The organism is Mesorhizobium comanense, from assembly GCF_005503535.1.
Lineage (GTDB): Bacteria > Pseudomonadota > Alphaproteobacteria > Rhizobiales > Rhizobiaceae > Mesorhizobium > Mesorhizobium comanense.
The window spans coordinates 111977-169647 of the sequence record NZ_SCNN01000008.1; the positions used below are offsets into that span (position 1 = coordinate 111977).

Below are 57671 nucleotides of genomic sequence, written 5' to 3' on the forward strand. Positions count from 1 at the left end.
TCACCGACATTTTCGCCGAGCCGTTCTGGACCTGGCGCGAGTGCGACAGGTAGATCAGCGTCTCGTTCTTCTTATCGTAGATGCGGTTCACCACCTGCTTCTTCCAGATCAGGCTGAGGCCTTGCTTGAAGACCTCCTCGCCGCCCTCGCTCATGTCGATGTCGCCAATGGTGATCGGGCCGGTCTGACGGCACGAGATCGAGGAATCGCTGGGATCCTCGAACCAGTTGCCCTTGTGCAGGCGGTCGATGACGCTTCGATCGAAATAGGCGACATGGCAGGTCACCCCGTCGACCTTGGGATCCTTGATCGCGTCGACCATGATGTCGTTGCCGACCCAGTCGACGCCGACCTTGCCGACTTCCTCCGCGGCGGCGGCACCAGCGCCAAGCACGACGCACGCGGCCAGAAAGCCGCCGATCAGCTTTCGCCCAATCGGTTTTTTCCCAACCGGTTTTTGCCCAATCGGATTTTGCAAGGCAGGCTCCTGCGGTTCGAGTTTGCCGGTTTCAGGTGGGACGCGGCGAGGCCCATTGCAAGTCAGGCCTGCCGCAATAAGAGCATTCGCCGCAGCACGTCGCTTTTGAGGACGAAATGCTGGAACAGCGCTCCGGCCGTGTGCAGCAGCACGACATAGAGCAGGATATCCTTGCCCAGCACATGCACCCGCCCTGCTCCCGGCACGTTCAGGAACCACGCGGCCATACCCGAGAGCGGTACGATGAAGATCAGGGCGTAGATGACGAGATGCGTCGCCTTGGCCAGCAATTGCAGGGCGGGGTGTTCCATGCCGGACACCGGCGGAACACCGATCGTCACGCGCAGCCGCAGCCGCCAGCAGGCGAGGACAAGGACCGCAAGGCCAAGCACGACATGCATATAGGCCATGGGGACATCGCTCCCGGCAGCCTCCTGCCCCCGGCGGAAAGCGCGCCACACATGCTCCATTCCGTCATGCGCCAGGAACTGCACGAGAATCAGCAGCGCGATGCTCCAGTGCAGCACGACCTGGGTTTTCGAGTAGGTCGTTGCGCCTGTGTCAGGCATGACGTTGCTCCACCATATCGCTGCCGTGGGCGAGAAAACGCGGTTTGGGCTTACAGAGCGGATTTTGATGACGACATCATGGCTGGTTGCGGCAAGACGGCATCTTTGCGCGCACCCGGTCGAACCGCTAAGACTGTTCGCTGAACCGGCCAGTTTGCGGCCGAACCGGCACCCACGGACTTCATGGCGGACTTCAATTGATGATGCGTTCTATTCTTGTCGGCATTCTCGTCCTGATGGCGGCCGGCATCGGCTGGCTGACCTTCAACTTTTATCAGGAGCGTTACAGCGGCGAACCCTTCGGCGCGCCCTTCACGCTGGTCGACCAGAACGGCGCACCGATCACCGAGGCCGCCTTCAGGGCTCAGCCCAGCGTCGTCTTCTTCGGTTTCACCCACTGCCCGGAAGTGTGCCCGACCACACTTTTCGAACTCTCGGGCTGGCTGAAGACGCTGGGCGACGACGGCAAGAACCTGCATGCCTATTTCGTCTCCATCGATCCCGCACGCGACACGCCTGAGGTCATGAAGGCCTATGTCAGCAATTTCTCCGACCGCATCACCGGCATATCGGGCGACCCGGACAAGGTGTATGCCATGGCCAAGTCCTTCGGCATCTATTGGAAGAAGGTCGATACCGGCGACGGCGACTACACGATGGACCACACCGCCTCGGTGCTGCTGCTCAACGGCAAGGGCGACTTTGCCGGCACCATCGCCTACGGCGAAAGCGCCAGCACCGCCGTGGAGAAGCTGAAGCGCCTTGCCGCCAAAGGCTGATAAAGAATCCACATGACCCAGACGCGGCTCCACTTCACCACCGGAAAGATCGAGGCCGAACGCATCTTCGCGGCGCTTGAAACCGCCTTTGAAGATGACGGCCTGCCGATCGCCGTGCTGGAGGTCGACGAGGACCTGGATATCCACGAAGTCTCCCTCTATGCCGATGGCGACGTCGATGCGGTGGAAGCGCGGGTGATGGACATCCTCGCCGGCCTTTCCCTGTCGAGGCCGGTCGAGCGTGAGGCGCTGCCCGACATCGATTGGGTGGCGCGCTCGCTGGAGGGTTTGAAACCGGTGCGCGCCGGCCGTTTTTTCGTCCATGGCGCGCATGACCGCAGGAAGCGCCACAGCGGCGAACTCGCCATCGAGATCGAGGCAGGCCTTGCCTTCGGCACCGGCCATCACGGCACCACGGCGGGTTGCCTGGAAATGCTGGAGAAAGTCGTGCGGCGCGAACGTCCGCGCAACGCGCTCGACCTCGGTACCGGCAGCGCCGTGCTGGCGATCGCGGTCGCCAAGCTCGCCCATATTCCGGTGCTTGCCACCGACATCGATCCCGTGGCAGTGCGTGTCGCGGCCGCCAATGCGCGGCTCAATCATGTGAAGGCCTTGATCGAGACGGTGACAGCGCCGGGCTTCCACCATCCGATCTTTGCCAGGCGCGCGCCCTTCGACCTCATCGTCGCCAACATATTGGCGCGGCCGCTGATGCGCCTGGCGCCGCAAATGGCGGCTCATGTCGCGCTCGGCGGCTCGATCGTGCTGTCAGGCATCCTCGACCGACAGCGCGACGCCGTCGTCTCGGCCTATGTCGGCCAGAATTTCCGCCACGTGCGCACGCTGCACCGTGAAGGCTGGGTGACGATCCATCTCAAGCATTAAAGCCTGATCAGGTGTCTGCCGCGGCATAGCCGCAATAATCTCCAAAGCCGGATCAAAGCCGGCTTCGACAAATCACCTTGATCCTTGCCGGCTTAGATTGGCTTGCAGAGAGAAGGAGTTGGACACGCAACCACCTTCGACAGCTTCTCTCGCTTGACAAGTTTCGGCGGCAGATAAGTCTTCTTCATCAGAATCCCCATTTCCCCCTCAAGCGGCAAGATTGTCTGCTCCCTGCAAAAATTGTCAATCGGCACGGCCGGACTGGGCTTGGCGGACCTGAAGCTGTTGCAGATTACGACCGCACGAAGCGCATCTGGCGCGCAGGAGACAATCTCCAGCGCCAAGTTTGCGCGACGCAGCGGACCCTTGTCCGCCACGCCGCTCGCTGTTCCCCAAAACCTAGAACTTGATGCCCAGATTGACCTTGAAGCCATTGTCGAAGGCATCCGGCCCGAACTGTCCCGCATAGGACAGGCCGAGCGTGGCGTTGCGCGCCAGCTGCACGTCGAAGCCGGCCTCGACCAACATCGCATCCCTGGCGATCGGCACGCCGGCGATGGTGAAATTGTCGCCGCCGGCGAAGGCGAAGGTCGACAGCGGCGTCACGTCGCCATAGGCATGACGCCAGCCGAACATGCCGCGCGCGGTCGCCGCCACGCCGCCGATGGTGATGTCGGTGGAGGCGCGCACGCCAAAGGTGGTGAAGGTCGCGTCGGTGCTTGAACTGCCGCTGGTCAGCGCCGCGGCGCCGCCTGTCTCGGTGAAGCCGTCCGTATGCAGGTTCACGTAAGCAAGGTTGGCGAAGGGCTCGAAGGCGAACGGCCCGGCATCGGTCTTGTAGGCCAGTTCGCCGAAAGCCTGCGCCGTCCCGCCATCGTAATCGGCCGACAGGTGGTCGCTGAAGCCCTGGAAAGCGACCGAACGCGAGGTCGAGATGCGGTTCCAGCTGTAAGCGGCACCGGTGCGGAAGGCGATCGCCCCCCAATTGGTCCCGCCATAGAGGCCGAGGTGGTAATTGTCGCTGTCGCCCGATGAGTTCCGGTCGTCGGCGTTGAAGCTGGTGCGGCTGTAGCCGCCGATCATGCCGATCCGCCAGTCGCCGACCATACCGTCCGCTCCTGCCAGCAGGCCGCCCGTGTTGCGGTCGAAGGCTGCCGCATTGCCGTCGCTGTCCGTGCCGCCCCAGGAACCGAAGCCTTGCGTCCAGAAGGCGAAGCGGTCCGTGTCGGCCGCGACCGGCTGAACGCCGTCCTCGCCATAGGCCATGACCGGCAGTGAAGCGGTCTTGCCGCTGTCGCCGAAGGCGGCGCGCAGGCGCGCCGTCACCGCGTCCTGCAGGAAGTGGCTGTCCTGAAGGAGCATGCCCTTGGCCGAGGCGTGGATTTCACCCGAGAGCTGGTCGAATGCGGCCTGCGCCGCCGCATCGTCGGGCAAGGCGAGGATCGCGGTGATCAAGGCGCTGCTGGCGGCGCTGTCCAGTCCCTCGCCCGTCGCGATCTGGTTCGGCGTCTGGCCTGCCGAACCGAAGCTCTTGCTCTTGATGACGTCGACATAGACGTTGTTCGCGTCCTTATCGAGAGAGAGACTGAGGAAGTTGGAAATCCCCGGGTCGGAGTCGAGCGTGAATTGACCGGTGACACCGCCTGTCGCCGACAGCACGGTATAATGCGAACCCACCGTATAGGCGGTGGCATCGAGCTTGGTGACGGTCAGCCCGGCGCCGGAGGTGATGGTGGCGGTGCCCGACGCGTCGATCAGGTCGGAAGTGCTGGTGGACGCCAGTTCCACCGCATAGGTCGAGCCAGCGGCAAAGCTGGCATTGCCGGTCACGGTAAGCGTGCCGATCGCATTCTTGCCGGGCGCGACCGTGCCATTGGCCACGAGGCCGCCGATCGTGCCGTTGCCGCCGAGCTCGGCGCCGCTGTCGACAGTGACGACGGAAGCGCCGACATCGCCCGTCACCAGCAGCGTGCCCGTCTTGACCTCGGTCGCGCCGGAGAACGTGCTGCTGTCACCGGAGAGTTCGAAGGTTCCGCTTCCGGTCTTGATGAGGCCGCCAGAGCCAGACAGGCCGCCCGAGAACACGGTCGACTTGTCATTGCCGCCGGTCGTCAATGTCGCCGACCCGGTGGTGACCGAGCCCGCGCCGGCGAGTGAACCGATCTCCTGGCTGAAATTGTTCAGCGCGAGCGTCGCGCCGGTTTCGACCGTATAGGCGCTGTTCTTGCTGAAGATGTTGGCGCTGCCCGCCTTGAGCGTGCCCTGCGCGACATCGGTGGCCGTGGAATAGGTGTTGTTGTTGGCAAAGCCGCTTACCGTCAGCGTTCCGGTGCCCGTCTTGGTGAACGTCCCGGTCGGCGTGTCGTTGTCGCCCATGCTGGCGCTGGTGGCGACGTCGAACCCCTGGGTGTCGATCGTCCCGCCCGTGGGGCCGAACAGGAAGGAGACATTGGCTAGGCTGAGGCTCGCGCCCGCCTGCAGGGTGCCGCCGTTCAGCGTGATCGGGCCTGAACCCAGCGCATCGCCGACGGTGACCTGGATCGTTCCCCCGTTGATCACCGCACCGCCGATGTCATTGTGGTTCGTCAGGACGAGTGTGCCCGCCCCGGCTTTGAAGATCGGCGCGGGATCGCTCACATTGGTGATCACGCCGGAATAGGTAGCCGTCCCGGTGCCAACATGGATGGTCTCGCCAATGTCGACATTGAGGGCGTTGTCGATCGTGATGCCGTCCTGGATGTCGATGGTCGTCTGGTTATAGGCATTGAGCGGTCCCGTTCCCAGCGCGCTGTTGTTGCCGAGGCTGAGTGTGCCGCCATAGAGATTGGTGCCTCCGGTATAGGAACTCGCCCCGGTGAGCGTCAGCGTGCCCGCTCCCACCTTGTTGATCGACAGGGGGCCGTCTTGTTCCTGGATCTGGCCGTTGAGCGTTGTGCTGGTGCCGAGCGCACCGATCTCGAAGGTTCCGGATGAGGCACCCGTTCCAGAGTAGGTCAAGGCACCCGATCCCTCGACGGAACCCAGGGATAGCGTGCCGAACCCCGAAAAGCCGATAGAACCACCATTTAGGACGAATTTCGCGTTCGCGCCCGAGGCGGTATTAGCCGAATAGAAAGCGACGCCGCCGTAGGCATTGATGGTATAGACGACGTTGCTGCCGGCGTCATCGTCCCGGAAGTTTATGAATGATCCCGCCGAGCTACTGGAGTCGCCGGTGACGGTGAAGTTCTGGGTCACGCCGGACGTGTTAATCACGCCGCCATAGATATTCAGATAGGCCGTGTTGGAGACGTTCACCGTATAGGCGCTGCCCGGGTCGTTGAACGTTACCGAACCGGCCTGGAAATAGCCGGCCGGGTAGGGTGTATCGAGGTTGACCGTCGTCGTGCTGGCCCCGGATCCGAAGATCACCGGGGCGATAATCGAATTCGGCGCGGTGCCACCGGTCCAGTTGGTCCCCACCGTATAGTCCGAGCTCGTCGCGCCTGTCCATTGCTGTGCCGCGGCCGGCGTGGCAAGCAATGCCAGCCCGGCCAGTGCCGTGCCCACCAACAGGCTCCGCCGCCTCGCGCTGTGGCTCATGCAGGTGCCACCTGACATTGTCGAACGGTTCATATCTCGCCCCAAATTCCGCGCCCGCCCAACGGGCATACTGGCATTGCTACGATGTTGATCGAATACTGCCGTGACGGTACGCGAGCGAAGCCCACGCTCGACCGTCCGGATCACTTATCGGGGGTGCGTCAGGCGCGGCCTGACGTCGACTGGCCAAAATGGCCAAGGGTTTCCAATATTCATCTGCGCCCTCCGACAACGACTTCGATCGGAAGGCCCCCACCCGTCCGGTCAAACCCAAAGACGCCACACGAATAGCTTGCCGCCCAAATTAGCGCACGCTCAAAAGACAGTGGGATTTGACTTTTTCTGATCACAATTGCGCGCCTGCAACACATGCAGCTCCAAGTAAGCCGAGACGTTCGTTCAGGTCAGGACTGGACCATTCCCAAATGGTTGTCAGCCAGACGGTGCTGTAGCAGGGTTGCGCCCGCTGAAAATCGATTCCGCTTTCAGGACCCATAGGCTACGGTCACGCCGATATCAGGAGGCCCATCATGTTCCAGACCTTCGACTCCGCGGGCGACCCGGCGGTGGGCAAGCCGCGCGTGGCGCTGTTGCGCCAATGGCTGGCCGCCAATGGTCTCGACGGCTTCATCGTTCCCCGCGCCGACGAGCATCAGGGCGAATATGTCGCCGACCGCTCGGCGCGGCTGAAATGGCTGACCGGCTTCAGCGGCTCCGCCGGCGTGGCCATCGTGCTGGGCGACCGGGCCTTCATCTTCGTCGACGGACGCTACACGCTGCAGGTGCGAAACGAGGTCGATCTCGACATTTTCACGGTCGAAAGCCTGGTCGACAACCCACCCGCCGTCTGGCTCAAGGACAATCTCGGCAAGGGCGCGCGGCTGGGCTTCGATCCATGGCTGCACACGATCAGCGAGGTCAAGGCGCTGCAGGCTTCGGCCGACAAGACCGGAGCGGTGCTCCTACCCCTCGACAAGAACCCGATCGACATCATCTGGAAGGACCAACCGGCCGCGCCCGTGACGCCGGTCGAATTGCATCCGATCGGCTTCGCCGGCGAACTCGCCAAGGACAAGCTGGCCCGGCTGGCGACCGCGATCGCCAAGGACGGCGCCACCCATGCGGTGCTGACCGACCCCTCCTCCATCGCCTGGGCCTTCAACATCCGTGGCGGCGACGTTCCGCACACGCCGCTGGCGCTCGGTTTCGCGATCCTGGCGGCCGATGGCTCGCATCAGCTGTTCATGGACAAGCGCAAATTCTCGCGTCAGGTCGCCGCCTATCTCACCCAGCTTGCCGATCTGCATGAGCCCGGCGAATTCGAGACGGCGGTCGCAGCACTCGCCAAGGGCGGTGCGAGGATCGCGCTCGACCCGGTGCTGGCGGCGGACAGGCTGCGCATGCTGGTCGAGGACAATGGCGGCACGGTGGTCGCGGCCCCGGACCCAGCCCGCATCCCGCGCGCCACCAAGAACCAGGCCGAGATCGCCGGCAGCCGCGCCGCGCATCGCCGCGACGGCGCGGCGGTGGCCAAACTCCTGTGCTGGCTGGAGCGGCAGAAACCCGGCTCGCTCGACGAGATCGCGGTCGTCACCAGGCTCGAAGAGGTCCGACGGCAGACCGGCGAGGAAACGCAGATGCCGCTGCGCGATGTCTCGTTCGACACCATTTCCGGCGCCGGCCCGAACGGCGCCATCATGCATTACCGCGTGTCGCGCGCCACCAGCCGCAAGCTCAAGGCGGGCGAGCTGTTCCTGCTCGATTCCGGAGCGCAGTATCAGGACGGCACCACCGACATCACACGCACCGTGCCGATCGGCGAGCCGACGCAGGAGATGCGCGAGCGCTTCACGCTGGTGCTGAAAGGCATGATCGGCATTTCGATGCTGCGTTTCCCCGCCGGCACGCGCGGCTCGGAGATCGACGCCGTCGCCCGCATGGCGCTGTGGAAGCATGGCTGCGACTTCGCCCATGGCACCGGCCACGGCGTCGGCTCGTATCTGGCCGTGCATGAAGGCCCGCAGCGCATCGCCCGCACCGGGACGGAGAAGCTGCTGGAGGGCATGATGCTGTCCAACGAGCCCGGCTACTACAAGGAAGGCGCCTACGGCATCCGCATCGAAAACCTCATCCTGGTTCAGCCGGCCGAACAGATCGAGGGCGGCGACATCGCCATGCACGGCTTCGAGACGCTGACGCTGGCGCCGATCGATACCAGGCTGGTGCGCACGGATCTGCTGAACCGTGACGAACTGCACTGGCTGGATGCCTACCACGCCCGCGTGCTGGCCGAGATCGGGCCCATGCTAGACGGCGAGACGCTGGCCTGGCTCGAAAAGGCGACGGCGCCGCTGCCGCACGACGCCAAGATTTGAGGCGGCAGATATTCAGCTTGGAAGGCTGCCGCTGCCCCTCATCCGCCTGCCGGCACCTTCTCCCCGTATAGTGACGGGGAGAAGGGAGCTGTCGCGACCCTAGGCGCTTTTCGGCAAATGCGAAAATTGGCGAAAGTGTCGATGACGGCGTCTTTCTCCCCGTCACTATACGGGGAGAAATGCCCGGCAGGGCAACGAGGGGCGGCGCCAACATTCGAAACGATCGCGCGGGCAGAATTATCCCACAAACTGCCGCGCCAGGATCAACACCGCCGCCCCCGCCAGAAACATCGCCATCAGCCCGCCGCGCAGCGAAACCACGGCGGTAACCACCAGTGCCGCCCATTCGGCCGGTCCGGCATTCAACAGCTCCGGCGCCACCAGGGTCGTCAGCACCGCCGCCGGCACGGCGTTGAGGCCGGCCTCGACGCGCGGATGGATGTTTTCGAAACGCGAGATGACGAGATGTCCGCCGATACGCGTCAGATAGGTGGCGATCGCGCCGGCGATGATGATCCAGAACGTCGTGCTCATGGCCGTTCTCCCACGCCGCTGTGGTGCGGAGGCAGAATGACGGCGAGCAGCACGCCGGCAATGGCGCCGATCGAGACGTGCCAGGGCGAGCCCACGGTCTTGTAGGCGACGATCGAGGCACAACCACTGGCGATGACCACCGGTAGCCACAGCGGCCGCTTGCGGAAGCCCATGACAAGGCCAAGGAAGTAGATCGGCAGCAGGAAATCGATGCCCAGCGCGTGCGTGTCGGGGATCAGCTTGCCGAACACCGCGCCGAGCGCGCTTTCCACGATCCAGAACAGGTAGACCGGCAGGCCAAGCCCCAGATACCAGGCGAAGCCGACGGTCTGGCCGGATTGCGCCCGCGCCTCGGCCACTGCGTATTGCGGATCTGTGAGGATGAAATAGCCGAGCGCCTGCTGGATGACAGGCCAGTGCGCGATGCGCCGGCCGATGCCGGCGGAATAGAGAACATGGCGGAAGTTGACGGCGAAGATCGACAGCACGATCAGCCATGGCGCGACATGCTGGCCGAACAGCTGGATGCCGACCATCTGGCTGGCGCCGCCATAGATCAGCGCGCTCATCAAAAAAGCCTCGAGGACCGAGAAACCCTGGTCGACGGCAAGCGCCCCGAACAACACCGCGAACGGCGCCGACGCCACCACGACCGGCATGGACAACCGCACGCCCTGCCAGAAATCGCTTTTCGCGCCGCTCTCGGAAATCACGTCCGTCGCCATCGACCGCTCCTGATGCATGTCGCCCAAAAGCCCTGCGGTTTTGGGACAACGACATGCACGACCACAAAGGGAGTGGCGGTATTTAGGTGGCACACCTTGCCTTGTCACACGAATTCGCTTGAGCCAAACGATCAGCGGAAATGATCGTCGCTAGAATTTACGCGATATCCCACATTCATTTTCCGGGACGTCGCCGAGCCCTTTGGTTTCGATGATGAGATCGCTTCGTGGAACACTTCTGACAACGACAAAACCGGCTTTCTGGCAAGCCGCCACACATCGAGTGACTTTAAGTGGCGGCCTTTTGCTTTGTCCCAACATGCTAACGCTGTACGTGCCGCTTGAGCACGTAGCCACCATGCCATCTGCGTCCCGGCGCAACTCAACGCTGTCAAATGTTTCGCCAGCATAGCAGCCGGCGAGGCCAAATAGTGTTGCCACCAAAACTATGTACCGACCCAAAATCATAGTGGCCTCGTAGTTTCAGCGTTAACTAACAACGATTTGCAACACACTAGGCGGCCACCGTTTTGCCCTCGATCGCCCTGCCCCAGTCGAGCAGCGGCCTGGCACGCGCGGTAAAACCAACGAGTTCGTCGACCAGTTCCGGACCGTGGATTCCGGCTGGATCGATCGCATGCCGAACAACGAAATGCCGGTTGCGGATGGCGGCGACAAGATCCTTGTCCGTCACCTGTTCGAAGCCGCGCGGCGTGCGCTTCATGGCGCCTTCGGCATCGAGCTCGAGGCCATTCTTCTTCAACGCCTTCACCATCGCACGAAACCTGTCCGGCCACGTCTCGATGGCGCGACGCATCGACAACAGCAGCGCTGCCTCCGGCTGCCACCAGGCGACGCCGGCAAAGCAGCCCTCCAGCCCGATATGGACGTAGAACACGCCCTGCACGGCCTTGCTGCCATCAGGCGACAGGATCGCCGAGACATGCCTGTTGTAGGGGCGCTTATCCCTGGCGAAGCGCACGTCGCGGTTGATGCGGAACAGCGACTTCTTGCGATCACCCCGCAGACCGAGCCCAGCCTCGCCAAACCGCTGCGTGAGCGCGTCGACGAGATCGCCGAGCGGATCGCGCAACTCGGTCTCGTAAAGATCGCGGTTCTCCAGGAACCATTCGCGGCTCTGATGGAAGTCGAGCGCCTTCAGGAACGGGAGGGCTTTCGGGCCGAAGCCTTTGAACGTGCCGTCGCTCACGCTTTGCCGACCCGTTGCAGCCAGGTGTCCTCGTCGATCACCTCGACGCCGAGTTCGCCGGCAAGCTTGAGCTTGGAGCCTGCGCCGGGTCCGGCCACCAGCAGATCGGTCTTGGCCGAAACCGAGCCGGCCACCTTGGCGCCCAGACGCTCGGCCATCGCCTTGGCCTCCGAGCGGGTCATCTTCTCCAGCGTACCGGTGAAGACGATCGTCTTGCCGGCCACCTCGCTGTCCGCCGAGACGGTGACGATGTACGGTTTCGGCCTGACCTCCTCGAGCAGCCTGCCGAGCACGTCGTCGTTGCGCTCATTGCCGAAGAAGTCGCGCAGTGCATCGATCACCGTGTCGCCGATGCCGTTGATCGAGGGAAAGACCGTGTGCGGGTCTTCGGCGGCGGCCGTCTCCTTGCCGACCCGGATCACCTCCTCGATGGTCGAGAATGTGCGTGCCAGCACCGCTGCCGTGGTTTCGCCGATGTGGCGGATGCCAAGCGCGAAGATGAAGCGGTCGAGCTCCGGCTCGCGGCGCGCATCGATCGCGGCAAACAGCTTGTCGAGGCCTTCATAGTTGCGATCCTCGACGCCGCGCACATTCTTGCGCGTCTTGCCGGACGTCGCCTCGCGCTGCCTGGCCTGCTCCTCGCGCCGCTCCGCCAGCGCCTTGGTGACGGCGGGGCGGCGATCCCTGAGCGTGAAGATGTCGGCGGCGGTCTTGACCAGTCCCGAATTGAAGAACAGGTCGATGTTTTCGGCACCCAGCCCCTCAATGTCCAGGGCGCCGCGCGACACGAAGTGACGCAGCCTTTCCACGGCCTGCGCGGCGCAGATCAGCTCGCCGGTGCAGCGGCGCCGCGAATCCTCCTTGCCGGTCTTCTCGTTGACCTCGCGCGTCGCCGGCGAGCCGCAGACCGGACAGGTATGCGGAAAGTCGTACGGCACCGCATTGCCCGGCCGCTTGTCGATGACGACGCTGACGATCTGCGGAATGACATCGCCCGCCCGCTGGATCACCACCGTATCGCCGATGCGCACATCGATGCCGTCGCGGATCGGCAGGCCGTTGCTGTCGAAGCCCTTGATGTAGTCCTCATTGTGGAGCGTGACATTCTCGACCACGACACCGCCGACGGTGACCGGCGCCAGCCGCGCGACGGGCGCCAGCGTGCCGGTCCGTCCGACCTGGATGTCGATCTTCTCCACCGTCGTCATCGCCTGTTCGGCCGGGAATTTGTGGGCGACCGCCCAGCGCGGCTCCCCGGTGACGAAACCCCAGCGGCGCTGCAACTCCAGCTGATCGACCTTGTAGACAACGCCATCGATATCGTAGCCCAGCGACGAGCGCAGTTCCTCGATATGATGATACTGTGCGATCAGGTCCTCGACCGATTTCGCCCGCACCATCAGCGGGCTGATCTCGAACCCCCACTCGCCGAACTTCTGCACCGCTTCATACTGCGTCGGCGCGGGGTCCGCCGTCGTGTAACCCCAGGCATAGGCGAAAAATCTGAGGTTGCGGCTGGCGGTGACGGACGGATCCTTCTGGCGCAGCGAGCCGGCGGCCGTGTTGCGCGGATTGACATAATCCTGGCCACCGACCGCCGCGGAACGCGCCTTCAGTGCCTCGAACTCGGCATAGGTCATATAGACCTCGCCACGGATTTCGATCGTCTCCGGCCAGCCCGAACCTTTCAGCTTGGCGGGAATATCGGCGATGGTCCTGAGGTTGGCCGTAATGTCCTCGCCGACAGCACCGTCGCCGCGTGTCGCCCCTTGTACGAACACGCCCTTCTCATAGCGCAGCGAAGCCGACAGGCCGTCGATCTTCGGTTCGGCGGTGAAAGCAATGTCGAGATCCTTGTCGCGGTCGAAGAAACGCCGGCCGCGTTCGATGAAATCGGTAACGTCCTCATCGGTATAAGCCTTGGCGAGGCTAAGCATCGGCACGGCATGGCGCACCTTGGCAAAACCTTCCGCCGGCGCGGCCCCGACGCGCAGCGACGGCGAATCCTCACGCACCAGGCCGGGAAAGCGCTCTTCGATGGCGAGATTGCGCCGTCGCAGCGCATCGTATTCCGCGTCCGTGATCGTTGGCGCGTCTTCGGTGTGATAGCGGCGGTCGTGTTCCGCGATCTCGGCCGCCAGTTGCTTCAGCTCATCCGCGGCCTCGCTCTCGCTGAGCGAATCGACAGGTTTCTCGGCCATGCTTCTCTTCCCCGGACAATGGTGGGTCACAATAGATCAGGATTTTGGGAAAATCATTCCTGAACAGCAGGATGGAGCCATATCCTGACTCGCTCCCTGACGCTGGCTAGGCGGCGTTCGTGTTCTCGCGCAGCAGCCGCTCGGCGGCGGCGCGCGCCTCGTCGGTGATGGTGGCGCCGGCCAGCATGCGCGCGATCTCTTCCTGTCGCGCCGGCCTGTCCATCTCGGCAATTCCGGTCGCCACACGGTCGGCACTGCCAGACTTCGAGATCAGGAAATGCGTCGCCGCGCGCGCCGCGACCTGCGGGGCGTGGGTGACCGAAAGCACCTGCACGCGCTTCGACAGCCGCGCCAGCCTCTGACCGATGGCGTCGGCAACGGCGCCACCCACCCCGGTGTCGATCTCGTCGAAGACCAGCGTCGGCGCCGAGCCACGGTCGGCCAGCGCCACCTTCAGCGCCAGAAGGAAGCGCGACAGCTCGCCGCCAGAAGCCACCTTCATCATCGGCCCGGGCCGCGTGCCGGGGTTGGTGCGTACCCAGAACTCGATCTGATCGATGCCCTCTTCCATGCGGTTTTCAGCGTCGCTCTTCATCTCCACGATGAAGGCCGCGCGCTCGAGCTTGAGCGCCGGCAGCTCGGCCATGACCGCCTTGGTGAGGCCGGCGGCGGCGGCGTGGCGCAGCGAGGACAGCTGCGCTGCGGCAATGTCATAGGCCTCGCGCGCGGCGGCCGCCTGCTTCTCCAATCCATGCAAGCGCCCCTCGCCGGCATCGAGATCGGCAAGGTCGGCCGACATGGTGTCGCGCAATTGCGCCAGATCGTCGACGGCGACGCTGTGCTTGCGCGAGGCGGCGCGCAGCGAAAACAGCCGCTCCTCGGCCTTCTCCAGCCGCTGCGGGTCATATTCGGTGGCGCGCAATGCCGCCTCGACCCCGGACTGCGCCGCATCGAGCGACAGCATCGCCTCGTCCAGCGACTTGACGACATCGTCCAGAAGGCCGGGCGCTTCGCCGGCCTTGCGCTGCAAGCGCCTCAACAGGCTGGCCAACTGCGGCAGAGGCGATGACGGACCCGACAGCACATCCTGCGCGTCATGGATTTCGGAAGCGATCTTCTCGGCGCGCATCATATTGGCGCGCAGTTCGGCAAGTTCGGTTTCCTCGCCGGGCTGCGGGTCGAGCTTGGTCAGTTCGGCGACGGCGGCGCGCAGATAGTCGGCCTCGCGCGCGGCAGCCGCGACCTTGGCGCGGTGGCGCGTCAGCTCCTGCTCGCAGGCGCGCCAGTGGCGCCACGCCTCGCCCGTCGAGCGAACGGCGCCAAGATGGCCGCCGAAAGCATCGAGCACGTCGCGGTGCGCACCGGGATCGACCAGCGCGCGCTCGTCGTGCTGGCCATGGATCTCGACCAGCGCATGCCCGACATCGCGCATCAGCGTCACGCTGGACGGCTGGTCGTTGACGAACACGCGGGTGCGGCCATCCGCCGTCTGCACGCGACGCAGGATGACGTCGCCATCGTCCTCGATGGCGTTTTCGGCAAGCAGCGCGCGCACCGGATGGTTGCGCGGCACGTCGAACACCGCGATCACCTGGCCTTGCGTCGCCCCATGCCGCACCAGCGAGGCGTCGCCGCGCGAACCAAGCGCCAGAGACAGGGCATCGAGCAGGATCGACTTGCCAGCGCCGGTTTCGCCGGTCAGCACGGAAAGGCCAGGCTGGAAGTCGATGTCCAGCTTCTCGATCAGGACGATATCGCGGATCGACAGTCTGGAAAGCATCAGAACCCGGACCTCAGGCAATTCCAGGAAAGGGTGCGCGGCGTTTTTCCATATGGAACTGCATAGAACAAAAAGCGAGGACGGTTCAGCGACCCTATCAGCCACTGCCCCATCGTGGAGCGGCATGCGACCGATCGGAGTCGCAGCGCCGCACTATCTTTTTGTTTCTGCATCGGATCAATCCGAAAAAGCGTTACGCACGCTTCGATCCGACATTCCGGGCGGTCAGGCGCCGGTAATCAGCTTGCCTGCCTTGGAAATCCACGATCCGGCATTTTCACGCGGCGCGAGGCCATTGCTCTGCAGGAGCTTGTAGGAATCCTTGTACCACGGGCTGTCGGGATAGTTTGTGCCAAGCACCGCGGCGGCCGTCTGGGCCTCCGAGGTCAGCCCCATCGCGTAGTAGCTTTCGGTGAGCCGGGCAAGCGCCTCCTCGACATGGCGCGTGTTGGAGTAGTTCTCCACCACGGTGCGGAAGCGCTTGACGGCGGCAATGTATTCGCGCCGCTCCAGATAGTAGCGGCCGACCTGCATCTCCTTGCCGGCGAGCTGGTCGTTGGCAAAGCGCATCTTCTCCTTGGCGTCGTCGACATATTCCGAATTCGGCCAGCGGGTGACCAGATCCTGCATCGTCTGGAGGGTCTGGCGCGCTTCCTTCTGGTCCTGCGTCACATCCTTGATCTGGCGATAGTAGCTGAGACCGATGATGTACTGCGCATAGGGAGCATCATCGGTGGACGGATAAAGCGCGAGATAGCGCTTTGCCGACTGGATCGCGTCGTCGTAGCTGCCCTTCCGGTAATCGGCGAACGCGCCCATCACCATCGATTTGCGGGCCCATTCCGAATAGGGGTGCTGACGGTCGACGGCGTCGAATTTCTTGCTCGCCTCGTCCAGGCGTCCCGCATTCATGTTGGCCAGGCCCTGATTGTAGAGGACGTCGGCCGGCTCGGTCTGGTCGACATAGGTCGACAGGTTGATGTCTTTCTCCGGCGAGGACATGCAAGCCGACAGGAAGAGCGATGGAACAACCAGCGAAAGCGCCAGGAGGGCTGACCGCTGCGGCGCTTTCGATTGACCGACTCGCTTGAAGAACATGATTGGATTGCGCCCTTTCGGCGTTATTTTAATGCCTCTTGCATGCTGTTGTCCCAAAACTGGTCCCCACTTTTGAGCGACATGCACTAATCGACGGCAGCAGCCATAAACCATAACCGCCTTGCCGGGCAACGCTATCTCCGGCCAATCGCGCATTTTTATGGCGGTGGGCGACAGGCCTGGCGTCCACACGATTTCGCGGGCCGATGGTGCATTCATGCAACACCCGCACCGTCACACTATCGAAAAAAGATGAAGAGAATCAGATCATCCACGGCGCGTAGAGCGGCGCGCTGACGGCGCTCATCTCGGCCGCGCGGCCACGCTCGCGGCGTGTCGTCTCGACGATCTCGAAGGCTGTCCGGTCCGACAGCAGGCGCCGCAGCGCCGCGGCATTCAGCCGGTGGCCACCGCGATAGGAGCGGAAACAGCCGATGAAGCGGGCTCCGGCCAGCGCCAGGTCGCCCATGGCGTCGAGCGTCTTGTGGCGCACGAACTCGTTGGGGTAGCGCAGGCCGCCCATGTTGATGACGCGGTTGTCGTCGCCGATGACAAGCGAATTTTCGAGCGAGGAGCCGAGCGCATAGCCGGCGGCCCACAAACGCTCGACATCCTTCATGAAGCCAAAGGTGCGGGCACGCGCGATGTCGCGGCGGAAAATGTCGGCATTGATGTCGGACGCGAAGAACTGGCGCCCGATCGCCGGGCTTTCGAAATCGATCTCGACCTCGAAGCGGGTGCCGTCATAGGGCCGAAACTCAGCCCAGGAAGCGCCGTTCTCGATGCGGACTGGCTTGACGACCCTGATGTAGCGGCGCTTGACCTGCAACGTCTCGATGCCGGCATGGTCGATGGCTTCCACGAAGGCCATGGCGCTGCCGTCGAGGATCGGAACCTCATGTCCGTCGATCTCGATGACGACATTGTCGATGCCAAGGCCGAACAGGGCGGCCATGATGTGTTCGACCGTGGCGATGTGCTCGCCTGAAGGGTCGCCGAGCATGGTGCACAGATCGGTGGCGCCGATTTCTGAGAACAGGGCGCGGAACTCACGGCCCTGCCCTTCGCCATCAGGCCCTTCGCGATTGACCAACTGGAAGACGATGCCGGTATCGGCGTCGGCAGGCAGGAAATTGATGGAAACTTCTTTGCCGCTGTGAACGCCGGTGCCGGTAAGCGACGCGCGCGTCTTCACTGTCGTCTGGTAGTCGTGCAAGACAAACCCCATAAGCCCGATATGCCTAGGACCGCTTCTCCAGCCCGAGGGCGCGGCTCTTTTGAAATCGGCAGGCAGGGCCACTTCCCCGAAATCCCGGCAGACCGACGATGGTAGGCAGCGAAGATAATGTCCCGGCGCGGAGACTCCAAATCACGGTTTCTTTCTCTGTGTAACCGCTAACTGGGACGCGTACGGCCTCCTAACCAATTGATTATAAACCACTTTAAACGTCAACAGGCAGGCAATCCCTTGCCTGCCTGTTAACAATTATTACAGTCCGTTAAAGGCTCAGTTGGCCTGGCGGCGCAGGAACGCCGGAATTTCCAGCTGATCATCGTCCTGAGTCGACCTGACCTGCGGGGTCAGGCGGCCCTGATCGTCCAACTGGCCACGGCGCGGCGCGTAGAGCTGGGCGTCCTGGCTGGCGAGGCGGCGCACTTCCGGTGCGGCCTGACGCAGCTTGGGCTCGCGCGGCTGCGCGGGCTGCAGCCGGGCGGGCTCTTCCTCGCGGCGGGTCAGGCCATTGGTCAGGCGCTTCAGCAGGCCCATCGGTCCGCTGTTCTCATGGTCGGCCGGGCGGCTCTTGGCGTCCACCTCGGCCTTGACGACCGGCGGGAAGTCCTCGACGCGCGGCATGCGCTGCGGCGCCATCGCCACCGGCTGCTGGACCTCGCGCAGCATTTCGCGCGGCTGCGGTGCCGGCTGCATCATCTGCTGGACGACAGGCTGGGGCATCGGCTGCGGCTGAGCCGGAGGCGCCTGGAAGATCTTGCTCTGCGGGCGGAAATCGTCCGCATGGGCAACCGGAGCCGGACGCGCCTGGGCCATTGCCGCGGCGTTTGCCTCGGCAAGCTGGATCGCCTCGGCGACCGGATCCACGGCGCGCGGTTCGTAAGCGGCCTGCTGGACAGGCGCCGGGCGCGTTTCCACGGCGGCGACGGCCGGGCGAGCGACCGGCTTCTGCTGCGGCGGCACGGCACGGATCGAGATCGGCGCGGCGGCGATTTCAGCCGCCGACTTGTCGATGCCGGTGGCGACCACCGAAACCCGGATGACGCCTTCGAGCTCCTCGTCAAAGGTCGCGCCGAGGATGATGTTGGCGTCCTGGTCGACTTCCTCGCGGATGCGGGTCGCGGCTTCGTCGACTTCGAACAGGGTCAGGTCGCGGCCGCCGGTGATCGAGATCAGCAGGCCCTTGGCGCCCTTCATCGAGGTTTCGTCGAGCAGCGGGTTGGCGATCGCGGCCTCGGCCGCCGCCATCGCGCGGCCTTCGCCCGAAGCCTCGCCGGTGCCCATCATGGCCTTGCCCATCTCGCGCATCACCGAACGGACGTCGGCGAAGTCGAGATTGATCAGGCCTTCCTTGACCATCAGGTCGGTTATGCAGGCGACGCCGGAATAGAGCACCTGGTCGGCCATGGCGAAGGCATCGGCGAAGGTGGTCTTGTCATTGGCCAGCCGGAACAGGTTCTGGTTGGGGATGACGATCAGCGTGTCGACGCACTTCTGCAGTTCCTCGATGCCCATATCGGCCGTCTTCATGCGGCGCTGGCCTTCGAAATGGAACGGCTTGGTGACGACGCCGACGGTCAGGATGCCCTTTTCGCGCGCCGCGCGGGCAACGACCGGGGCAGCACCCGTGCCGGTGCCGCCGCCCATTCCGGCGGTGACGAAGCACATATGGGTGTTGGACAGGTGGTCGATGATCTCGTCGATGCACTCTTCCGCGGCGGCGCGGCCGACTTCCGGCTGCGAGCCGGCGCCGAGGCCTTCTGTGACGTGGGCGCCGAGCTGGATCAGCCGGTCGGCCTTCGACATGGTCAACGCCTGCGCGTCGGTGTTGGCCACCACGAACTCGACACCGCGCAGGCCGGCGGTGATCATGTTGTTGACGGCATTGCCGCCGCCGCCGCCGACACCGAACACGGTGATGCGCGGCTTAAGCTCGGTGATGTCCGGCTTCTGCAGATTGATGGTCATTGTCTCCGTCCTTTTGCCTTTCACGCCGCTTCGCCGCCGCGGCCGCCTATGGGGCTGTCCCCGTCAATTAGAAACTGTCTCTCAACCACTGACTCATGCGATGCAGTTTTCCACCCGTTCCGGTCATCCTGAGACCGGAAATGCCTTTCGCCGGATGGCTCTCGAAGCTCGCCATCTGCGGATAGATCAGAAGCCCGACGGCGGCCGAGAAGGCCGGACCCTTCGCCGCTTCGGGCAGGCCCGCGACGCCGAGCGGACGGCCGATGCGCACATTGCGCCCCAGGATGCGGCGCGCCGCCTCCGGCAGGCCCGCCAGCTGGCTGGCGCCGCCGGTGAGCACGACCCGCTTGCCGACCGCATTGCCGTAGCCGGACTTGTTCAGCCGGTCGCGCAACAGTTCGAGCGTCTCGTCGATGCGGGCGCGCACGATGCGCGTCATCACCGAGCGCGGAATCTGCAGCGGTACGTCGCCGTCGTCGCCGATCGGCTGGATCGAGACCAGGTCGCGGTCATCGGCACTGCCCGGCAGCGCCGAGCCATGCATGACCTTCAGCCGCTCGGCGGCGTCGAGCGAGGTCGAAAGCCCCTTGGCCATGTCGAGCGTGACATGGTTGCCGCCGATGGCGATGGCGTCGCCATGGACGAACTTGCCTTCCGAAAACACCGAGATCGTCGTCGTGCCGCCACCCATGTCGATGCAGGCGGCGCCCAGTTCCAGTTCGTCATCGACAAGTGCGGCAAGCCCGCTCGCATAGGGCGTCGCCACCATGCGCTCGACCGACAGATGCGACCGGTTGATGGAGAGTTCGAGATTGCGCATGGGCGCGGCGTCGCCGGTCAGCACATGCATGTCGACGCCAAGCGCGTCGCCCACCATGCCGCGAGGGTCACGCACGCCGCGTTCGGCATCGAGCGAGAAGCCCACGGGCAGCGAATGGATCACCTCGCGCTCGGCCTTGAGCGCCTGCTTGGCGCCGGCGCCCAGCACGCGCCTGATGTCGGCTTCGTCCGCCTCGTGGCCGCCAAGATTGATGGTCGCCGAGAAGGCTTCGCTCTTCAGCCGGCCCGCGGTCATGTTGACGATCAGCGAATCGACCGTCAGCCCGGCCATGCGCTCGGCGGCGTCGACGGACAGGCGGATGGCATGCTCGGCGCGGTCGAGATCGACGACAACGCCCGACTTCACGCCTTGCGATTTCTGATGGCCGATGCCGATCACCTGGATGCGGTGCGAACGGCCGCGCAGCAGCTTGCCGTCTTCGTTCGGCTTCAGCTTGGCCACCATGCAGCAGACCTTGTTCGAACCGACATCCAGCACCGTCAGGGTGCCGGACCGGCGCGACGAGGCATCGCCTGAACCGCCAAGCCAGCTCATATCTTCGTCTCCGGCTTGCGCTTGAGGGTTTTGGGCTTCTCGTTGAGGGCGGCCTCGCGCTGTGTCGCCGCTTCGGGCGTCAGCTGCACGACCAGCCGGTCGGTGAGACGCATGTCGACGGCCGCGATGTCGCGCGACAGGAGCCCTTTGTCGTGGTCCACCTTGACCAGTTCGGCGAGCGCCTGGTCCTCGCCGTCTTCGGGAAGCTTGACGGTAACGCCATTGTCCAGCTTCAGGTCCCAGCGCCGTTCGCCGATACGGATATAGCCTTTGATGCGGCTGGCGAGTTCCGGATACTTCTCGATCTTGGCCAGGAAATCCGGCGCCTTGGCCGGCGCGCCGGCGCCGATCAGCAGCGGCAGCAGCACTTGCTTGCCGCCCGAGAACGGCGCGATGACCGCTCCGTCTTTTTCGATGACGGAAAGGTCGGAGCCCTGTTGCCAGAGCGCGAAGGCCTCACGTTCCTCGACGCGCACTTCCAGCGTATGCGGATAGACCTTGCGCACCGCGGCGACTTCGACCCATGGCAGACCTGCGATCCGCTCGCGCGCCGCTTCCGCATTGAAACCGATCAGCGAGGTCCAGCCGTCGAGTTCGAGCCTGTCAAGGATATCGATCTCGGAGGTCTGATGGTTGCCAACCACCTTGACCTGATCGACGGCAAAGCCGGTGCGGGCGGTGATGCTCTGGATGATGCCGTCGGCGTGGCCCCCGACATAAGCGCCATAGGCGCCGCTCGAGGCAAGCAGCACCGCCGACATGATCGCCGCGGAGAATCGTGGCGCCTGAAACTCGCCGTCGCCCAGGCGCGCCAGGATGCGCACCGGGCGGCGAAGCACGCGCGGCAGCACGAAATGGCTCGATGACAGCGGCAGGCCGAACAGCGACGGCCCTGCCGCGCCCTCCTTGCCCTGTCCCCATTTCAACGCAGACACGAAGCGTCCTCCACCATCCAACTCAACAGTTCACCAAACGAATGCCCGGCCTGGGCAGCGATTTCAGGCACCAGAGACGTCGGCGTCATGCCCGGCTGGGTGTTGACCTCGAGCCATACAACCTCGCCATTTTCGGAGTGACGATCGTCATAACGGAAGTCCGACCGGGAAACGCCCCGACAGCCGACAGCTTGGTGAGCCTTGAGCGCCAGTGTCTGTATTTTTTGGTAAATATTCGGTGAAACTTTTGCGGGGCATTCGTGTTTTGATCCGCCCGCAACATATTTTGAATCGTAATCGTAGAAGGAATGGCCCGTCGGGATGATCTCGCAGACGCCGAGCGCCACATCGCCCATCACGGCGCAGGTCAGCTCGCGCCCATGGATGTAGCGCTCGACCATGACGGTATCGCCATATTTCCACTCGGACGACCCGACCACCTGCGGCGGATGCGACTGCCCCTCCGACACGATGACGACGCCGAAGCTCGACCCCTCATTGACCGGCTTGATCACATAGGGCGGCTTCATCGGATGCTTGTTCTGGATGGCGAAGCGATTGGCGACTTTCGATTCGGCAACGGGAACGCCGACCGATTTGACGACCTTCTTCGCCTGCTCCTTGTTCATGGCCAGCGCCGAGGCGAGCACGCCGGAATGCGTGTATGCAATACCGAGATATTCGAGGATGCCCTGGATGGTGCCGTCCTCACCGAAGGGGCCATGCAGCGCGTTGAAGGCGACATCGGGCTTGAGCCCGGCGAGCACAGAGCCGACGTCGCGACCGACATCGACACGGGTGACCTGGTAACCCTCCTTCTCCAGCGCATCGGCGCAGGCCTTTCCGGAAGACAGGGACACGGGCCGCTCGGACGAGAAACCTCCCAGCAGGACGGCCACATGCTTGCTTTTCATTCCCCGTCATCCCCTCTCATGGCGGACCAAGAACCAGTTTTCCGCAACATTGAGTCCGAGTCTCCCGGCAGGTTGCCCCCCCAGACGGAAAACGCGGGTAACGCGTCGAACGACTCAAATCAGGAAACGCTTTAAGTGCAGAGAATCAGAGAGTTGATTCACTGGCAAGTGCTTATGATTCCGAGAGATTCACTTTGTGAGAAAATGGATGCGAAAACCGCGCCCCTGAGTCTCTAGAGCAACGGTTTTGAGCGTTTTGGCAACGCGTTGAAGTTCACCCATTACGTGAACTAGAGGAGCTGCCCGAGAAACTCCTGCACGGCGTGCCCTGCCCGGAAATTGCCGATGCGCTTGATCTCCCAGTGCAGCCGGATGCCGGAATGTTCGAGCACCCGCGCCCGCACCGTCTCGCCGAGATATTCGAGGTCGTAGCCCGTCGCGGTACCGGTGTTGATCATGAAGTTGCAGTGCATCGGCGACATCTGCGCACCGCCGATCATCAGGCCGCGGCATCCTGCTTTGTCGATCTCCTTCCAAGCCGAGGTACCCTCGGGATTCTTGAAGGTCGAGCCGCCGGTCTTCTCGCGGATCGGCTGCACCGTCTCGCGGTGGTTCTGCACCGCATCCATCGCCGCCTTGATCGTGGCCTTGTCCTCCGCAAAGCCCTCGAAAACGGCGGAGGTGAAGATCAGTCCGGCCGGGGCCGCCGAATGGCGATAGGCATAACCCATCTCGGCATTGCTCAAGGTCTGGAGGTTGCCCTTGCGGTCGAGCGCACGCACCTCGACGACGCGTTCGCGCGTCTCAACGCCATTGGCGCCGGCATTCATCCTGAGCGCTCCGCCGATGGCGCCGGGAATCCCATGATAGAAATGGAAGCCGCCAATGCCGGCCTCAAGCGCCAGGGCCGCCACGCGCTTGTCGGGGGTCGCGGCACCGGCCCTGATCCTGACCGGTGAGATCGCCTCGGCCTCGCCGAAACCCTTGGCCGAAAGCCTGACGACAAAGCCTGGAATGCCGCCGTCCCGGACCAAAAGGTTCGAGCCGACGCCGACAATCGTCAGCGGGACTTCTTCGGGAACCGCCCGCAGGAACGCGGCGAGATCCTCCTCGTCCGCAGGCTGGAACAGCGCCTCGGCGAGCCCGCCGGCGCGAAACCAGGTGATCTTGTCCATCTCCGCATTCGGCGTGATGCGCCCGCGCAGGCCCGCGAGCCGATCGCCAAGTCTGTCGATCAGGGCCTGGCCGTGCATCATGAGGCGGCAAGCTCCTTGGGCAAGGCATAGGCCCATTGGGTGATGTTGCCGGCGCCAAGGAAGACGACGAAATCGCCGGGCTTGGCAATGTCGCGGATGACTGGCGCGATGCCCGCAGGGCCTTCGATATAGCGCGCGTCGCGGTGACCGCCGGCTCGGATACGCGACACCAGCGCGTCCGAGGTCACGCCCTCGATCGGCTCTTCGCCGGCTGCATAGACCGGAGCGACCATCACCGTGTCGGCGTCGTTGAAGCAGGCGGAGAATTCGTTGAACAGGTCATGCAGCCGGGTGAAACGGTGCGGCTGGGCAATGGCGATGACGCGCCCGCTGGTGGCGCTGCGCGCCGCCTTCAGCACCGCCGATATCTCGACCGGATGATGGCCGTAGTCGTCGAACACCTCGACGCCGTTCCATGAGCCCGTGTGGGTGAAGCGGCGCTTGACGCCTGCGAAGGACGACAGGCCCTTCTTGATCGCCTCCGCCGAGAGGCCAAGTTCATGCGCGACGGCGATCGCGGCTGTGGCGTTGGAGACGTTGTGGCGGCCCGGCATCGGCAGGCGCAGACCCGCTATCGTCTTCTGGCCGCCGGTCTTGCGGTCGCGGATCACGACGTCGAACTCCGACGTGGCGCCGGCCATACGATGGTTCATGAAGCGAACATCGGCCTGCGCGTTCTCGCCATAGGTGATGACGCGGCGGTCCTCGATGCGCCCGACCAGCGCCTGCACCTCCGGATGGTCGGTGCACATCACGCCGAAACCGTAGAACGGCACGTTCTCGACGAACTGGCGGAATGCCTCGCGCACCTTGTCGAAACTGCCATAGTGATCGAGGTGTTCGGGATCGATATTGGTGACGACGGCGATGTCGGCGGGCAGTTTCAGGAATGTGCCGTCGCTTTCGTCGGCCTCGACCACCATCCATTCGCCGTCGCCCATGCGGGCATTGGTGCCATAGGCGTTGATGATGCCGCCATTGATCACCGTCGGATCGAGCCCGCCGGCTTCGAGCAGGGTGGCCACCATCGAGGTCGTCGTCGTCTTGCCATGCGTGCCGCCGATGGCGACAGCCTGGCGGAAGCGCATCAGTTCAGCCAGCATCTCGGCGCGGCGAACGATGGGCAGCAATTTCTCCCGCGCGGCTTTCAATTCAGGATTGGACTTCTTGATCGCCGTCGACACGACGATGACCTCGGCTTCGCCGAGATTTTCGGCCTTGTGGCCGACGAAGCATTCGATGCCCTTGTCGCGCAGCCGCTGCACATTGGCGCTGTCGGCCTGGTCCGACCCCTGCACCTTGTAGCCGAGATTGTGCAGCACCTCGGCGATGCCGCTCATGCCGATGCCGCCAATGCCGATGAAATGCACGAGCCCGATGGTCTGCGGCATCTTCATGCGTGCGTCCCCTTCCTGAAATCCGACAGTGTTTTGCGGGACGCAATAGCCTCTGTGAGGTCGGCGAGCAACCGTGCCGCGTCGGGCCTGCCGACCGACCTTGCCCCGGCCGCCATCGTGGCGAGCCGGTCTGGCTGGTCCATCAGCGCGCCGATCAAAGCCGCGATGCGCTCCGGCGAAAGCGTCGACTGCGGGTGCACTTCGCCGCCGCCGGCAGCGGCAAGGGCGGCCGCGTTCGCCGCCTGGTCATGGTCGAGCGCATAGGGATAAGGCACCAGCAGCGCCGGCCGTCCGATGACCGCGATCTCCGACACCGTCGAGGCGCCGGAACGCGAGATGACCAGTTGCGCCGCCGCCATGCGCGCCGCCATGTCGTTGAAGAAGGGCGAAACCTCGACGCCAACGCCGAGCGCCGCATAGGCTTCCTTCACCCGCGCCACGTCATCGGCGCGAGCCTGCTGCGTGATAACGAGGCGTCTGCGCTGAGCATCGGAAAGCAAGGCGATCGCCTGCGGCATGGCATCGGAAAAGAACTGGGCGCCCTGGCTGCCACCGAAGACCAGCAGGCGGAACGGCTGGCCCGCGGCCGATGGCGTATAAGGCGTTTTAGCCGCTTCCAGCACCGCGGGCCTGACCGGATTGCCCGTCGTTACCGTCTTGGCGCCGGCGGCACTCCCATCCTGTGGCAGAAAACCGCCGGCAATGGCATTGACGCGGCCGGCGAGCGCCCTGTTGGCGCGCCCCATCACCGCGTTCTGCTCGTGGATCAGCGTCGGCACTCTGCGCCGCGTCGCCGCATAAAGCGGCGGCAAGGTCGGATAGCCGCCAAAACCGACCACCGCCTCCGGCTTGATCCTGGCGATGATCGCGGAAGCCTGGCGAACACCACGCCAGATCTTCCAGAAGGCGCCAAGCACGGCTAAGGGATTTTTCGACCCCATCGTCGCCGACTGGATGGGATGGATGGCGGCCGCCGGAAAGTTGCCGGCAAAGCGCTCGGCACGGTCGTCGGTCGCCAGATGCACCGCCCAGCCGCGCCCGATCAGCTCATGGGCCAGCGCTTCGGCCGGAAACAGATGCCCGCCGGTTCCGCCAGCGCACAGAAGGATGACGCCTCTTGCCATGTCACTCCGCCGGCAGAGCGCGCTGCGGCAGCGCAAACCCCATCTGCTTGCGCTTCTCCGGCCGCTTGCGCGTCAGCGCCAGCACCATGCCCATGGAGATGGCGATCGCGATCTGCGAGGAGCCGCCATAGGAGATGAAAGGCAGCGTCATGCCCTTGGCCGGCACCAGTTGCAGGTTGACGCACATGTTGATGACGGCCTGCAGGCCGAACACCGTGACAAGGCCGCCGACCGCGTAGCGGGTGAAGTCGTCGTGCTCCTTCAGCGCCGTGTTGAGGCCACGCAGCACGATGAAGGCGAAGATCGACATGATGAAGAAGCACATGATCAGGCCGAACTCCTCGCCGGCGACCGAGAAGACGAAGTCGGCATGGCTGTCCGGGATGACCCGCTTGACGGTGCCCTCGCCCGGCCCGACGCCGAACCAGCCGCCATTGATCAGCGCGTCGCGTCCCATGTCGACCTGGAACGTGTCGCCCTCACCCGTGAGGAACTTGTCGATGCGCAGCGCAACGTGCGGAAACACCGTATAGGCGGCAAAGACGCCGCCGACGCCTGCCGCACCCAGCACGACGATCCAGAGCCACGGCAGCCCCGCCATGAAAAACATGATGCCCCAGGTGCCGGTCGTCAGCATCGTCTGCCCAAGGTCTGGCTGCGCCACCAGCAGCGAAACGACGAGCGCCAGGAGCAGCATGGCGAAGAGGTTGCCCGGAATGTCGGGCTGGCGCTTGTGCTCGGCGAACAGCCAGGCGCACATGATGACGAAGGCAGGCTTCAGGAATTCGGACGGCTGGATCGACAGGCCTGCGAGCGAAACCCAGCGTCTCGCGCCCTTCACCTCTACGCCGACATAGAGAACGGCAACCATCAGCACCAGCATGAGGCACAGCATGATCAGCGACATGCGCCGGATCTGCCTGGAATCGAGGAAAGAGACCAAGAGCATCACGCCCAGCGCCGGCACCGTGAAGACGATCTGCCTCGTGGCGAAGTGGAAACTGTCGAGGCCGATGCGTTCGGCCACCGCCGGGCTGGCGGCGAAGGACAGGATGATGCCCAGCCCCATCAGCGACAGGAACGCCGCCAGGAACCAGCGATCGATCGTCCACCACCAGGTGGCGACCGGACTTTTATCGAGACGGCTCTGCATTATCGTGCCCCTCCGATGGGTTTGACGCCATCTATAGCGTTCGCAGCTTGCCTGAAGGCTTCGCCACGGACTTCGAAGTTCTTGAACTGGTCGAAACTGGCGCAGGCGGGGGACAACAGCACAGCCACCTCGCCGCTGTCGTCCTGGGCCGCGTCATGCGCCGCATGCTCGACCGCCGCGGCCAGCGTGCCCGATATTTCATAAGGCACCGCCTCACCTAGCGTCGCCGAGAAGGCGGGCGCGGCCTCGCCGATCAGATAGGCCTTGGCGATGCGCGGGAAGAAGCCGCGCAGTGGCTCGATGCCGCCCTCCTTGGGCAGGCCGCCGGCAATCCAGTAGATGCGGTTGAAGCTGGACAGGGCGGGCGCCGCCGCATCGGCATTGGTGGCCTTGGAATCGTTGATGAACAGCACATGGTCCTTGCGGCCAACCTGCTCCATGCGATGCGCGAGCCCGGGGAAGCTCTCCAGTCCCGACTGGATTTCACCGAGTTCAAGTCCGACCTTGAGGCAGGCGGCGACCGCCGCCAGCGCGTTCTGCGCATTATGCTGGCCACGCAGCGAGCCGATGCCTTCCAGGAAGGCCACGCGGCTGTAGCGGCCGTGCACGGCTTCCATCAGGTTGGTGCCATCGGCGAAATAGCCGTCGGTCAGCGGCAGGCGTTTGGAGATGCGCACGACCTGGCGCCCCGCCCGCTCCAGCCGCTCGGCGATCTGCGCGCACCAGGAATCGTCGATGCCGATGATCGCCGTCTCGCTGCCGGCCACCAGCCGTTCCTTGATCGAGGCATAGTGCTGCATGGTGCCGTGACGATCGAGATGGTCCGGCGTCAGGTTGAGCAGGATGCCGGCCGTCGGGTTGATCGAGGGCGCTAGGTCGATCTGGTAGGACGAGCATTCGACCACGTAGTGCCGGTCCGGTTTCGGCGGATCGAGCGTCATCACCGCGCGGCCGATATTGCCGCCCATCTGGGTGTCGCGGCCGGAAGCCTGAAGAATATGCGCGGTCAGCGCGGTCGTCGTCGACTTGCCGTTGGTGCCGGTGATGGCGATGAACGGCGCCTCCAGGGCGCTCTGCGTCCGCTCGCGGCAGAACAGTTCGATGTCGCCGATGATCTCGACACCGGCGCCACGCGCCAGTTCCACCGTCCAGTGCGGCTTGGGATGCGTGAGCGGCACGCCGGGCGAGAGAACGAAGGCGGAGAAACCGGCCCAGTCGGCGCCGCGCAGATCGCCCGTGGCGATCCCGGTGGCGGTTGCCTTGGCGACACTGTCGGGATTGTCGTCCCAGGCCAGCACCTCAGCCCCACCCTCGATCAGCGCGCGCGCCGTCGCAATGCCCGAGCCGCCGAGCCCGAAGAGCGAAACGCGCTTGCCTGCGAAGGATGCGGCGGGGATCACGGCGTTGCCTATCTCAGCTTGAGGGTTGAAAGGCCGACCAGCGCCAGGATGACCGCGATGATCCAGAAGCGGATCACCACCTGGCTTTCGGTCCAGCCGAGCTTTTCGAAGTGATGGTGGATGGGCGCCATCAGGAACACGCGCTTGCCGGTCATCTTGAAATAGCCGACCTGGATGATGACCGACAGGATCTCGACCACGAACAGGCCGCCGACGATGACCAGCACGATCTCGTGCTTGGTCGCCACCGCGACGGTGCCGATCAGGCCGCCCATGGCGAGCGACCCGGTGTCGCCCATGAAGATCGCGGCCGGCGGCGCGTTGAACCAGAGGAAGCCGAGGCCGGCGCCGATGACGGCGCCCAGCACGACCGCCAGTTCACCGGTGCCGGGCACGAAATGGATCTGCAGATATTCGGCGAACACCGCGTTGCCGGAGAGATAGGCGATGACGCCGAAGGAAGCCGCCGCGATCATGATCGGCACGATCGCCAATCCGTCGAGACCGTCTGTCAGGTTCACCGCATTGCCCGCGCCGACGATGACGAAACAGGAGAACGGAATGAAGAACCAGCCGAGATTGATGAGGAATTCCTTGGCGAAGGGGAATGTCAGCGACGACGAGAACGGCGCCTGGCCATTGTGCATGATCGTCCAGGCGGCGATGCCGGCGATGATGAATTCAAGTCCCAGCCGCGCCTTGCCGGAAAAGCCCAGATGCGACTGCTTCGTGACCTTCAGATAGTCGTCGTAGAAGCCGATCGAGCCGAAGCCCAGCGTCACCAGCAGCACCACCCAGACATAGATGCTGGACAGGTTGGCCCATAGAAGCGACGAGCCGATGATGCCGGACAGGATCATCAGCCCGCCCATGGTCGGCGTGCCGGCCTTCTTGAAATGCGTCTGCGGCCCGTCGGCGCGGATCGGCTGGCCCTTGCCTTGCCTCAGCCGCAGCGAGTTGATGATGGTCGGGCCGAAGATGAAAACGATCAGCGCCGAGGTGATCAGCGCCCCGCCGGTACGGAACGTGATGTAGCGGAAGACATTGAAGACCGAGATCTTGTCCGCGAAATCGACCAGCAGTGTGAACATGCTATTTTCGTCCCCCGACTAGGTCTGGTTGCTGGTTGTCGCTTCAGCCGGGAACTTGCCCAGCAGCGCATCGACCAGCTTTGCAAAGCCGATGCCCTTCGACGATTTGATCATCACCACGTCGCCGGGCTTCAGCGCCGCAAGCAGCACCGGCTTCAGTTCCTCGGCGCCGGCGCGGTATTCCGTCTTGATGTCTTGCGGCAGCGCCTGCGCCAGCGACCGCATTTCCGGGCCGCCGAGAAAGACCGTCCCGGTGCCGGTGCCGACAATCAGTTCGGCAAGTGCCGCATGCAGCTTGGCCGAGTGGTCGCCAAGTTCCAGCATGTCGCCGAGCACGGCGATCCGCCGCCCCTCGCCCGCCACCGGCGTGGCATTGAGCAACGCCATCGCGGCGGCCATCGAGGCCGGATTGGCATTGTAGCTCTCGTCGATCAGCGTGATCGGACCTGCGGGCTGGCTCGAGCCACCGGGATGACGCAGCACATGGCGCTTTCCGCGGCCCCGCTCCGCCGACAGGTCGACCAGCGCCAGCGCCACCTTGCCGAGGTCGGCGCCAACAAGATGCGCCGCGCCCAGCACCGCCAGCACGTTCTGCACCATATGCCGCCCCGGCGCGCCGATGCGGGCGATCATGTCGTGGCCATCGATCCTGGCGGCGATGTCGGAATGGTCGGCATGCAATTCGCACTTGGTGAGCTTGAAGGTCGAGCGCGCGTTCTCGCCGAAGCCGTAGACATGCTCGACGCCGGAGGCGCGCGCCATCTTTTCGAGAAGCTTGAAACGCGCATCGTCGCGGTTGAGGACGGCCGCGCCCCCGGGCTCCAGACCTTCGAAAATCTCGGCCTTGGCCTTGGCGATCTCGTCGAGGTTGCGGAAGAAGCCGAGATGCGCCGCCGCGATCATGGTGACGATGGCGACATGCGGCCGCACCATCTTCACCAGCGGCCTGATCTCGTCGGGGTGGTTCATGCCGATCTCGAACACCGCATAGTCGCAATCGGCGGGCATGCGTGCCAGCGTCAGCGGCACGCCCCAATGATTGTTGAAGGATTGCGCCGAGGCGTGCACCTTGCCGACCGCCGACAGAACGTGGCGCAGGGCTTCCTTGGTCGTGGTCTTGCCGGCCGAACCGGTCACCGCGATGATCCTGGCCGACGAGCGGGCACGCGCCGCGACACCAAGTTTTTCCAATGCGGCAAGCACATCCTCGACGACCACGATCGGCGCCGTCAGCCGGCCGAGCGACGGCAGCTTGCCTTCCGCCACCACCAGCACGCCCGCGCCTGCCTTGATGGCCGCCGTGACGAAGTCGTGGCCATCCATCGCCTCGCCCTTGATGGCGAAAAAGGCGTCACCCGGCTGCAAGCTGCGGCTGTCGATCGAAATGCCCGAAATGCCCTCGGGCATCGGCCCAAGGGGCCGGCCGTCCATGGCGGCAACCAGTTCTTGCGAGGTCCACAGCAAGCTCATGCGGCACGCTGGCCGAGCGCGGCTCGGACTTCCTCGTGATCGGAAAAATGCAGCGTCTCGCCGCCGATCGTCTGGCCTTCTTCATGGCCCTTGCCGGCGACGATCAGCGTGTCGCCGGCATGAAGCATGCCGACGGCCTCGTGGATCGCCTTGCGCCGGTCGCCGATCTCGATGGCGCCGGGTGCGGCGGCCATGATGGCTGCGCGGATGGTCTCGGGTACTTCGGAGCGGGGATTGTCGTCGGTGACGATGACGACATCGGCAAGACGGGTCGCGATCTCGCCCATGATGGGCCTTTTGCCGCGGTCGCGGTCGCCGCCGCAGCCGAAGACGACCATGACGCGGCCGGTGGTGAAGGGGCGGACCGAGGCCAGCACGTTTTCCAACGCATCGGGCTTGTGGGCGTAGTCGACATAGACCGGCGCGCCGGCTGCGGTGGTGCCCACCAGGTCGAGGCGGCCAGGCGCGCCCTTCAGCTTTTCGAGCGCCATCAAGGCTTTGGCGACGGGGGTTCCGGTGGAAATGGCGAGCCCGGCGGAAACGAGCGCATTCGAAATCTGGAAATCGCCGGCCAGCGGCAGGTCGATCTCGTAAAGCGCGCCATCGGCCTCGACCTCGGCGCGCTGCCGATGACGCTCATGCTCTACCCGCTTCAGGGTGAGGAAGCCGCCATGCCGGCCGACCGTCAGCACATCGAGCCCGGCGGCCTTCGCCGCCGTGATCGTCGGCTCCGACCAGGGATCGTCCGCGAAGATCACGGCCGGCGCGCCCTTGGGCAGCAGCGTGTCGAACAGGCGCAGCTTCGCGCGATGATAGTCCTCGACGGTTGGGTGATAATCCATGTGGTCGCGGCCGAGATTGGTGAAACCACCGGCGGAAAGCCTCACACCATCGAGGCGGCGCTGGTCGAGACCATGGCTGGAGGCCTCCATCGAGGCATGGGTAACGCCGGCATCGGCCAGTTCCCGCAGCAACTGGTGCAAGGCGACCGGATCGGGCGTCGTCAGCGAACCATACTCGTTGCGACCGGGCGCCACCACGCCGGTGGTGCCGATCGACGCGGCGGCATAGCCCGCCTGCTCCCAGATCTGCCTGGTGAAGGCGGCGACCGAGGTCTTGCCGCTGGTGCCGGTAACGGCGACCATGGTCCCCGGCTGCTTGCCGAAATAACGGGCCGCCGCGAGCGCCAGAGCCAGACGGGGGTCATCGACCGCCAGCACCGGCACCGGCAGCCCGGCAACGGCGCTGCCCTTGCCTGTCACGATCGCCGCCGCGCCGCGCCGGGCCGCATCCGCGGCATAGGCGACGCCATCGGCCTTGGTTCCGGCCAGCGCGAAGAAGACGACGCCGGGTCTTACCTGGCGGGAATCCGACGAGACGCCGGTTACCTCCAGATCGGCGGAAGCTGTTCCTTCGACTGGCAGGACACCGGCTAGATCTTTGAGCTTCATCGAGTTCCGTTCACCGCAATAAAATGGCGCGCAGTCGCTGGCGCGCCCCAAGAATCACTCATAGGAAACCAGCGTTGCACCATTTTCATGGCTGAAATCTGGTTTCACGCCAAGCATGGCCGCCGTACGCCGGATGATATTGCCGGCCATCACACCCGCATTGTTGGCCGCGACGTCCGTCATCCCAGGCTTTTCCGGATGGGGTGCATCGGCAATCGTGAACACCAGATACTGCGGATCATCCATCGGGAAGGCGGCGACAAACGTATTGAAATTCAAGTCCTTGGAGTAGCGGCCGTTGATGACCTTCTCGGCGGTTCCGGTCTTGCCGCCGACGCGATAGCCCGGAACCCTGGCGTTCCTGGCCGAGCCCTTCTCGGCGTTGAGCGTATAGAGGTAGCGCATACCCTCGACCGTCTTGTCGTTGACCACTTTCTTGGCAACGGCCATTGCTTCCTGCTGGCTGCGGACGAGGAAGGTCGGGTTCATCAGGTAGCCGCCATTGACCAGCGCCGCGCAGCCGACCGCCGCTTGCAGCGGCGTCGTCGACACGCCGTGGCCGAAGGCGATGGTGAACGAGTTGACCTGCTTCCAGACCTTCGGCTCGGTCGGACGGGCGACTTCCGGCAGCTCGGTCTGCATCTTCTCCAGGATGCCAAGGCGATGCAGGAACTCGCGATGTCCCTCGATGCCGACCAGCTCGGCCTCCCTGGCCGACCCGATGTTGGAAGAATAGAGGAACACTTCCGGCAGCGACAGCACACGGTTCTTGCCGTGGAAATCGTGAATCGCCTGATGGCCGACCCGGATCGGATGCGAGGCGTCGAAGCGGCTCGTCATCGTCGCCTTGCCGGAATCGAGCGCCATGGCCGAGGTGAAGCTCTTGAAGGTCGAGCCCATCTCATAGAGGCCCGCCGACATGCGGTTCAGCCGTTCCTTGTCCTGCGCGTTGTAGGGATTGTTCGGGTCGAAGTCCGGCACCGATGCCATCGCCACGACCTCGCCGGTCTTGACGTTGATGACAACGGCGCCGGCGCCCATGGCGCGATAGCGCTCCAGGCCGGCCGCGATCTCGTCACGCACCACGTGCTGGACGCGCAGATCGATCGACAGCCTCACCGGCTTCAGATCCCTGGCGACGGCCAGACCCGACGCCTGCAGGTCGCTCAGGCCCTGCTCGTCGATATATTTCTCCATGCCGGAGATGCCCTGATTGTCGATATTGGTCAGGCCGACGATGTAGGATGAGGTCTCGCCGCTCGGGTAGAAGCGGCGCTTCTCCGTGCGGAAGCCGAAACCGGGAATGCCGAGCTGCATGATGTCGGCCTGCTGCTTGGGCGTCAGCTGCCGCTGCAGCCAGACGAATCCGGCGCCGCTCTTGAGTTTGTGGTAGGTCTGCTCGTAGTCGATCTCGGGCAGCACGGTCGACAGTTTCTCGATCGCCTCGTCAGCGTCCACGATGCGGCGCGGTTCCGCAAACAGCGATGCCGTCTTGATGTCGGTCGCCAGCACTTCGCCGTTGCGGTCGACAATGTCGGGCCGCGACGCGGTCACCCGGCTCTGGGGGCCGCCGGACAGGTCGGGCGTCTGGAAGCCGAGATAGACCAGCCGTCCCGATATGGTCGTGAAGATGCCGAAGAACACGGCCATCGTCATCACGATGCGCGCCTTGCCCTTGCCGCCGGTTGCCTTGCGCGCGCCCTCGACGACGATCGACCCGTCTTCCGCAGTCCTGGCGCGACGTGCCATGCCGAGGCGCTTCAGCAGTTTGCCGATCATTGGGCGATGCCTCCGGTCACGACGGGGTCCTTGCCGCCCGAAGGCGCCTTGCCGGAATTGTCGGCCATGGCGCCCTGGCGCCCATTCAGTATGTCCTGAATGTCCAGGGCCTTGGCGGGCAGGTCGCCAAAGCCGACGATCTGGCGCGCGCCGACCGGCTCGAGCGCCAGTTGGGCCTTGTAGAGTTCCGCGAGCTTCTGCAGCCGCGACGGCTGGGTGAGAAGGCTCCAGTCGGCCTTGAGCAGGTCGATCGTCTCCTCCTCGTAGCGGATCTGGGTATGGATTTTCTGCACGGCCGCCAGCTGGTCCTCAGCCTCCCGCTTGGTCTTGTAGGTCAGGGCCGCCGCCGAAACCATGACGGCGATCAGGACAATGTCGCTGGTACGGAACACGTGCTTACCTCTCCCCCGGCAGGTTGATGCCGGGAAGCTTTGGAAGGCCGAAAATCGAAAAGTCGCCGGCGCGCCCTGGCGCCTCTGTGCGGATCGCCGCGCGCAGCCTGGCCGAGCGCGCGCGCGGATTGGCCGCCACCTCGGCGTCACCGGCGGTCACGCCGCCGCCTGACTTGCGGAAGGTCGCGCTGCGCGCCTGCGCCTCGGGCATGTGGCGCGAGCCGCTGGCGGCCTCGGCACGATCGGCGATGAAGCGTTTGACGATGCGGTCTTCCAGCGAATGGAACGTCACCACGACCAGGCGCCCGCCCGGCTTCAAGGCACGTTCGGCCGCGAACAGCGCCTTGGCCAGTTCGCCAAGCTCGTCATTGACGAAGATACGCAGCGCCTGGAAGACGCGTGTGGCGGGATGGATCTTGTCCTTCGGCGCTCGGCCGATATGCGTCTCGATGGCGTCGGCCAGTTCCAGCGTACGTTCGAAGGGGCGCTTCTCACGACGAGCCTCGATCATGCGTGCGATGCGGCCGGCATGGCGTTCTTCGCCGAGGAAACCGAAGATGCGGGCAAGATCGCCCGGCTTGAAGCTGTTGACGACATCGGCGGCGCTCAAACCCGCCTGCGCCATGCGCATGTCGAGCGGGCCATCGAAGCGGAAAGAAAATCCGCGCCCGGCCTGGTCGAGCTGCATCGAGGAAACACCGATGTCGAGCACGACGCCGTCGACGCCCGTCGCATGCTCGTCCAGCGTCGAGAACGGCGCCTGCACCAGCTTCAGCCTGCCGCCCGACTTCGCCTCAAGGCCGCGCCCGGCCGCGATGGCATCAGGATCGCGATCGATGGCGACGACGGATGCCCCGGTTGCCAGGATGGCCCCGGTGTAGCCACCGGCGCCGAACGTGCCGTCTATGACGATATCGCCTGCCCCCGGCGCCAGTGCCTCGAGCACTTCGTCAAGGAGGACCGGAATGTGGCGGACCGATCCGCCAACGGCGTTGATTTCATCGCCGTGGCCCGCCGTCATTCCGGTCGCTCCCCAGGCTTCGTCCCCTGCCGAAGCTGCAAAAGCCTGGCCCGCGCCTGCGCCCCGTAGGCCGCAAGCCGTCCCGGCTCCCAGATCTGAAAGAAATTGCCGCGCCCGACAAAGGCCACCTCCGCGGAGATGCCGGTGTGCTCGCGAATGAAATCGGTCATGGTGATGCGGCCATCCTGATCCAGCTTCAGGAACGTTCCGTCGCCATGGCAGAAGAACGACATGTCGTCCGCCGTCTGCAGGAAGGGATCCTCCTGGGCGATCCGCTGTTCGTAGCGGTCGAGCAGATCCAACCCGCCGACATCCATCGCCGGCAGGTCGAGGCAACGCAGCGCATAAAGATCCGAATAGCCGCGCTTCTGCACGACGGCACGGAAATGCGCCGGAACGGATACCCGTCCCTTCGCATCGATCCTGCTCACCGTGTTCGACAGAAACCGGTCCATTGAACCTTACAGCCGCTCGCGCCGCTGCACCCCTCGTCATCCTGTTGCACGCGCCGCCGCAGCGCGTTCCCTGCCCCGCACCAACCTCGCCCACGCAGGCAAAAAACGGCAAACGCGCAGCCGCCGCGGCTGCCCGATTGGCGTACGCTTTACCCTGACGCGGAACGAAAGCTTGAGTGTTCGAATGGGATATCATGGGGCACTATGGGCGTCAACGGGAATAGGCTTCACAAACACGCGCATCGCGACCAATACGAGCAGCCGTTACGGCGCGTGTCGTCTTTATCGATCATTAAGCCTAACGAAGCGTTTAGAGCCCTCTGGCCCAAAAGACTTGGGCTTGCCGCGGATCGCCCGCACGCATAGCGTCGAGCGACGTCCTCCGCCCAAATTACAAGGATCGAGCTCATGTCCGAGACGGCAAAGTCACGCGCCGCGGCGCTATCCCACCTGCGTCGTGACGGGCTGGTGGCGGGCGATCCCATTCCCCTGCCGCTGACCATGGCGTCGATCTTTCACACGCCCGGCGTCGAGACCGGTGTCGATCAATACGGCCGATACGACAACCCGACCTGGCGCGCGGTCGAGCATGCGCTCGGCCATCTGGAAGATGCCCGATGCGTGACCTTTCCCTCCGGGATGGGCGCCATCTCGGCGGTGTTCTTCGCACTGCTGAAATCAGGCGATCGCGTGCTGCTGCCGGCGGACGGCTACCATGCCACGCGCGCCATGGCGGAACGCTTCCTGAAGCCGTTTGGCGTGGTTTGCGACACCCGGCCGACGCCGACTTTCCTCGATGGCGGCTTCAACGGCTACCGGCTGGTCTTTGTCGAGACGCCGTCCAATCCGCGGCTCGACATTTGCGATCTCTCGGCCATCGCCGAGGCCGTCCACGGCCAGGGCGGGATCCTTGTCGTCGACAATACGACGATGACCTCATTGGGTCAGCGCCCGCTTGACTTCGGCGCCGATATCGTCGTCTCGGCCGACACCAAGGCGGTGAACGGCCATTCGGACGTGCTGTTCGGCCATGTCGCCAGCCGAAACGCCGACATCATCTCCAAGGTGACGGACTGGCGCGGCATGGTCGGCGGCATTCCCGGACCGTTCGAGGCCTGGCTGGTGCATCGCGGACTGGAAACCCTGGAAGTGCGCTTCGACCGCATGTGCTCGTCGGCCGAAACGATCGCGCAACGGCTGAGCGAGCATCGCGCCGTGACGGGATTGCGCTATCCCGGCCTGAAGGGCGACCCCTCGCACAATCTCGCCCGCGTCCAGATGGAGCGCTTCGGCTTCCTGATCTCCTTCGAGCTGGCCTCCGAGCAGAAAGCCGAGGATTTCATCAACAATTGCAGCCTGATGCAGGCCGCGACCTCCTTCGGCGGCGTCCACACCGCTGCCGAGCGGCGGTCGAAGCGCGGCGACGCGGTGCCGCCGGGATTTATCCGCCTCTCTGTCGGCTGCGAGCCCGTGGAAGAACTGTGGAAGGCAATCGAGGCATCGCTGGAGAAGGTTAGCGCTTGAAGCGCCGGATGTGATGTCCTCGGTATTGACCAGCCTCGGCGCCGCCCCTCATTGTCCTGCCGGACATTTCTCCCCGTTTAGTGACGGGGAGAAAGACGCTGTCATCGATGACTTCGCCAATCACCAGCGTTGCAAAAAGAGCGCCGGGGTTGCGGCACTCTCCTTCTCCCCGTCACTATACGAGGAGAAGTGCCCGGCAGGGCGATGAGAGGCAGCGCCAACTTCAAGAGACGGTCGATCCCGTTCGTGACGGCAACAGCCAGAAAACCTGAATCGGCAGGCGCGCCCGAGGGCGCAACCTGCTGATCTCAAAGGGCTTCTCTTTCGGACGAAACTGCCAGCCGGCCTGTAAGCCGGGTTCTGTATGGCCCTCGCCCCTTGCGGAGCGAGAACGTGGCGGCCATTCATCTTGGGCGCATGTTGCCATGCGCCTCACGCAACCTACCCGGACGGTGAGCCGGAAACAGCCCTCGAGGGTTTCCCCCCGCACCGCCCCTATTCGGTCTTGCTCCCGGTGGGGTTTACCGTGCCGCTCCTGTTGCCAGGCGCGCGGTGGGCTCTTACCCCACCCTTTCACCCTTACCACGACAAGTCGTGGCGGTTTGCTTTCTGTGGCACTTTCCCTGGGGTCGCCCCCGCCGGCCATTAACCGGCACCGTGTTTCCATGGAGCCCGGACTTTCCTCACCCGCGGCCTTTCGGCGTTTGCGGGTGCGGCCGCCCGGCCAGCTGGCAGGGCGTATAAAGGGGTTCACACCACAAAACGCAACCGAAAAAGCCGGTTGCTGCCGGTTCTCCTCACGCCGGCGCGCCGACAGCCGCCAACTGCACCTTGACCTTGCTGCAATAGGCGGCCGAAACCGGATTCATCCGGGTGGCGCCGTGACCGGCATTGTATTTCAGGATCGTCCCGCAAGTGGTGCCGCCGCCGAGGTCCCGCGCCATGGCGAGGTACTTCATGCCGTATTTGATGTTGGTGTCGGGGTCGAACAGGCCTTTCGTCGAGCCGGTATAGCCCATCATCCGCGCCGTCGCCGGCTTGATCTGCATCAGGCCGATCTCGCCGGCGCCGCCGACCATGTTCGGCCGGTAGTTGCTCTCGATCTTGATGACGGCGTGGGCCAGCGAAGCCGGAACACCGTAGCTCGCCGCGTAGCGGGCGACGATCGCGGAGTACTGGCCGCTGCTCGCCACTGCCGCCGCCGATGTTGCGCCACTCCCAGGGCCGATAGACGCCGTCGTCGTCATGTCGATGGCCTTATGGCCACGCTTCGCCTGTCTCCTGACGCTCGCCTTCTTCGTTTTCGACAAGCTTGCTTTTTCCACCTTCGCCGAAGTCCGCTTCGTTGCCTTCGCGCTGCTTTTGGCCGTGTTGGTCTTGCCCTTGGCGGCCACCGCGATGAAACCCTGATCGGCCCGCGGGCTGATCGACGCGGCATTGGCCGAGCTGAAGGCAAAAGTCATTACGCCGGCAGCAAGAGCTGCCGTTACAACGGTCAATTTCTGCATGTGATCCTGTTCTGTTTGGACCGCGCGAAGATCTTCGCGCGGCATCGCTTGATTAATATCGGATCATCCGGGGGGCTGAACGTCCGACAAACTGTACGGATCGCCCTTTGAAGCCCGAATTGGCGCCAATGAGGGCGAGGCAAGTCACTTTGAGTGACAGTTTGTAACTTAAGCGATGAGAAGGATTACTTGGCTGACGAGTTGACCCGGCGTCAACCCGCTACGGAGGACAGCAATTTCTGCAGCGTGCGAATCGTCGAACCGTCGGCAATACCGTCGACCCGGCGCGGGCGAAAATGCCTTTGGAAAGCCTCGACGACAATCCGTGTCTGTGGGTCGAAAATACCCGATATCTCAACGCCATAGCCATAAAGCGCGAGCATCGACTGCAAGGCTTCGACCGCTGCTCCGGCATCGCCGTCCCTGAGCGCGGCACCGCGTCTGATCGGCGCGGCCGGCACGAGGTGGCCGACGCCGGCATCGAACAGCATGGCCCATGGAAACTTTTCGCCCGGGTCGATCTTGCGGCCTGGTGCCACATCCGAATGCGCCAGCACCCGCCTGGCGGGAATTGTGTGCCGCGCGGCAATCCCGCTGCACAGGCCGACCACCGCCTCGATCTGCCGCCTGGGGAAACGGGGGTAGCCGAGCGAGTGTCCGGGATTGACGATCTCGATGCCGACCGAGCAGGAGTTGATGTCCGTGCGCCCGAACCAGGAACTCTTGCCCGCGTGCCAGGCACGGTCGCTTTCCCTGACCATCTGCACGATATGGCCGTTCTCATGGACGAGATAATGCGCCGAGACTTCGCTCGCCGGATTGCAAAGCCAGGCCTCGGCTCCGGCTCCCGTCGCCATGCCGGTATAATGCAGCACGATCATGTCCGGCTTCGGCGTGTCGCGCCTCGGCCCGAAATTCGGCGATACCCTGACCTCCGCGCTCGGCTCGTCGGGCAGGAAGCCGCTCATGCGTGCCGCAGGCCCCGCTCGATCATTTCGTAGGCGGCGTTGATGGCGGCGACCCTGGTCGTCGCGATCTTGATGAATTCCTGTGGCAGCCCGCGCGCGATCAGGCGATCCGGATGATTGTCGGAAACCAGCTTGCGATATCGCTTTTTGACTTCTTCGAACGGTTTGCCGCGTTCGATGCCGAGCACGACATAGGGGTCGGCCGCGCCAAGATTCACATGCCGGGCCAGGATCGCTTCGTAATGCACTTCATCGATGCGGAATATCTCGGCGATCCGGTGCAGGAACTGACCTTCGTGCTCATGGATAAGCCCGTCGGCCTTGGCAATATGGAACAGGCCGTCGAGTATGTCCTCCAGCATCATGCAATTGGCGTGACCCGAGCCGCAAAGCTGCGCCATGCGCTGGGCGTAGACTTCGAAGCCGGCGACATCCTGCTTTGCCAGGTCGTAGAGCCGCGCCACGTTGCGCCGCTCGGCCGGAGGAACCTCGAATATTTCCTGGAAGGCCCGTACCTCGTCCTGGGTGACGACGCCGTCTGCCTTGGCCATCTTGGCAGAGAGCGCGATCATCGCCACAGAGAAGGCGACGCGGCGCCGAAGGTCGGCGTCGCCGGAGAAAACCGTGCGCACGGCTTCGACGACATCGGCGACGCCCGACGAGGCTGAAGACGATACCCGCGTTATGAAGTCGCCGAGGCGGTCCCAAATCGACATGGCCGCTTCTTAAAGCGAACCGGTCCTCGCTATCAAGCCAATATCCACCGCTGTCAGGTTCGTGAACGACGGTCGCGATGCCCGAGCGAGCATCGCCCTCGCGAGAAAAGGCCGGCTTGACGCCGGCCTATCCTCCCAAGATGCACGTACTATTTACTCACTCACTACTGCGCGGGCGCAGGAGCAGGCGTTGCCGGAGCCGGTTCAGCAGGCTTCATCGAATTGTCGGCCGGGGCCGCCGGCTTCATCGGCTGTTCGGCGGCCGGGGGATTGGTGCTCTGCGTGGTGGTGTTGTCAGTGCCCTTGCCGCTGTCGCTGCAGGCCGCGACGCCGAGCAGCGCGATCGCGGACACGGAGGCCAAAATGAACTTTTTCATAACATCTCTCCTTCAACACACGCTCACGTTGCGGTGAGCGGTCGAAGGGAAAATGCACCACGCGGCAAGGAGTTTCGTAACGTTGCGTTTCCGTATGTAACATCAATGGCATGCAAGCCGACGTTGCCGTCGTCGTCCCAGCGCATTAACAACGAAACCCGAATGAGAATGCCGGAGACAGCCGCAATGGCCGCGAAATGGGATTTCTGGATCGATCGCGGCGGCACCTTCACCGATGTCATCGGCCGTGATCCGCAAGGCGCCCTGCATCCCCGCAAGCTGCTCTCGGAAAATCCCGAGGCCTATGCCGACGCCGCCATCCAGGGTATCCGCGACCTGCTCGGGCTGGAACCGGGCGCCACGATCCCCTCGGGCTTGATCGGCGACGTCAAGATGGGCACCACGGTTGCCACCAATGCGCTGCTGGAGCGCAAGGGCGACCGCGTGCTGCTCTTGATCACCAAGGGGTTTCGCGATGCGCTGAGGATCGCCTACCAGGCACGCCCGGACATCTTCGCCAAGGAGATCCTCCTCCCCGAGCAACTCTACGAGCGCGTCATCGAGATCGACGAGCGCGTGCTTGCCGATGGCTGCGTGGAGCGGCTGCTGGATATCGCCGCCTGCCGGCCGGCGATCGAGCAGGCCAGGGCCGATGGCATCGATGCCGTCGCCATCGTCTTCATGCATGCCTGGAAATACCCTGAACATGAGAAGGCGGTGGCAAAGGTCTGCCGCAAGCTCGGCTTCGGCCAGGTCTCGGTCAGCCACGAGGTCTCGCCGCTGATCAAGCTGGTCGGCCGTGGCGACACCGCCGTGGTCGACGCCTACCTGTCGCCGATCCTGTCGCGTTATGTGCAGCGGGTTGGCCTGGAGCTCGGCGTCCTCGCTCCCCTGGAGCGGGGTGAGAAGCGATCGGCCGAGGGCCGAGAAAAAGCCAACGATTTGGCTTTTTCAGCGACGAACGCCCGGAGCCATAGCGAAGGGCAGTCGCAGAAGCGGTCAGAGGGGGTCCTCTCAGAAGGCACCGCCAAGACGTCGAGCCCGGTCGATCCGACCCCACCCCGCGGCTTTGCCGCCACCCTCCCCTCGAGGGGGAGGGAATCGCCCCATCTGATGTTCATGATGTCTTCCGGCGGACTGACCGCCGCAGACATGTTCCAGGGCAAGGACGCACTGCTCTCAGGACCGGCCGGAGGGGTCGTCGGCATGGTCGAGACGGCGAAGGCCGCCGGCTTCGGCAAGGTCATCGGCTTCGACATGGGCGGCACTTCCACCGACGTCGCGCACTTTGATGGCGAGTACGAGCGGGCCTTCGACACTGAAGTTGCCGGCGTGCGCGTCCGCGCACCGATGATGCGCATTCACACCGTCGCCGCCGGCGGCGGCTCCGTCCTGCACTACGAAGCCGGCCGGTTTCGCGCCGGCCCGGATTCCGCCGGCGCCAATCCAGGTCCCGCCGCCTACCGGCGCGGCGGGCCGCTGGCGGTCACCGACGCCAACGTCATGCTCGGCAAGCTCCAGCCCGATTTCTTCCCGGCGATCTTCGGTCCGGATCAGAACGAGCGGCTCGATGCCGCGACGGTGCGTTCGAAATTCACGGCGCTCGCCGCCGAAATCGGCGATGGCCGTTCTGCGGAAGCGGTCGCGGAAGGCTTCATCACCATCGCCGTCGAGAACATGGCCAACGCCATCAAGAAGATCTCCGTTCAGCGCGGCTACGACGTCACCGGGTATCTGCTGAACTGCTTCGGCGGCGCCGGCGGCCAGCATGCCTGCCTGGTTGCGGACGCGCTCGGCATGGAAGCGGTGCTGATCCACCCTTTCTCCGGCCTGCTTTCAGCCTATGGCATCGGCCTGGCTTCGGTTTTCGCCTCGCGCCAGCAGGCGCTGCTCAAGCCCCTTGCGGAAGAATCCAGAGCCGAGATCGACGGACTTATCGCCACACTGGGGACAGCCGTCTTCGCCGAGCTTGCCGCGCAAGGCATCGCCGGCGACGCGGCCGCCACCAGGCCGGTGCTGCACATCCGCTATGACGGCACCGACACGACACTGCCGGTCAATTTCGAGGCCGGCTCGATCTTCCAGGCCAAGCGCGACTTCGAAATGGCCCACAAGGCGCAGTTCGGCTTCGTCTATGACGACAAGCCGATGATCGTCGAGGCGGTCGGTGTCGAAGGCGCCGAAATCGGCCAGGACAGCGCCGAGGCCTATGCGCCCGCCGGACCGGCCAGGATTGAAGCCGGCGCTTCTGGAATGCGGCGCATCTACACCGAAGGCCGGTGGCATGAAGCCGGCATCCATCGCCGCGAAAACCTGCGCCCATCCAACCTCGTCGCAGGCCCTGCCCTGATCATCGAGCCGAACCAGACCATCGTCGTCGAACCGGGCTGGCGCGCCGAGATCACCAACCTCAACCACGTCGTGATCCGCCGCACGGAAAAGAAGGCGCGCACCGCGGCTCTCGGCACCGAAGCCGATCCCGTCATGCTGGAGGTCTTCAACAATCTTTTCATGTCGATCGCCGAGCAGATGGGCGTGACGCTGCAAAACACCGCCTACTCCGTCAACATCAAGGAAAGGCTGGATTTCTCCTGCGCGGTTTTCGACCGCACCGGGGCGCTGGTCGCCAACGCGCCGCACATGCCGGTGCATCTGGGCTCGATGGACCGCTCCGTCGAAACCATCATCCGGCTGAACTCCGGCGACATCCACCCGGGTGACGTCTTTGCCTTGAACGCCCCCTATAATGGCGGCACGCATCTGCCTGACATCACCGTGGTGACGCCGGTGTTCGAGGAAGAGCGCCCGATCTCCCCCCTTGTGGGGGAGATGTCGGCGAAGCCGACAGAGGGGGGCGTTGTCCCGCCAACCTCGCGTTCTGTCTCGCCCCCCTCTGCCCTGCCGGGCATCTCCCCGACAAGGGGGGAGATCAGCCAATCGCCAAAAATCCTCTTCTACGTCGCCTCGCGCGGCCACCACGCCGACATAGGCGGCACCGCCCCCGGCTCGATGACGCCGCTTGCCACCACGGTCGACGAGGAAGGCGTGCTGTTCGACAATTTCCGTGTCGTCGACCGGGGCAGGTTTCGCGAGCAGGAATTGCAGGCGCTGCTCACCGACCACAAATACCCCGCACGCAATCCCCACCAGAACATCGCCGACCTCAAGGCGCAGATCGCCGCCAACGAGAAAGGCGTCGCCGAACTGCGCAAGATGGTGACGCATTTCGGCCTCGATGTCGTCGAGGCCTATATGGGCCATGTCCAGGACAATGCGGCCGAAAGCGTGCGCCGCGTGCTGGAACGGCTGCCCGATACGTCAGAGTATGAATATCCGACCGACACCGGCCAGGTCATCAAGGTGAAGATCACGGTCGACCGGCAAAAGCGCGAGGCGACCGTCGACTTCACCGGCACCTCGCCTGTCATGAAGAACAATTTCAATGCACCGGAGCCCGTGGCCCGCGCCGCCGTGCTCTACGCCTTCCGCGTCATGGTCGAGGACATGATCCCGATGAATGCCGGGTGCCTCAGGCCGATCAACATCGTCATCCCCGATGGCTCGATGCTGAAGCCCGCCTACCCCGCCGCCGTCGTCGCCGGCAATGTCGAGACCTCGCAGCATGTCACCAATGCGCTGTTCGGCGCGATGGGCGCCATGGCCAATGCGCAGGGCACGATGAACAACCTGACCTTCGGCAACAGGAAGTACCAGTATTACGAAACCATCTGCTCGGGTTCGCCCGCGGGGCGGATGAATTCCGGCCGGGGCTTTGCCGGCACCTCCGGCGTCCACACCCACATGACGAATTCGCGCCTCACCGACCCGGAAGTGCTGGAGCTGCGCTTTCCCGTCGTGCTGGAGGATTTCCACATTCGCGAGGGATCCGGCGGCAACGGCAAATGGAGCGCCGGAGACGGCACCAGCCGCACCATCCGTTTCCTCGAGAAGATGGAATGCGCCATCCTGTCCTCGCACCGCAACCGGCCGCCGCTGGGATTGGACGGTGGCGGCGACGGCGAGGTCGGCTCGACCAGGGTGCGCCGCAACGACGGCACGGTTGATACGTTGAAAGCCTGCGACCAGACAGTGCTGCAGGCTGGCGAGGCCGTCATCGTGACCACGCCGACCCCGGGGGGATTTGGTAAGGCCTGAACCTACGTCAACAGGCTGTCACCGGCCTGTCATGACGCTGCGATACCCGCTTGCGCCAAAGCAAATGGGGAATCACTTTGCCATGACGGACGTCTCCTCGGATCTGGTTTTTCGGCGCGGCAAGGAAGTTGGAAAAGCCGTCTACCAGAACCGCCCGCTATCGAAAGCCGGCATCTCCGAACGGCTCTTTGCCTTCCTGTTTTCTGGCCTCGTCTATCCGCAGATCTGGGAAGACCCTGAAGTCGACATGGAGGCCATGCAGCTTGGCCAGGGCCACCGCATCGTCACCATCGCCTCGGGCGGCTGCAACATCCTGGCCTACCTGACCCGCTCGCCGGCACAGATCGACGCGGTCGACCTCAACGCCGCCCACATCGCGCTGAACCGCATGAAGCTGGAAGCTGTGCGCCGCCTGCCTTCCCAGGGCGACCTGTTCCGCTTCTTCGGCGCCGCCGACACCAGCCACAATTCGGAAGCCTACGACCGCTTCATCGCGCCGCATCTCGATCCGGTCAGCCGCCATTACTGGGAGCGCCGCAACTGGCGCGGCCGCAGGCGCATCGGTGTTTTCGACCGCAACTTCTACCAGACCGGCCTGCTCGGCCTGTTTATCGCCATGGGCCACCGCACGGCGAAATTCTTCGGCGTCAACCCGGCCCGCATGATGGAAGCCAAAAATGTCGGCGAGCAGCGCCGCTTCTTCAACGAAGAACTGGCTCCGGTCTTCGACAAGAAGCTCTTGAGATGGGCGACATCGCGCAAGGCCTCGCTGTTCGGCCTCGGCATTCCGCCGGCGCAGTACGATTCCCTGATCACGTCGGGCGACGGCACCATGGCCAGCGTGCTGAAGGCGCGGCTGGAAAAGCTAGCCTGCGACTTTCCCCTGGAAAACAACTACTTCGCCTGGCAGGCCTTCGCCCGCCGCTATCCCGAGCCAGGCGAGGCAGCCCTGCCCGCCTATCTGGAAAAGCAGAACTACGAGACCATCCGCGGCAATGTCGACCGCGTGGCGATCCACCATGCCAACCTGATCGAGTTCCTGGCGGGCAAGGATGCAGGCACGGTCGACCGTTTCATCCTGCTCGATGCGCAGGACTGGATGACCGACGAGCAGCTCAACGCGCTGTGGTCGGAAATCACCCGCACGGCTTCGAATGGCGCCCGCGTCATCTTCCGCACCGCCGCCGAGCCCAGCCTGCTGCCGGGCCGCGTATCGACCTCGCTGCTCGACCAGTGGGATTATCAGAACGAGGCGTCACGCGAATTCTCGGCCCGCGATCGCTCCGCCATCTATGGCGGCTTCCACCTCTATGTGAAGCGCGCCGCATGAGCACGACGGAACTGCCGGCCAGCCCCGAATTCAAGGCCAGCCATGCCGAACTGATGGACGGCGTCTACCGCTGGCAGCGCCACATCTACGACCTGACCCGCAAATACTACCTGCTCGGCCGCGACCGGCTGATATCGGGATTGGACGTACCGCCCGGCGGCACCGTGCTGGAACTCGGCTGCGGCACCGGCCGCAACATCATTCTTGCGGCCCGTCGCTACCCCGACGCCCGCTTCTTCGGCCTCGACATCTCGGCTGAAATGCTGGAGACGGCTGGCAAGGCGATCGACCGCGAAGGCCTGACCAACCGTGTCACGCTCGCACGCGGCGATGCCACCGATTTCGACGCCGCAGCTCTCTACGGCATCGGGCACTTCGACCGCGTCTTCGTCTCCTATTCGCTGTCGATGATCCCGGGCTGGGAGACGACGGTGTCGGCGGCGCTTGCAGCACTCGGCCCCAACGGCTCGCTGCATGTCGTCGATTTCGGCCAGCAGGAAGGCCTGCCCGGCTGGTTCCGCAGCCTGCTGCGCGGCTGGCTCAGAAAATTCCACGTCACGCCGCGCGCGAACCTGCGCGAAGTGCTTGAATCGGAATCCCTGAGAACCGGTGCAACCCATCGTTTCCGCACGCTTTATCGCGGTTATGCCTGGCTGGCGGTGATCGGGCCGCGCAACCCCACCTCCCCCTCGACAGGGAAAGTCGCGCCGTAGGCGCGGGTAGGGGTTAAGCGCTAGAGCAATTCCAGGAAAAGTGCGTAGCGGTTTTCCGTTCGGAATTGCGTAAAAACAAAGGCTTAGAGCGGTTCGGCGATTCCGTGAAACTCTGAACCGCTCTAGACACCCCATCCCGGCGCTGCGCGCCGACCCTCCCCATCGTGGGAAGGGTAAAGGGACTTAATGTAGCGCCTTCACCAGCGCCCCGACCATCGCTTGCGGCCGATAGCCGAACTTGGCCGGCGTGAGCCCGAGCCGCACGATCACCAGTTGCTCCGATGGGATGATGGCGACGGTCTGCCCGTCATGGCCTTCCATCCAGTAGGTGTCTTTCGGCAGACCGGCCGCCACGCCCGCACCGGGATTTTCCTCGTCGCCCGGCGCCTCGATCCACAACTGGCCCTTGCCGTAGACTTTCGAGGCCGGCGCGGGCTCGCGCATCCAGTCGACGAAGCCGGCGGGCAGGATCTGGTTGCCGTTCCACACACCGCCCTGCAGCAGGAACTGGCCGAAGCGGGCCCAGTCGTGGCCGGTGGCGTAGAGATAGGACGAGCCGACGAACGTGCCCTGCTCGTCGGTCTCGAGCACGGCGCTGTTCATGCCGAGTGGCTGGAACAGGGCCGTGCGCGGCCATGTCAGCGCCTTGGCCTTGTCGCCGATCGCATCCTGCCACAGCCCCGACAGCATTACCGCCGTGCCGCTGGAATAGGAAAACACCTTGCCGACCTCCGCCGCCAGGGGCTTCGCTTCGGCGAAGCCCGCCATGTCGGGTTCGAGGTAGAGCATGCGCGTGACGTCGGCCACGTCGCCATAGTCCTCGTTGAACTCGAGCCCGCTCGACATCGCCATCATGTCGGCAAGGCTGATCGCGGCGCGGCCATCCGCCTTCCACGGCGCGAACAGGCCCTTGTTGTCGACGGCCATCTTGCCGTCCTTGACCAGCGTGCCGATGATGGCGGCGTTGACCGTCTTGGTCATCGACCAGCCGAGCAGCGGCGTCCTGGCGGAGAAGCCGTCGCCATAGCGCTCCGCGACGATGCGGCCGTTCTTCACCACCACGATCGCGCGCATGCCGGCACCCGCCATGGCCTGATCCGCGACGATCCTGGTGACCTCGGGATTCTGGGAGGCATCGACCCGCTCGCCCTCGGGCCACAGAGTGTCCTGCTTGGTCGCCGCCGGCTCGGCATAAAGGGCGGTGCGCCGCGCCTTGCCGACATCGCCATCGGGCACCGAGGCGCATCCCAGCCCGTCGCGGGACACCGCGATGCTCTTGCCGAGGAAGCCGAGCAGGCCTGCCGATACCGTGCCCCGGTTCCTGTCGACCGAGACCCGCATCAGCCTGAGCAGGGGATGACCGGGCGCCTGGACATCGACCGCCAGCACCTCATTGGCGTCACGCCCGGCGACAAACACGTTGGAGCAGACGATCTTGGCCGAATAGCCGGAGCCGACGCGGATCAGTTCGGGCGGCGCGATGTAGAGCCACGCAAACAGCGCAGCGACCGCCAGAACGATCAGGCCAAGCACCCATTTGACGAACTTGACGATGATCCGCATTATCTTCTCCCGGGCGCTGGCCCGCCCCTTATGTCATCGATTTGCCGCCATTGCTTCCGCAAAATCGCGGCTCCTGTCGAGCGCCATCAACGGATTATCAACCATGATCGGCGATCAGATGGTGGATGTCGCCCAAAAGTGCTCAGCGATTTTGGAACGACGACATGCAGGAAGCGACACGCCATAGCGGCGTGGCGGAGAGATCGGGGCGATGCTGTGGGGCGATCGTCCGGAGGGGGCCAGGGCAACACCGGCCATCGATGCACAGACCCATCAGCGACCGGCTGATTCCGGCTTGGGGATTGCGATGCGCCGTCTTGCGGCCCTTTTCATGCTGACGCTGCTAGGCGCCTGCTCGACCGTGGACGATCTGTCGCCGCTATCGCCATCGGCGTCCAGCAGCCCGACGGTGGCGGTGCGCGCGCCGCGCTTTGCCGATTCCAAGCCGCATGAATGGGCCAGCGGTGCGCCCTGGAATTATGCCGTCCACGGCACCGACGTGTCCAAATACCAGACCTCTGTCGACTGGCCGGCGGCCAGGGCAAGCGGCATTTCCTTCGCCTTCATCAAGGCGACCGAGGGCGGCGATCGCTTCGACGAGTATTTCAACGAGCACTGGGCGCGCACCAAGGCCGCCGGCGTCCCGCGCGCGGCCTATCACTTCTTCTATTTCTGCACGCCGGCCGCCCAGCAAGCGCGCTGGTTCATCCAGAACGTGCCCGTCGACCGCTCCTCGATGCCGCCGGTGCTCGACATGGAATGGAACCCGAAATCGCCGACCTGCCGTCTGCGCCCCGATCCGGCCACGGTGCGGGCCGAAATGACCACCTTCCTGGAGATCGTCGAGCGTCATTACGGCAAGAAGCCGATCATCTACACGTCGGTCGATTTCTTCGACGACAACCAGCTGTCGACTTTCCGTGGCTATCCCTACTGGTTGCGCTCGGTCGCCGGCCATCCGCGCGAGAAATACGGCAGCCACCCCTTCACCTTCTGGCAGTACACCGGAACCGGCATCGTTCCAGGCATGACCGGCAAGTCCGACATCAACGTCTTCAACGGCTCCGAAGCCGCCTGGAACAAGTGGCTGCGCCAGAATACCCGCTAGGCCGGCGGACGAAACACCGGTTCGACGGCCGCGCAGCCACCTTCCACAACGGACTGTGACAGAAGAACCGTTGACACCGGGCCTGCCGCCTGCTTTTCGACACAGCCGGCGGCCAAGAGTGCAACCGCCGGTAATCCAGGGCGTTGGGCTTTCCGGATAAAGCACGACGAATTGCCCTCTTCGTTTCGAAAGGAAGCTGATGCGACTGCGTTCCCAAGCCCTCGCGGCGCTGTTCTTGTGCGCCACGGCCTTGCCGGCGATGGCGCAGGAATGCGGCGGCGACTTCGAAACCTGGAAACAGGGCGTGGCGGCGGAAGCCAAGGCTGCCGGTGTCGGCGCCGTCGGCCTTGACGCGCTCGAAGACGCCACCTTCGACCCCAGGGCGCTGGCGCGCGACCGCGCCCAGGGCGTCTTCACCCAGACCTTCATCGAGTTCTCCAACCGCATGATCTCGGCCTACCGGCTGAAACAGGGCGCGGCGAACATGAAGAAATACGCCGATGTCTTTGCCCGTGCCGACCAGCAATTCGGCGTCCAGGCCCCGGTCATCACCGCCTTCTGGGCGCTTGAAACCGATTTCGGCGCCGTGCAGGGCGATTTCCACACGCTGAGCGCCTTGCTGACCCTTTCGCACGATTGCCGCCGTCCGCAGCTGTTCCGCCAGCAACTGGTGCCGCTGTTGGAACTGATCGATCGCGGCGTGCTGCCGGCAGACGTCAAGGGCGCCTGGGCCGGCGAAATCGGCCAGACGCAGATCCTGCCTTCGGACTACCTCGCTCGCGGCGTCGACGGCGATGGCGACGGCAAGATCGATCTCAGGAACAGCGTGCCCGACGTGATCATGACGACGGCCAACAAGGTGCTGTCGCGCGGCTGGAAACGCGACGAGCCCTGGATCCAGGAAGTGCGCGTGCCCGACGACATGCCCTGGGATCAGACCGGGCGCACCAACAAGCTGCCGCTGACCCAGTGGGCCCAATGGGGCGTCACCAACCGCGATGGCTCGCCGCTGGTCGACAAGGGCCTCAAGGCCGGCCTGGCGCTGCCCATGGGCCGCAAGGGCCCGGCCTTCCTGACCTATGACAATTTCGACGTCTACCTCGAATGGAACCAGTCCTTCACCTACGCGCTGACGGCGGCCAATCTCGCCGCGCGTCTGGCCGGCGCCCCGCCGCTCGATCCGCGCAATCCCGAGCCCGGCCTCAACAACGATCAGATGAAGGAATTGCAGACCAAGCTCGAGGCCAGGGGCTATGACGTCGGCACCGTCGACGGCATTCTGGGCACCAACACCCGCGAAGCGATCCGCAAGGAGCAGATGCGGCTTGGCCTGCCCGTGGACGGATGGCCGACACCGGACCTGTTGGGGAAGTTGTAGCTCCTCTTCCTTCTCCCCTTGTGGGAGAAGGAAGAGGCTCAATCTGCCATCGTCTCCAAACTGGCAAATCCCTGCGGCGCATCGCCTTCGTCGAACGGCGTCGTCACCTCGACGAAGGTGTCGGGATAGAAGCCGTTGAAGCGGGTCCGGAGCGACAGCGAATAGGCGCCGATATGGCCGATCTCGATCCAGTCGCCGGTGTCGACGGTTTCCGGCAGCCAGAACGGCCTGGACAGGATGTCAACGGAATCGCAGGTGGCGCCGCAGACCTTGAACGGCACGATGTTGGTCTCGTGACCGTTGCGGGTCCGGATCGCCGGGTCCGGAATGAAGCGCGCGGGCAGCGTGATCTTGCCGGTCCATGAATCCGACAGCGATGCCCAGATGCCGTCATTGATGTAGAGCCGCTTGCCCTTGCGCAGCAGCACGCGCACGATCAGCGACAGGCAGCGCGCCACGATCACCCTGCCCGGCTCGGCGACGAGCGGTATCTGGTCGAACTGGTATTCCTTGAGGTCGCCCGACAGCCGCGACATGATCTGGCCGAGCGACGGCATCTCGATCTGCTTGCGGTTGGGATCGTTGCCGTATTCGGCCGGAAAGCCACCCCCTACATCGAGCCCGGCAATGTCGAAGCTCAGGCGGTTGCGCACCCAGTCGGCCGAGGCCAATGCCCGCTCATAGGTGTCGGGATCCTCGATCTGGCTGCCGACGTGGAAACACAGCCCGACCTTGTAGCCGGTGCGGTTCAGCCGCTCGGCCAGTTCCACGGCATAGGCCGGTCCGGCGCCGAACTTCTTCGACAGTTCGTAGGCCGCATGGCCCTTGGTCTGCACCCGCACGAACACGCTGACCGCGCCGGGGTCGATGTCGAGCGCCCGCACCACCCGGGTCAGCTTAGTGATCTCGTCCTCATGGTCGAGCGAAATCACCCGGATGCCGTATTTCTCCAGCGCCAGCTTGATATCCGACTGCGCCTTGACCGGATGCATGTAGAGCATCTCGGCATCTGATGAGACGGCGCGCACGGCCGCGAACTCGCCGGGCGAAGCCACGTCGAAAGCGGTGACGCCTGCCTCGACCAGCGTCTTCAATACGATCTGCTCGCCATTGGTCTTGACCGCATAAGCGGTCTTGCCGGGGAACATACCCATGAACTGCCTGGCATCGGCCTTCAGCACCTGCGGGCGGAAGCAATAGACCGGATCGTCCGGGCGAAGCGCCAGAGCCGCCTCGCGGGCATTCTCGAATCGCTGCATGGACGAATCCCTGACCTAGCCTGTGCACAATTAATCCAAGCTAGCCGCGAATGAAAACAATTCTGTGTCTCGTGTGCTTGACGCCGCGGCGCCAGGCGTTTGGCAGCAATGTTTGCCAGCAATCAGGTTTCGGGTGGCCCTTGGCGCCGGGCGCGATATGCATTGTCTCTGACCGGCTGTCATTCGGGCCAGCATCTGGGGAGGACGATAGACATGGCAATAGCGGCGACATCGACACCACGCGGACCCATGACGCTCGCCGATTGGGGACAGTTGCTGCTGCTCGGCGCGATCTGGGGTGGTTCGTTCTTCTTTGCCCGCATCGCGGTCGCCGAGATGCACCCATTGGTGCTGGTGCTGTTTCGCGTCGCCATCGCGGCGCTCGCCCTGCAGATCTATCTCGGCGTGCGCGGCCTCTCTTTCCGCCTCGCTTTTCCTCACATCGGCATGTTCTTCCTGCTTGCCTTCACCAACAACGTTGTCCCGTTCTCGCTTATCTTCGCCGGCCAGACCGAGCTCGGCGCCGGCGTCGCCTCGGTGCTCAACGCCACGACCCCGTTCTGGACGCTCGTCCTGGCCAACGCGCTGACATCGGATGAAAAACTGTCCTGGAACAAGCTGGCCGGAATCGCGCTCGGCATTGCCGGCACGGCCATGATGATCGGCCCCGGCCTCGCAGCCGGCCTCGGCGGCCCGGCCTGGGCCAAATTCGCGCTGATCGGCGCGTCCCTGTCCTATGCCGTCGCCCTCATGGTTGCCCGCCGTTTCAAGGGCTTGCCTTCGCCGGTGGTCGCCACCGGACAATTGACCGCTTCGACCATCATCATGATCCCGATCGTGCTCCTCACACATGGCCCCGCCGGCCTGTTCTCGGCCTCGCCACCGGTCTGGGCGGCGGTGCTGGCGCTGGCGCTCTTGTCCACCGCCTTCGCCTACATCCTCTACTTCAACCTGGTCGCGTCCGCCGGCGCCACCAACGCCTCGCTGGTCACGCTCGTCGTACCCGCCAGCGCGCTGCTGCTTGGCTTCCTGTTCCTGGGCGAGCGGCTCGAACTGTTCGAGATCGGCGGCGTGATCCTCATCGGCCTGGGACTCGTGACCATCGACGGGCGCCTGTTCGGAAGGCGTTGAAGGGAACCGCGCTGACGCGAAAGTCGAAGACGACTTTCTCGGAGGTAGCGCTGCCATGACACGGTAGCGACACCGTCCCGCCATAATTTATTCACAGGTCCGAAGCGCGTTTTTGCCGAGGAGTTTCAACGCCTAACGGCGAAATCGAGGTCGCAAAAACCACAATCACGTCGCAATGCAGCACATTTTCCGCTTGCCTGTGGCACAAATGAACCTAGACTCCTAGCCATAGCTCTTTAAGAGGAGGCTATGTCATGGGACTTACAAGGCCAATCAACGCATTGATGATTTGTGCTGCGTTTGCTTTCATCGGCGCCCTCATTATGGGCGTCCTTCCCTGAACCCGCCAAAGACGGGGAAGACCAGCACCGAATAGTCCAAACAATTCGAAAGGCCGGGTTTTACCCGGCCTTTTGCTTATTTAGATTTTGCTCATGCGGCGGCGGAGCCTGCTGTTTCCGCCTCGTGCGAACGGATGCCGATCATGTGACAGATGGCAAAGACCAGGTCGGCGCGGTTCATCGTGTAGAAGTGGAAATCGCCCACCCCACGCTCGACGAGGTCCAGCACCTGTTCGGCCGCGACGGCAGAGGCCACCAGGGCATGGGTCTGCGGATCGTTCTGCAGACCGTCGAAGCGCTCGGCAAGCCACGCCGGCACCAGCGCGCCGCAGCGCGCCGAAAAATTGGCGACCTGCGTGAAATTGTGCACCGGCAGGATGCCGGGAACGATCGGGATGTAGATGCCGGCGCGGCGTGCCCGCTCGACATAGCGCTCGTAGAGATCGTTGTCGAAGAAGAACTGGGTGATTGCCCGCGTGGCGCCATTGTCGACCTTGCGCTTCAGCATGTCGATGTCGGTGGCGAAGTCGGGGCTTTCCGGATGCTTCTCGGGATAGGCCGAGACCGATATGTCGAAATCCCCGGCGCCCTTCAGCGCTCCAACCAGCTCGGCGCCATTGGCGTAGCCATCCGGATGCGGCCGGTAGGCGGTGCCGACGCCGGCCGCCGGATCGCCGCGCAGGGCAACGAAGCGCTTGACGCCCATGTCGGCGAATTCCTGGATTACCGCGTCGACCTGATGGCGGGCGGCATCCACGCAGGTCATGTGCGCGGCCGGCGTCAGGCTGGTCTCCTTCAGGATACGGTCGATGGTGCGCGCCGTACGCTCACGCGTCGAGCCGCCGGCGCCGTAGGTCACCGAGACGAATTTCGGCTTCAGCGGCTCCAGCCTGGTGACGGTGTCCCACAGCCTGGCCTCCATCTCGTCGGTCTTGGGAGGAAAGAACTCGAAGGAAACCCTGACCTTGTCGCCAATGTCGGGGCGGCGGGAAAAGCGAAACTGGTTCATCAGGCGATTTCCCTTATCTGCCGGCTATCATTGGAAGGGTCGGCGATCAGCAGGCGACGGTCGCGGCCAAGCCACAGCTTGACCGTCAGCCGCGCCTCGTTGCCGCCGCGCGGTTCGAACTCCTGGCTGTCCTCGAGATCGAGCCCGGCCTCGGCGAACCATTCGCCGATCTGCCGATCGGAAAAGCCGAGCCTGGCATGCGCGTGCTCGTCACGCAGGAACTCCAGCGTGTGCGGCGCGAAGTCGACAATGACCAGGCGGCCGGCCGGGCGCAAAAGCCGCGCCGCCTCGTGGATGGCGCGCGCCGGATCGTCGAGATAGTGCAGCACCTGGTGGATGGTGACGAGATCGAAGGCATCACGCTCGACCGGCGGCGAGAAGATGTCGCCCTGCCGCACCTGCGCATTCGAGACGCCGGCCTTGTCGAGATTGGCGCGCGCCACGGTCAGCATTTCGCGCGACATGTCGATGCCGACGCCGCGCCGGTAGAGCGGCGAGAAGATTTCGAGCAGGCGCCCGGTGCCGGTGCCGAGATCGAGCATCGACTGGAACGGCCGCTTGCCGACCAGCTTCAGCATCGCGGCCTCGACCGCGCGGTCCGGCACATGCAGCGAGCGGATATGATCCCAGCTCGCGGCGTTGACGGAAAAATACTCGGCCGCCCGGTCCTGCCGCTTGCGCTTGACCGAAGCCAGCCGCTCGAGATCGCGCTCGACCTGCGGATCTGCGCCACGGATGCCTGAAACCAGCCGCAGCACGAAATCCCTGGCCGAATCGGCATCCGACAGGCGGAAGAAAGCCCACGACCCTTCCTGATAGCGGCCGATCAACCCGGCCTCCAGCAAGAGCTTGAGGTGCCGCGAAACGCGCGGCTGCGACTGGCCGAGAATTTCGGTAAGATCGGAAACGGTGAGGTCGCCGCGCGACAACAGTGCCAATATGCGCAAACGGCTGGATTCGGCCGCCGCCTTTAACGTATCCACCATGGTGTCGAGCGAAACGTGCATGAGCGCATTCTCATTTCAGCGAATTCATTTTGAAAAAGATATAAACATATGTTTATGTCGATTTTTAAAACCTTGCAAGCGCTATGTCGCTTCCGGACAAGAAAATGCCGCATGCGTGATTTTCCGGTGCGTACCGGCCGAAAATGTGGTGCGGTCTTGGGACAATGACAGGCACCAGCACAGAGACAGGCAAGATGAGCGGGCTGCGCGAAATGTTCGAGGCGCGCGAAGGCGAGCAAAGGCTGGACGACGACCCGGCTACGATGCCGCCGGATGGTGGTGTGATATTCATCGGCAGCATCGCCTCGCCCTGGACGACGCGTGAAAGCTGCCCGAAGAACATGCGCGCCGCCCGCGAGACAGGGCAGCCGGCGCTGCTGACCATCGACCCGCCTTATCGTGACGGCCTGCGCGGACTGGAGCGCGCCAGCCATATCGTCATCCTGTCCTGGCTGCATCATGCGCCCCGCAATCTGATCGTGCAGAAACCGCGCCATGCGGCTGAAGCAAAAGGCGTATTCGGCCTGCGCTCCCCTGCCCGGCCCAACCCGGTCGGCCTGCATGTGGCAAAGCTTGTCGGTCTCGATATCGGCACCGGGCGCATCGAGCTCGATGCCATCGACGTGCTCGACGGCACCCCGGTCATCGACATCAAGCCTTACTACGCATCGACCGACGCCTGGCCCGAAGCGACCATCGAGGGACGCGACGAACCCGGCAGGACAGGGCCATGACAGCGCCGACCGGCCGTCGCCGGGCCATCGCCAAGGCGCTGACAGCGCTTCTGCCGCTGGCGCCTTATGCCGACATGGAGAAGATCCGCGCCGACGCCGGCTCGGTGCACATGAAGACCCTGCCGCCCACCATCGCGGTGTGGCTGGCGACGATCGCCCATATCCGCCACGCCCATACCGACTACGAAAAGCTGCTGGCCGAAGGCTATGACCGCGACTCGG

General features: G+C 64.3%; 46 protein-coding genes, 1 other RNA gene and 2 pseudogenes (2 of these 49 running past the window's edge). 14 read left to right on the forward strand and 35 right to left on the reverse strand.

Annotated features, from left to right (window positions below):
* Both FFS37_RS15940 and FFS37_RS15945 read right to left on the reverse strand, forming a co-directional pair.
* Positions 1–478, reverse strand: the 5' portion of a protein-coding gene (locus FFS37_RS15940) for a CreA family protein (protein WP_232375686.1). 56 nt of this gene lie to the left of the window's left edge; 478 of the gene's 534 nt are visible here — the first part of the coding sequence; it begins with the start codon at positions 476–478; its stop codon lies beyond the left edge, outside the window.
* Positions 479–540: 62 nt separating this feature from the next.
* Complete coding sequence (locus FFS37_RS15945) at positions 541–1047, reverse strand: cytochrome b (protein ID WP_137931909.1); 507 nt, start codon at positions 1045–1047, stop codon at positions 541–543.
* 200 nt (positions 1048–1247) lie between these two features.
* Here FFS37_RS15945 and FFS37_RS15950 point away from each other — a divergent pair, with 200 nt between their 5' ends.
* Positions 1248–1826, forward strand: coding sequence for an SCO family protein (locus FFS37_RS15950; RefSeq protein ID WP_137931910.1), 579 nt, complete (start codon positions 1248–1250; stop codon positions 1824–1826).
* A 12-nt stretch (positions 1827–1838) separates the two neighbouring features.
* Positions 1839–2711: a 50S ribosomal protein L11 methyltransferase gene (locus FFS37_RS15955; RefSeq protein WP_137931911.1), complete on the forward strand. Its 873-nt coding sequence runs from the start codon at positions 1839–1841 to the stop codon at positions 2709–2711.
* A 399-nt stretch (positions 2712–3110) separates the two neighbouring features.
* On the opposite strand, the gene FFS37_RS15960 is transcribed toward FFS37_RS15955, so the two are convergent.
* On the reverse strand, positions 3111–6293 hold the full coding sequence (locus FFS37_RS15960) for an autotransporter outer membrane beta-barrel domain-containing protein (RefSeq protein WP_171026298.1): 3183 nt from the start codon (positions 6291–6293) through the stop codon (positions 3111–3113).
* A 530-nt stretch (positions 6294–6823) separates the two neighbouring features.
* Here FFS37_RS15960 and FFS37_RS15965 point away from each other — a divergent pair.
* Positions 6824–8668: an aminopeptidase P family protein gene (locus FFS37_RS15965; protein WP_137931913.1), complete on the forward strand. Its 1845-nt coding sequence runs from the start codon at positions 6824–6826 to the stop codon at positions 8666–8668.
* A gap of 237 nt (positions 8669–8905) precedes the next feature.
* On the opposite strand, the gene FFS37_RS15975 is transcribed toward FFS37_RS15965, so the two are convergent.
* The 23 genes from FFS37_RS15975 to mraZ form a co-directional block, all read right to left on the reverse strand.
* Entirely contained in the window at positions 8906–9202 is a 297-nt protein-coding gene (locus tag FFS37_RS15975) for an AzlD family protein (protein WP_137931914.1), read from the reverse strand.
* Entirely contained in the window at positions 9199–9927 is a 729-nt protein-coding gene (locus FFS37_RS15980; protein WP_137931915.1) for an AzlC family ABC transporter permease, read from the reverse strand. The genes FFS37_RS15975 and FFS37_RS15980 overlap by 4 nt, the downstream gene beginning before the upstream one ends.
* A 514-nt stretch (positions 9928–10441) precedes the next feature.
* A complete protein-coding gene (locus FFS37_RS15985; RefSeq protein ID WP_137931916.1) occupies positions 10442–11137 on the reverse strand; it encodes a DUF2461 domain-containing protein in 696 nt (231 codons plus the stop codon).
* Positions 11134–13338 (reverse strand): NAD-dependent DNA ligase LigA, encoded by a 2205-nt coding sequence (gene ligA, locus FFS37_RS15990; RefSeq protein WP_137931917.1) that lies wholly within the window; start codon positions 13336–13338, stop codon positions 11134–11136. Before ligA ends, FFS37_RS15985 begins: the two co-directional genes overlap by 4 nt.
* Positions 13339–13444: 106 nt before the next feature.
* Positions 13445–15118 (reverse strand): DNA repair protein RecN, encoded by a 1674-nt coding sequence (gene recN, locus FFS37_RS15995; RefSeq protein WP_137931918.1) that lies wholly within the window; start codon positions 15116–15118, stop codon positions 13445–13447.
* A 225-nt stretch (positions 15119–15343) separates the two neighbouring features.
* A complete protein-coding gene (locus FFS37_RS16000; protein ID WP_137931919.1) occupies positions 15344–16216 on the reverse strand; it encodes an outer membrane protein assembly factor BamD in 873 nt (290 codons plus the stop codon).
* Positions 16217–16478: 262 nt separating this feature from the next.
* Positions 16479–17444, reverse strand: a complete 966-nt coding sequence (gene lpxC / locus FFS37_RS16005; RefSeq protein WP_137931920.1) for a UDP-3-O-acyl-N-acetylglucosamine deacetylase — start codon at positions 17442–17444, stop codon at positions 16479–16481.
* A gap of 279 nt (positions 17445–17723) precedes the next feature.
* Positions 17724–19415, reverse strand: coding sequence for a cell division protein FtsZ (gene ftsZ / locus FFS37_RS16010; protein WP_137931921.1), 1692 nt, complete (start codon positions 19413–19415; stop codon positions 17724–17726).
* 67 nt (positions 19416–19482) lie between these two features.
* On the reverse strand, positions 19483–20790 hold the full coding sequence (gene ftsA, locus FFS37_RS16015) for a cell division protein FtsA (RefSeq protein WP_137931922.1): 1308 nt from the start codon (positions 20788–20790) through the stop codon (positions 19483–19485).
* Positions 20787–21725: a cell division protein FtsQ/DivIB gene (locus FFS37_RS16020; protein ID WP_137931923.1), complete on the reverse strand. Its 939-nt coding sequence runs from the start codon at positions 21723–21725 to the stop codon at positions 20787–20789. The genes ftsA and FFS37_RS16020 overlap by 4 nt, the downstream gene beginning before the upstream one ends.
* Positions 21713–22639, reverse strand: coding sequence for a D-alanine--D-alanine ligase (locus tag FFS37_RS16025; RefSeq protein WP_137931924.1), 927 nt, complete (start codon positions 22637–22639; stop codon positions 21713–21715). Before FFS37_RS16025 ends, FFS37_RS16020 begins: the two co-directional genes overlap by 13 nt.
* A 290-nt stretch (positions 22640–22929) precedes the next feature.
* Positions 22930–23895, reverse strand: a complete 966-nt coding sequence (gene murB, locus FFS37_RS16030) for a UDP-N-acetylmuramate dehydrogenase (RefSeq protein WP_137931925.1) — start codon at positions 23893–23895, stop codon at positions 22930–22932.
* Positions 23892–25292 (reverse strand): UDP-N-acetylmuramate--L-alanine ligase, encoded by a 1401-nt coding sequence (gene murC, locus FFS37_RS16035; protein ID WP_137931926.1) that lies wholly within the window; start codon positions 25290–25292, stop codon positions 23892–23894. The genes murB and murC overlap by 4 nt, the downstream gene beginning before the upstream one ends.
* Positions 25289–26416: an undecaprenyldiphospho-muramoylpentapeptide beta-N-acetylglucosaminyltransferase gene (murG, locus tag FFS37_RS16040; RefSeq protein WP_137931927.1), complete on the reverse strand. Its 1128-nt coding sequence runs from the start codon at positions 26414–26416 to the stop codon at positions 25289–25291. The genes murC and murG overlap by 4 nt, the downstream gene beginning before the upstream one ends.
* A 1-nt stretch (position 26417) precedes the next feature.
* On the reverse strand, positions 26418–27569 hold the full coding sequence (gene ftsW / locus FFS37_RS16045; protein ID WP_137931928.1) for a putative lipid II flippase FtsW: 1152 nt from the start codon (positions 27567–27569) through the stop codon (positions 26418–26420).
* Positions 27569–28969 carry a UDP-N-acetylmuramoyl-L-alanine--D-glutamate ligase gene (murD, locus tag FFS37_RS16050; RefSeq protein WP_137931929.1) on the reverse strand — a complete coding sequence of 467 codons (1401 nt, stop codon included), beginning with the start codon at positions 28967–28969 and terminating at the stop codon, positions 27569–27571. The genes ftsW and murD overlap by 1 nt, the downstream gene beginning before the upstream one ends.
* 8 nt (positions 28970–28977) lie before the next feature.
* A complete protein-coding gene (gene mraY / locus FFS37_RS16055; RefSeq protein WP_137931930.1) occupies positions 28978–30060 on the reverse strand; it encodes a phospho-N-acetylmuramoyl-pentapeptide-transferase in 1083 nt (360 codons plus the stop codon).
* An 18-nt stretch (positions 30061–30078) separates the two neighbouring features.
* Positions 30079–31530, reverse strand: a complete 1452-nt coding sequence (locus tag FFS37_RS16060; protein WP_137931931.1) for a UDP-N-acetylmuramoylalanyl-D-glutamyl-2,6-diaminopimelate--D-alanyl-D-alanine ligase — start codon at positions 31528–31530, stop codon at positions 30079–30081.
* Positions 31527–32981, reverse strand: a complete 1455-nt coding sequence (locus tag FFS37_RS16065; protein ID WP_137931932.1) for a UDP-N-acetylmuramoyl-L-alanyl-D-glutamate--2,6-diaminopimelate ligase — start codon at positions 32979–32981, stop codon at positions 31527–31529. The genes FFS37_RS16060 and FFS37_RS16065 overlap by 4 nt, the downstream gene beginning before the upstream one ends.
* A gap of 54 nt (positions 32982–33035) precedes the next feature.
* Positions 33036–34760 carry a peptidoglycan D,D-transpeptidase FtsI family protein gene (locus tag FFS37_RS16070; RefSeq protein ID WP_137931933.1) on the reverse strand — a complete coding sequence of 575 codons (1725 nt, stop codon included), beginning with the start codon at positions 34758–34760 and terminating at the stop codon, positions 33036–33038.
* Positions 34757–35152 carry a cell division protein FtsL gene (gene ftsL, locus FFS37_RS16075; RefSeq protein ID WP_137931934.1) on the reverse strand — a complete coding sequence of 132 codons (396 nt, stop codon included), beginning with the start codon at positions 35150–35152 and terminating at the stop codon, positions 34757–34759. Before ftsL ends, FFS37_RS16070 begins: the two co-directional genes overlap by 4 nt.
* Before the next feature lie 4 nt (positions 35153–35156).
* A complete protein-coding gene (rsmH, locus tag FFS37_RS16080; protein WP_137931935.1) occupies positions 35157–36173 on the reverse strand; it encodes a 16S rRNA (cytosine(1402)-N(4))-methyltransferase RsmH in 1017 nt (338 codons plus the stop codon).
* The gene (gene mraZ / locus FFS37_RS16085; protein WP_137931936.1) at positions 36170–36628 is read right to left on the reverse strand and encodes a division/cell wall cluster transcriptional repressor MraZ; all 459 of its coding nucleotides are present in this window, start codon (positions 36626–36628) and stop codon (positions 36170–36172) included. The genes rsmH and mraZ overlap by 4 nt, the downstream gene beginning before the upstream one ends.
* 408 nt (positions 36629–37036) lie before the next feature.
* On the opposite strand from mraZ, the gene FFS37_RS16090 reads away from it, so the two are divergent.
* Positions 37037–38152 (forward strand): cystathionine gamma-lyase, encoded by a 1116-nt coding sequence (locus FFS37_RS16090; protein ID WP_137931937.1) that lies wholly within the window; start codon positions 37037–37039, stop codon positions 38150–38152.
* A gap of 333 nt (positions 38153–38485) precedes the next feature.
* Here FFS37_RS16090 and rnpB read toward each other — a convergent pair.
* The 5 genes from rnpB to FFS37_RS16120 form a co-directional block, all read right to left on the reverse strand.
* Positions 38486–38884: RNase P RNA component class A (gene rnpB / locus FFS37_RS16100), an RNA gene on the reverse strand.
* A gap of 65 nt (positions 38885–38949) precedes the next feature.
* Positions 38950–39660, reverse strand: coding sequence for a lytic transglycosylase domain-containing protein (locus FFS37_RS16105; RefSeq protein ID WP_137931938.1), 711 nt, complete (start codon positions 39658–39660; stop codon positions 38950–38952).
* 212 nt (positions 39661–39872) lie between these two features.
* A complete protein-coding gene (locus FFS37_RS16110; RefSeq protein WP_137931939.1) occupies positions 39873–40628 on the reverse strand; it encodes an N-acetylmuramoyl-L-alanine amidase in 756 nt (251 codons plus the stop codon).
* Complete coding sequence (locus FFS37_RS16115; RefSeq protein ID WP_137931940.1) at positions 40625–41344, reverse strand: J domain-containing protein; 720 nt, start codon at positions 41342–41344, stop codon at positions 40625–40627. Before FFS37_RS16115 ends, FFS37_RS16110 begins: the two co-directional genes overlap by 4 nt.
* A gap of 164 nt (positions 41345–41508) precedes the next feature.
* The gene (locus tag FFS37_RS16120) at positions 41509–41721 is read right to left on the reverse strand and encodes a hypothetical protein (RefSeq protein ID WP_137931941.1); all 213 of its coding nucleotides are present in this window, start codon (positions 41719–41721) and stop codon (positions 41509–41511) included.
* A gap of 186 nt (positions 41722–41907) precedes the next feature.
* Between FFS37_RS16120 and FFS37_RS36615 the strand changes: the two are divergent.
* The 4 genes and pseudogenes from FFS37_RS36615 to FFS37_RS16135 form a co-directional block, all read left to right on the forward strand.
* Positions 41908–42690 (forward strand): annotated as a pseudogene (locus FFS37_RS36615) (hydantoinase/oxoprolinase N-terminal domain-containing protein); the annotation flags it as partial.
* Positions 42691–42831: 141 nt separating this feature from the next.
* Positions 42832–45876 (forward strand): annotated as a pseudogene (locus FFS37_RS16125) (hydantoinase B/oxoprolinase family protein); the annotation flags it as partial.
* 31 nt (positions 45877–45907) lie between these two features.
* Complete coding sequence (locus tag FFS37_RS16130; protein ID WP_137931943.1) at positions 45908–47206, forward strand: DUF3419 family protein; 1299 nt, start codon at positions 45908–45910, stop codon at positions 47204–47206.
* Positions 47203–47919: a class I SAM-dependent methyltransferase gene (locus tag FFS37_RS16135; RefSeq protein ID WP_137931944.1), complete on the forward strand. Its 717-nt coding sequence runs from the start codon at positions 47203–47205 to the stop codon at positions 47917–47919. The genes FFS37_RS16130 and FFS37_RS16135 overlap by 4 nt, the downstream gene beginning before the upstream one ends.
* A 183-nt stretch (positions 47920–48102) precedes the next feature.
* Here the strand turns inward: FFS37_RS16135 and FFS37_RS16140 are convergent, their stop codons facing one another.
* The gene (locus FFS37_RS16140) at positions 48103–49482 is read right to left on the reverse strand and encodes a serine hydrolase domain-containing protein (RefSeq protein ID WP_137931945.1); all 1380 of its coding nucleotides are present in this window, start codon (positions 49480–49482) and stop codon (positions 48103–48105) included.
* Between FFS37_RS16140 and FFS37_RS16145 the strand changes: the two genes are divergently transcribed.
* The 3 genes from FFS37_RS16145 to FFS37_RS16155 all read left to right on the forward strand — a co-directional run bounded on the left by FFS37_RS16145 (position 49472) and on the right by FFS37_RS16155 (position 51968).
* Positions 49472–49669: a hypothetical protein gene (locus FFS37_RS16145; RefSeq protein ID WP_137931946.1), complete on the forward strand. Its 198-nt coding sequence runs from the start codon at positions 49472–49474 to the stop codon at positions 49667–49669. The genes FFS37_RS16140 and FFS37_RS16145 overlap by 11 nt on opposite strands.
* 120 nt (positions 49670–49789) lie before the next feature.
* Positions 49790–50590, forward strand: a complete 801-nt coding sequence (locus FFS37_RS16150) for a glycoside hydrolase family 25 protein (protein WP_137931947.1) — start codon at positions 49790–49792, stop codon at positions 50588–50590.
* A 199-nt stretch (positions 50591–50789) separates the two neighbouring features.
* Positions 50790–51968 carry a lytic murein transglycosylase gene (locus FFS37_RS16155; protein ID WP_137931948.1) on the forward strand — a complete coding sequence of 393 codons (1179 nt, stop codon included), beginning with the start codon at positions 50790–50792 and terminating at the stop codon, positions 51966–51968.
* Positions 51969–52006: 38 nt separating this feature from the next.
* Here FFS37_RS16155 and FFS37_RS16160 read toward each other — a convergent pair whose 3' ends face one another.
* Positions 52007–53227: an alanine racemase gene (locus FFS37_RS16160; protein WP_137931949.1), complete on the reverse strand. Its 1221-nt coding sequence runs from the start codon at positions 53225–53227 to the stop codon at positions 52007–52009.
* A 213-nt stretch (positions 53228–53440) separates the two neighbouring features.
* Here FFS37_RS16160 and FFS37_RS16165 point away from each other — a divergent pair, with 213 nt between their 5' ends.
* The gene (locus tag FFS37_RS16165; RefSeq protein WP_137931950.1) at positions 53441–54358 is read left to right on the forward strand and encodes a DMT family transporter; all 918 of its coding nucleotides are present in this window, start codon (positions 53441–53443) and stop codon (positions 54356–54358) included.
* A gap of 432 nt (positions 54359–54790) precedes the next feature.
* Here FFS37_RS16165 and metF read toward each other — a convergent pair whose 3' ends face one another.
* Positions 54791–55708: a methylenetetrahydrofolate reductase [NAD(P)H] gene (gene metF / locus FFS37_RS16170; RefSeq protein ID WP_137931951.1), complete on the reverse strand. Its 918-nt coding sequence runs from the start codon at positions 55706–55708 to the stop codon at positions 54791–54793.
* Positions 55708–56715 (reverse strand): ArsR/SmtB family transcription factor, encoded by a 1008-nt coding sequence (locus FFS37_RS16175; protein ID WP_137931952.1) that lies wholly within the window; start codon positions 56713–56715, stop codon positions 55708–55710. Before FFS37_RS16175 ends, metF begins: the two co-directional genes overlap by 1 nt.
* Positions 56716–56927: 212 nt before the next feature.
* On the opposite strand from FFS37_RS16175, the gene tsaA reads away from it, so the two are divergent.
* A complete protein-coding gene (gene tsaA / locus FFS37_RS16180; RefSeq protein WP_232375694.1) occupies positions 56928–57449 on the forward strand; it encodes a tRNA (N6-threonylcarbamoyladenosine(37)-N6)-methyltransferase TrmO in 522 nt (173 codons plus the stop codon).
* Positions 57446–57671, forward strand: the 5' portion of a protein-coding gene (locus FFS37_RS16185) for a DUF2293 domain-containing protein (RefSeq protein WP_137931953.1). Its footprint extends 89 nt past the window's final position; 226 of the gene's 315 nt are visible here — the first part of the coding sequence; the start codon lies at positions 57446–57448; its stop codon lies beyond the right edge, outside the window. Before tsaA ends, FFS37_RS16185 begins: the two co-directional genes overlap by 4 nt.

Bases quoted from the DNA above. Each gene is read 5' to 3' on its own strand.
- FFS37_RS15945 (WP_137931909.1), bottom strand. From the start codon at position 1,047: ATGCCTGACACAGGCGCAACGACCTACTCGAAAACCCAGGTCGTGCTG.
- FFS37_RS15950 (WP_137931910.1), top strand. From the start codon at position 1,248: ATGATGCGTTCTATTCTTGTCGGCATTCTCGTCCTGATGGCGGCCGGC.
- FFS37_RS15955 (WP_137931911.1), top strand. From the start codon at position 1,839: ATGACCCAGACGCGGCTCCACTTCACCACCGGAAAGATCGAGGCCGAA.
- FFS37_RS15960 (WP_171026298.1), bottom strand. From the start codon at position 6,293: ATGAGCCACAGCGCGAGGCGGCGGAGCCTGTTGGTGGGCACGGCACTG.
- FFS37_RS15965 (WP_137931913.1), top strand. From the start codon at position 6,824: ATGTTCCAGACCTTCGACTCCGCGGGCGACCCGGCGGTGGGCAAGCCG.
- FFS37_RS15975 (WP_137931914.1), bottom strand. From the start codon at position 9,202: ATGAGCACGACGTTCTGGATCATCATCGCCGGCGCGATCGCCACCTAT.
- FFS37_RS15980 (WP_137931915.1), bottom strand. From the start codon at position 9,927: ATGGCGACGGACGTGATTTCCGAGAGCGGCGCGAAAAGCGATTTCTGG.
- ligA (WP_137931917.1), bottom strand. From the start codon at position 13,338: ATGGCCGAGAAACCTGTCGATTCGCTCAGCGAGAGCGAGGCCGCGGAT.
- recN (WP_137931918.1), bottom strand. From the start codon at position 15,118: ATGCTTTCCAGACTGTCGATCCGCGATATCGTCCTGATCGAGAAGCTG.
- FFS37_RS16000 (WP_137931919.1), bottom strand. From the start codon at position 16,216: ATGTTCTTCAAGCGAGTCGGTCAATCGAAAGCGCCGCAGCGGTCAGCC.
- lpxC (WP_137931920.1), bottom strand. From the start codon at position 17,444: ATGGGGTTTGTCTTGCACGACTACCAGACGACAGTGAAGACGCGCGCG.
- ftsZ (WP_137931921.1), bottom strand. From the start codon at position 19,415: ATGACCATCAATCTGCAGAAGCCGGACATCACCGAGCTTAAGCCGCGC.
- ftsA (WP_137931922.1), bottom strand. From the start codon at position 20,790: ATGAGCTGGCTTGGCGGTTCAGGCGATGCCTCGTCGCGCCGGTCCGGC.
- FFS37_RS16025 (WP_137931924.1), bottom strand. From the start codon at position 22,639: ATGAAAAGCAAGCATGTGGCCGTCCTGCTGGGAGGTTTCTCGTCCGAG.
- murB (WP_137931925.1), bottom strand. From the start codon at position 23,895: ATGATGCACGGCCAGGCCCTGATCGACAGACTTGGCGATCGGCTCGCG.
- murC (WP_137931926.1), bottom strand. From the start codon at position 25,292: ATGAAGATGCCGCAGACCATCGGGCTCGTGCATTTCATCGGCATTGGC.
- murG (WP_137931927.1), bottom strand. From the start codon at position 26,416: ATGGCAAGAGGCGTCATCCTTCTGTGCGCTGGCGGAACCGGCGGGCAT.
- ftsW (WP_137931928.1), bottom strand. From the start codon at position 27,569: ATGCAGAGCCGTCTCGATAAAAGTCCGGTCGCCACCTGGTGGTGGACG.
- mraY (WP_137931930.1), bottom strand. From the start codon at position 30,060: ATGTTCACACTGCTGGTCGATTTCGCGGACAAGATCTCGGTCTTCAAT.
- FFS37_RS16060 (WP_137931931.1), bottom strand. From the start codon at position 31,530: ATGAGCTTGCTGTGGACCTCGCAAGAACTGGTTGCCGCCATGGACGGC.
- FFS37_RS16065 (WP_137931932.1), bottom strand. From the start codon at position 32,981: ATGAAGCTCAAAGATCTAGCCGGTGTCCTGCCAGTCGAAGGAACAGCT.
- FFS37_RS16070 (WP_137931933.1), bottom strand. From the start codon at position 34,760: ATGATCGGCAAACTGCTGAAGCGCCTCGGCATGGCACGTCGCGCCAGG.
- rsmH (WP_137931935.1), bottom strand. From the start codon at position 36,173: ATGACGGCGGGCCACGGCGATGAAATCAACGCCGTTGGCGGATCGGTC.
- mraZ (WP_137931936.1), bottom strand. From the start codon at position 36,628: ATGGACCGGTTTCTGTCGAACACGGTGAGCAGGATCGATGCGAAGGGA.
- FFS37_RS16090 (WP_137931937.1), top strand. From the start codon at position 37,037: ATGTCCGAGACGGCAAAGTCACGCGCCGCGGCGCTATCCCACCTGCGT.
- FFS37_RS16105 (WP_137931938.1), bottom strand. From the start codon at position 39,660: ATGCAGAAATTGACCGTTGTAACGGCAGCTCTTGCTGCCGGCGTAATG.
- FFS37_RS16110 (WP_137931939.1), bottom strand. From the start codon at position 40,628: ATGAGCGGCTTCCTGCCCGACGAGCCGAGCGCGGAGGTCAGGGTATCG.
- FFS37_RS16115 (WP_137931940.1), bottom strand. From the start codon at position 41,344: ATGTCGATTTGGGACCGCCTCGGCGACTTCATAACGCGGGTATCGTCT.
- FFS37_RS16120 (WP_137931941.1), bottom strand. From the start codon at position 41,721: ATGAAAAAGTTCATTTTGGCCTCCGTGTCCGCGATCGCGCTGCTCGGC.
- FFS37_RS16130 (WP_137931943.1), top strand. From the start codon at position 45,908: ATGACGCTGCGATACCCGCTTGCGCCAAAGCAAATGGGGAATCACTTT.
- FFS37_RS16135 (WP_137931944.1), top strand. From the start codon at position 47,203: ATGAGCACGACGGAACTGCCGGCCAGCCCCGAATTCAAGGCCAGCCAT.
- FFS37_RS16145 (WP_137931946.1), top strand. From the start codon at position 49,472: ATGATCCGCATTATCTTCTCCCGGGCGCTGGCCCGCCCCTTATGTCAT.
- FFS37_RS16140 (WP_137931945.1), bottom strand. From the start codon at position 49,482: ATGCGGATCATCGTCAAGTTCGTCAAATGGGTGCTTGGCCTGATCGTT.
- FFS37_RS16150 (WP_137931947.1), top strand. From the start codon at position 49,790: ATGCGCCGTCTTGCGGCCCTTTTCATGCTGACGCTGCTAGGCGCCTGC.
- FFS37_RS16155 (WP_137931948.1), top strand. From the start codon at position 50,790: ATGCGACTGCGTTCCCAAGCCCTCGCGGCGCTGTTCTTGTGCGCCACG.
- FFS37_RS16160 (WP_137931949.1), bottom strand. From the start codon at position 53,227: ATGCAGCGATTCGAGAATGCCCGCGAGGCGGCTCTGGCGCTTCGCCCG.
- FFS37_RS16165 (WP_137931950.1), top strand. From the start codon at position 53,441: ATGGCAATAGCGGCGACATCGACACCACGCGGACCCATGACGCTCGCC.
- metF (WP_137931951.1), bottom strand. From the start codon at position 55,708: ATGAACCAGTTTCGCTTTTCCCGCCGCCCCGACATTGGCGACAAGGTC.
- FFS37_RS16175 (WP_137931952.1), bottom strand. From the start codon at position 56,715: ATGCACGTTTCGCTCGACACCATGGTGGATACGTTAAAGGCGGCGGCC.
- tsaA (WP_232375694.1), top strand. From the start codon at position 56,928: ATGTTCGAGGCGCGCGAAGGCGAGCAAAGGCTGGACGACGACCCGGCT.